Here is a 57,303-nt window from a genome sequence, read left to right as displayed (position 1 = left end):
ACCACCCTGAGCTGCGCCTGGGGATCGATGCTACGTGGCCGCCTTTCGAATTCCGCGATGAAAAAGGTCTCTACACCGGTCTTGCTGCGGACTACGTGCAACTGATCAAAGACCGACTCGGCGTAACGATAAAACCCGTGGAGCCGTACAGCTGGAGCAACGTGCTAACGCTGGCCAAAGAGGGCAATCTGGATTGGCTGCCCGGCATCATGTCGACCCCCGAGCGGCAAAAAAGCTTGGCCTTTACGCGTCCCTACCTCGACTTCCCGATAGTGATCCTGGCGCACAAAGGCGGGGCCTCACCAAAAACCATCAAAGACCTATACGGTTTGAAAGTCGCGGTGGTTGAAAACTATGCCCCCCACGAGCTGCTTCAGGCCCAACACCCCGACCTGAATCTGGTGGCACTGCCCAATGTCAGCTCCGCATTGCAAGCATTGGCCACCGACCAAGTGGATGCGATGGTCGGCGATCTGGCCTCCAGTGTGTGGAGTTTGCGCCAACTCAAACTGGATGGTTTGTACGTCAGTGGCGAAACGCCCTACCGCTATCAATTGGCAATGGCCGTGCCTAAAGATCAGGCCGTTTTGCTGCGCCTGCTCGATAAAGTCATGGCCGATATAAGCCCACGCGAACTCCAGGCCATCCAGGAACGCTGGATCGGCAACACTAACGACTACGGCCCCCTGTGGCGCGGCGTGCTGCTCTATGTATTGCCGGGCATCCTGTTGCTGGTCAGCGTCTTGGTGGTGGTAATTCGGATCAACCGACGCCTGAGCTCCGAAATTTCCCGCCGTATCGCCCTTGAACAAGAACTGCGCAGCAGCGAATACCGCTACAGAGGGCTGGTCGAAAGTCTGTCGGCTATTGCATGGGAGGCGCATCTGGATGACTACACCTACACCTACGTGTCCCCTCAAGCCGAAGCGTTAATTGGTTACCCGTTGGCGGATTGGTTAGTACCGGGTTTCTGGGCCAAAATCGTTCACCCCGATGACCTGGACCGAACCCAAACCTTCTGCAACCAAGAGATCAGCGCGGGCCGCGACCACAGCATCGACTATCGCGTACTCACCGCTGACGGCAGAACCCTGTGGCTACGCGACATCATCAGCCTCACCCACCACAACGAAAAACCCGTTCTGCGCGGCCTCATGATCAATATCAGCGAAGCCAAACACACCGAAGAAGCCCTGCGCCTGTCGGAAGAGAAGTTCGCCAAAGCCTTTCACGCCTCCCCCGATGGCTTGTTGTTGAGCCGCCAAAGCGATGGCCTGCTGATCGAAATCAATGAGGGGTTCAGCCGGCTGAGCGGCTACGACACGGCCAGCGCGCTGAACCGCTCATCCCTGGACCTGAAGATTTGGGCCGACCTGCACCAGCGCAATGAATTGTTGGCATTGCTGAAACAACATGGCTTTGTCCGTGATTTCAGGTGCAACCTGCGGCACAAAAGTGGCCGCATTCGCTTGTGCGAAGTTTCCAGCCGTCCGCTGATGATAGGCGGCGAAGCGTGCATGCTGACCATCGCTCGCGACATCACCGAACGCCAACACATGCAGGAAAAACTGCAACAAACGGCCACCGTCTTTGAAAGCACGGCCGAAGGTATTTTATTCACCAACCCACAGCAAAAAATCACCGCCGTAAACCGCGCCTTTAGTGAAATCACTGGCTACAGCGAACGTGAAGCATTGGGCCATACGCCCCGCATACTCGCCTCCGGCCAGCACGACAGCGCGTTCTATGCCGCGATGTGGCACCAACTCACAAGTGAAGGGCACTGGCAGGGCGAAATTTGCAACAAACGCAAAAATGGTGAGTTTTACCCCAGTTGGATGACCATTAGCGCAGTGCGCAATACCGAAAATATCGTGACCCACTTTGTGGCCGTGTTTGCCGACATTTCCAGCCTCAAACACGCTCAGGCGCGCCTTGACTATCAAGCCCATCACGACCCGCTGACCAGTTTGCCCAACCGCTTATTGTTCGAAAACCGACTGCAACACGCTCTTAACGAGCACAGCACACAAGGCAAATGCGGCGCCGTCCTGTTTCTGGACCTCGATCGTTTCAAAAACATCAACGACAGCCTGGGCCATCCCGTCGGCGATCTTTTGCTCAAGGGCATCGCAACGCGCCTGAAAGAGCAATTGCGCGATATCGATACCGTCGCCCGCCTGGGCGGCGACGAATTCATCATCCTGCTGCCGGGCCTGCACCAACCCCACGATGCCGAACTGATTGCCGACAAGCTGCTGACGTGTTTCAACGCGCCCTTTCCTGCTGGCGAACACGAACTGTTTATCAGTGCCAGCATCGGCACCAGTGTTTACCCGGATGACGGCAGCGACGTTGCCACACTGGTTAAAAATGCCGATGCCGCCATGTACCGCTCCAAGCTCAAAGGCCGCAACCGTGTGGAGCGCTACACCCACGACCTCACCTCACAAGCGCGTGAGCGCGTGGTGCTTGAGCAAGAGCTGCGGCGCGCCCTTGAACGCAATGAGCTGTCCCTGTTCTATCAACCCAAAATCAGCCTGCTTGATTTTACGCTGGTGGGCGCCGAAGCACTGATTCGCTGGACTCATCCCACGCTGGGCGTTATTCCGCCCGAGCGCTTTATTCATCTGGCCGAAGAAAACGGCATGATCATCCAGGTGGGCGATTGGGTACTGGAGCACGCGTGCGCACAACTAAACATCTGGAATCAGGGTTACGAACCTTTTGGCCCGGTGTCGGTTAACCTTGCCGGCGCCCAGTTGCACCAGCCTCGTCTTGTCGGACGTATCCGCCAGTTACTCAACAGTCACGGCTTGAAACCCGACTGCCTGCAACTGGAGATCACTGAAAACTTCATCATGAGCCAAACCGAAGAAGCGCTTAAAGTGCTGCACCAACTCAAACGCCTGGGCGTGCAACTGGCCATCGACGACTTCGGCACCGGTTACTCTTCGCTCAGTTACCTCAAGCGACTGCCGCTGGACACCCTGAAAATAGACCAATCCTTCATCCGTGGGCTGCCGGACGACCCACATGACGCGGCCATCGTGCGCGCCATCATCGCCTTGGGTCGCAGCATGCAATTCACCGTCATTGCAGAAGGCGTAGAAAACCTCGCCCAACAAGATTTCCTAGCCCAGGCAGGCTGCGAGCAAATTCAGGGCTACATCGTTAGCGTGCCTTTATCGGCAGAAGAATTCGCTGCGACATTTCTTCGTATCTCTATTTCAGACTTTTCGGATAGCACTGTAGAGAAACCATCGTTATAATCCGCGGCCTACTGAGGGCCTATAGCTCAGTTGGTTAGAGCAGGGGACTCATAATCCCTTGGTCGTAGGTTCGAGTCCTACTGGGCCCACCATACTCAAAGCCGCGCACTGCGCGGCTTTCGTGTTTCTGGGGGGTGGGTTTTGGCTTTTCAAAAAGCTCCAAAAACCGGTTTCCGTCCACAAACCGTCCACACTTCAAAAAAACCGGCTCAGAAAACCACCACGTACCGACGCGCAACCCAGCCCTCAACCGCCTCACCATCGATCTCTGCCAGGACATAAACCCATCCATCTTTAGACCCTTCCAACACATCTAGAAACACACCTCGCGCCAGGCGTCCGAGTTCAGGGGAATCAGTACTGAACGACGATCGTAAGATCACTTGCTCTCCTGTGGTAACGCACTGCCCCTCCAGCAATGCCTTTTGCGCCTCCGAGAGCCCCTTAAATTGCTTGCGTACCTCGCTAGACGTTCCTGCGGACGCAACTATGCCCTCTACCCAAGTACCAACAGTGATAAGCGCCGAGGCATGATTCATCAGCTCAAGAAACAACAACAAATAGATTACGCACAAGTGTCTCTTGGACTGATGTGAGAGTTGACTAAGATCGCCACGACTTTTTAACAGGCCAATAATTTCTTTTTCTACTTCGGGCTGGGCAGCAGACACTTCCTCCCAAGTACTAACATCCAATGTAACCGAAGCAGGATCTAAACCTTCTTGAAGATCCAAAAAAGCCAAACCATCTGCTGACTCTACCGTTGCAAGATAGCTATATAGCGCTGATTTTTTTTGAATCTCAAACCATTTAGCACTTTGCGACAAACCTAGCATATTACTCGATACGGTGCCTATCCCAGACTTATTGATCTGCCCTAACAGTTCAGCATAACGCCCCAACTTCATACCAGAAACAGCTTCTTGAGCTTTAAGAATCTGTTCTGCAAAACCGCTAGTTCTTATAGAAGAAACTGCTTCATGCGCCAAACTAAGCTGCTGCGCAATACCGCCAAGCCTGAGAGAGCTAACTGCTTCCTGCGCCTTGCTAATCTGATCTATAAAGCCGCCACTCTTCATGACAGAAACGGCTTCCTGCGCCTTGAGTATCTGTTCCGTAATTCCACCGCCGACCTTCACGAACGCAACGGCTTTCTGCGCGTTGAGAATCTGCTCTGCAATGCCATCAAGCTTCATAAGAGAAACTACGTCTAGAGTTTTTCCAAGTTGCTCAGCCGGACTATTGGCAAGAATACTGGCATACATTGGCTTATTAAATAAATCCTGCATCTTCTTCAGCGCATCCCCACGCTGTTTCTTTTTATCGTCTTCATCCATCGCCCCACCACTCCCTCAGTTTTATTATTTGTTAGCGAGAGGATTCAAATTAACAACCTCCGCCATATGCCCCGGACTAAAGTGCGCATACTTCTGCGTCATTGCTAATGTTGCATGCCCCAACACTCGCTGCAGGGTCAAAATATCCCCGCCATTCATCATATAGTGACTGGCAAATGTATGCCGCAAAACATGAGTCATTTGGCCATCAGGCAGGCTAATCCCAACTGACTTTACTGACCGGCGGAACGTGTTGTACGCACAGCCCGCAATGGATCCGTTTGTACACCAGGTTGCGGCTGCCTATCGTGGCGCCATACGCAACCCACCCAAGCGAACAGCCCATGCCACGATCCCTTGTTTCTGACTGGAAACGTGTCGCCACCAGCAGCAAAACCGCCGACGGCCGCACGATTGATCCACAGGACCTGCGCGACATTGCGGACACCTATAATCCCGCCACCTACACCGCCGTGATCTGGTTTGAACACATTCGCTACATGGGCAATTTCGGCAGCGTGGTCGAGGTCAAAGCAGAAGACATAGATGGTGGGAACGTCGCGCTGTTCGCCAAACTGGCCCCCAACGACCGCCTGCTCCAGCTCAAAAAAGAAGCGCAGAAGCTGTTCACCAGCGTGGATGAACGCTTTAGGCCCGGCAAAGGCACTGGCCGGCACCAAACTTGCGGGCACCACCAAACGACTGGCCAGCCTCGGCGGATTGACCAGCACCAACCCCGGGCCGGTAGGGCCTGCTGCAAAAGCTGCTATCGAAGCTGGCCGTGTCGCCATGACAGAGCAGATGGGGCACTCACTCACCTGCCTGGTCATTACTCCCTTTCAAAGTGGTGTCGGGCAGGGGCGCGGATATCAGCGCTTTCTGTCGGCACCCAATCTGCTAGCATTGCTCGGTGACAAGCTGTTGGACGGCTCGCTTGAACGGCAAGCGGGTGTTGATCGGTACGCCCTCGCGATCATCTTCCGGGCCACCCACTACAAACAGTTAGCTGAAACGTTGTCACGCTTCAATGCCCTGCTGCCAGTGCCCTAACTGGTGCGCAGTGAGAAGCGCGCCCGATATCTGTCGCGCCTTGAGGCTGAAAAGTGGTTTTTGCCCAGCGCCCCTTCGCTACCGCGTTGGGGGACCCTGCCCTTGGAGCACTGCACGATCACCAGGGCGGCCAAGCAATCGCTTTCCGGCCAACTGGCAGGACTGGAAAACTACTCGGCAGGCCGTTCGCCGCTGACCGATTTATCAGCACTTGCTGCACGTAAAGCTAGGCAGGTTGCTGCCCGCGATCAGCAGCTAAAGAATTTACAGAACCAATTGGCGAGCCCGAATCCGGACGCAGCCATGGTTGTGCGCTTGGTTGGCCCCGGGCACTACGCAAAAATACGCAGCGACTTGCTGACGGGCAACGCACCGGGCCATGAATGGGTGCTGTGCGCAGGTTTGATACTGCTGGGGTCAAAAGAAGGGTTGAGTTTCGTTCAGGAACTGGTGGGTCTATGACGCTGCTGCTCGATGGACAGAAGGCCAACGGCAAGTCGCTGAAGGTGACCGCCAATCTGAGGATAGAGAGGGGTGATTTGTCCGGGCAGACCAGCAACACCGACAGCTCACACAAAGGGTTCAAACCCAAAACGCTGACGGTCTCGTTGCTGATTCCCTATCGCGACCGCGCACATCTGATGGAGTTGATGCGCCTGTCAGAAACCACGGTAGATGGCGGGCAGCGCAAGACATACCGAGTGGTCAACGACACTGCCGAGGCTTTCGGCGTGCGACAGGCGAATTTCAGCGACACCATTATCGCCCGAGAAGACGACAGCCTGGCCGCCTGGCGCGTGCAGTTCACGCTCAGCGAGAAGCTATCGAACCCGGAACGGGTCGAGACACGCCGCCCAGCGAACAAGGTTAACCAGCAGACCGGCAGCGGTAGCAGTGTGGCCGCCGCCTCTGTGCCCCACGAAGCCAACACCCCCGAATTAAGCGGGTTTGAGAGCATCTTGAAGCGCGTGGATGACTACCTGGGACCCGCCCGATGAAGGCCCACGTGGTGATCAGCGTCAACGGCCAGCCCTTCGATCTGGTGTACCACGACGTGCGTTTGAACTTGCACAATCCCGGTCGTGCCAGCTTGACGATCAAGGCTCAAGCGCCTGTGCGCGGGCTGGTCACGCTGGATCTGGGCTACAACGACAAGCCCTCGCAGCGGCACTTTGTCGGCTATATAGAGCGCTGCACCAGCGCGAACCCGTATGAGCAAGTACTGTTTTGCCGGGAGCTAGCAGCGATTTTGAGTTATCCACTGCCTCTGGCACTGCGCCATGTGGACTTGAGCGCGGTAGTGGCTGAAGTCAGCCGGCTGACAGGGCTGCGCTTTCGGGTAGGCCAACGGTTGCAGGCGCCCAGGACCTGGCTGGGATCCGAAGGGGTCAACGTCCTGAAAGTGCTATGCGACCTGCTCGACCTGGTGGAGTAGATGAACATCGCCATCGCCAGCCACACCCACGGCCCGACACCGCCGCCGGGGAATGCCAGTGAATTTTCAACGCATGCAGGATCTGCCCAGGTACTGGCCGGGCAGTTGAAACCCATTACCGGATGAATCAATGCAAGACATACGTTGCGGTCACTGCGCCCGCAAACTCGCCGCTATCAGCGGTTTTGATGAATTACAGATCAAGTGCCCCGTTGCCGGACACTGAACCATTTGAAGGCCCAGAGCCTCCCGCCAGCGTGCCGCGAGCATCCAGAACAACGAGTTCAAGCATGCAGCAACCCACCATTGGCAGCCTGTTCGCAGGCATAGGAGGCTTTGATGTCGGATTTGAAAACGCCGGATACCGCACCGCTTGGCGAGTCGAGCTCAACCCCGTCAACCGGGCTGTGCTTGCCGAGCGATTTCCCCATGCACGCCAATTTGAAGACGTACGCCAGTGCGGGGCCCACAACTTGTGCGCCGTCGATGTCATCACCGCAGGTTTCCCCTGCCAGGACATCAGCATTGCAGGCTGCCGGGAGAACAACCGCGCCACCCGAGAACTGCAAGGTGAGCGCAGCGGATTGTTTTGGGAAGTCATACGAATCCTCAAAGAAACACAACCTCGCTGGGTGGTCCTTGAGAACGTCGTTAACCTGCTCGCTGTCAACGATAGCCGAGACTTTGAGACAGTCATCCGGGCCCTTGCGGAATGCGGGTATGTGGGATTTTGGCGAGTGCTTAATGCTCAATATTTCGGAGTCCCCCAGCAACGTCGCCGGGTATTCCTGGTCGCCGGTTATCGACGTATGCCCCCCATCCAGTTCCTGGCTGACGCCGCGCCAGTGGACGCAATATCTCCAGCGTATCAATCGCAGCGCTGGCCACGCCCCGCGGATGCCTGGGCTGCCAATACTCTATTGGCAAACAAAGCCGGATCCCAAACCACTATGGGCTGTACCACTCTCGTCGCTGAACCGCACGGATGGGATCAGATGGTTGAGCGGCAGCGAACGGCTGAAGATGATGGGCTTTGCCTCGGACTGGATGCGGCCAACCTTGCGGAGGCTTTTGGTGCCGGAAATGCCGTTGTTACGCAGGTGGCGGAGTGGGTTGGGCGGGGGTTGATGAGCTCAGAGGATTAGAGTGACGGGGCTGGGATGCTTCGAACTGTTGGTGATCCTACCCACGTCACGCCGGTTTTAGTATGCGCTCATACCGGCACTACCCCGGATAGCCCTCCGAGGCTAGCCGCTTCATTGACAAAGGCAGCCACTTCGCGGTGCTCCAACGCTTTGACCTTAGGCGCTGCCAACAGATTCAGCCAGACGGCCAGACGCGTAACACAGGACGGTATTTGCTGAGCAACTGCATCGGCGTGAATAAACAATACGTTCTCCAGATCCTCAGGACTCAGGCGTTGAAGCTCTGGTTTTATAGCCTCGGCAATTCGACCAATCAGCTCGGCAACCTGGGGAGCCTGCTGACGCAATGCATCATGTCGACTTGGATATGTTGGGGTGTACAGGATTGGCATGGGTAGCCTCCAAAGACTGGATAACGCCCCAAATCACTGGGACACGTTCTGGTGCTACTTATGCCGGCAGGGGATGGTGAAAGCAATATTTTGTTGACGAGTGGATAGGTTGACAGGTTGACAGGGGCGCTTGGCGGGGCGTAGGCTTTGCTTACGTGCTCAAATGTGAGCAACGGAGGAGAACCTATGAACAGCGTAACGATTGAGAGATCCCAGAGCAACGTCAAGTCAATTGACGAAGCTAAGGCCTCGCTCGTACAGAAATTCATAGCCCGGATGAACAACGTATCCGAATCCGTGGTTATCGATGCTGCGAAGCTCGACGACGATAAGGCTTTGGCTGTAATTATCAAAAAGGCCAGCAAAGTCAGCGATAAGCCGTTAAGTGTTAAAGCACGTAACGAAATCGCTTTCGCTAAGCTAAAAGCAAATGCGTTTGAAGCAGTTAAATCGTCTTACGACCTTCTTGATGCCGGCGATGCATGCCTAATACTTGGCATATCGAAGCAAGCCTTAAGCAAAAAGACAAAATCAGGTCAAGTAATTGCCTTTACTAAAAATCGGCGTAAGTACTACCCTGATTTTCAGTTCGAAAAAAACAAAGCTACTGCATCGATAAGCAAGCTTCTTAAAGTGTTGGATATCGATCCAGAAGATGAATCCAAGGTAAATCTTCTGGTTGGTTTTCTGGCAAAGCCGATGGATTTCTCCAATCCAGGTGAAACCGAAAACGTGCTGCCTCGCTATAAGTTCCTGGACAATGAGCTTGCTTTCCAGATCATCGTTCGAGACTTTAAAAACCGTTTGGAAATGGGCAAGTAAAAACTGGACTCCTGCAAGGGAGTCCAGCTTCTTATACTACGGACAGGTTCAAGTCTACCAAGAACTCCACCGCCGTTTTATCGTCTGTAAGCAGGGCCTCTGCTAAAGGCTCTGAACTTACAGGCACTAACTGTGTTTTTCTTCCTTCGAACAACACAAGATTACACCACTCAAGCGAAGCTGCTCCGGGTAACACAGTAGAGGTATAGAGGAGACCATCAATCTCTGGACCATATCTCATGCTCACAGCACTCAGCGTTTGGGTAAGGCTGTAACCTTCACTACCTTGCCCCTTAGCTTCAACGATAGCTCTTGCTTTCCGCCCCGTGTAAGCAGCAAGCACCCCTACATCAATCACTTTCAGCGGACGAGCCGCCTTCAGCTGATGTAGAGACCGATTCATAATGTCTTCCATCAAGACAGAAGAATCGGGGCCGCCCGGCCCATGCTGGAATGTCTCCGCAATAGCAACCTTGCTACTGCCTGCCAAGTAACAAACGCCGATTTCCTTCTCTGGATCCCCATAACGTGTGTCAGAGTCTCGGTTGTAGAAAACTGGGTTGTCAAACTCGGTGGGTTGTACACGAGCCCACAGCGTATCCGTATCAATCGTCACCACCACATCTGGGTGCTTAGATAGTGCAGATTTAAACTCCTGCTCAACTTCGCTGCTTTGTTTTTTTGCCCCGCTCACTATACTTGATACTCCCATGGAAATTATAATTTGTGCTCATGGCTTAAACCCCATATGCGATTTTTTTTGACTATTGGAAACCAATAGCCTCTGTTGCAGGCTGTTGCCTGCCCGAATATTACAACTGACTTCCTCAAGAAAAACCACCATTTTCAGAACTTTTTAGCACGCACATTTTCTATCGATACACGCTAGCGCCCTACATCCCCCGCCCCGCTTGGCTTCGGCTGCCATTCCAACATAGAAACACACCCTCGAAACGGCAATAAACTAAAACTTAAACCAATAAACTAAAACCCCAAGTAATCAACTAAAACTCTAACCCATTAACTAAAACGCTAAAACGCTAAAATGCCAACCAACCGCATACCCAACTTAAAAAGTTAGGTCTGAGTTTCAATTTTCGTTTAGTCGAAACAGATAAGGAAAATGACTAAACGCCACTCCCGAAGAAAATTGTCGAAGGAGCGAAAAAACTCAGGCAAAGAAAGCACTTTTCCCCTCCCGCCAACGGGACGCGCATGCTTTTTTTGTGAAATGTGAATCAGAATGTAAAAGCCAGCATGGGCCAAGCACTAGAGAGTGCTGGCACGAACAGAGCTGATTTCACATTCTGAAAGGCTGTGAAAGAAGGAGAAAGGAATTGGCGTTTGACCGTCCACACCTGCGGATAATACTTTCCGCAAATGACGGAAAAAACTCCGGAAAATGGTGAATTTCCGGGCTTTAGCCCATGTTCTGGGCCATTAATAACGGCTCATAATCCCTTGGTCGTAGGTTCGAGTCCTACTGGGCCCACCATACTCAAAGCCGCGCACTGCGCGGCTTTCGTGTTTCTGGGGGTTGAGTCCTCACGCCAGCGCAGACGTCCTCCGCTGGACGCTCCCACCCTCAAGCGCTGTACCATGGCCGACCCATATCGCTGACGTCATTGGAGCCTCTCTTGCCAGACATTCGCCCGCCCGCACTGGATGAAATTGACCGGCAGTTGATTGCCGCTTTGCAGCTCAATGCCCGTGAAAGTGTGGCAATGCTGGCCCGGCAGTTGGGCATCGCACGCACGACGGTGACCTCGCGGCTGGCACGGCTGGAAAAAAACAACGTGATTACCGGGTATGGCGTTCGGCTGGGGCAACGCCTGATTGATGGCGGACTGCAAGCGTATGTGGGGATCACCGTTCAACCGCGCTCAGGCAAGGAGGTGGTCAGACGATTAAGTGCTATGGCGCAAGTGCAGCAACTGTGTGCGGTCAGCGGTGAGTTTGATTATGTGGCGTGGCTGCGCAGCGAATCACCAGAGCAACTGGATCAATTGTTGGATCAGATCGGCAGCGTCGAAGGTGTCGAGAAAACCACGACCTCGATCATTCTCAGCAGCAAAGTCGATCGCGGATAAGCCTTTTCATCCATCGCGCACTGCATTTCGCCTACAGCTTTCGTCATAACGCCTAAAAACAAGGCAGAACGACGACACTTTGCGTCTTATTTATGTGTTGCGCGCTCCCTATCATGTTGCCTGTCTTTTCCTATACTCAGCGTTATGCGCGGGTCGCCAGCAAGGTCAGCCATGAACAAGAATAATCGCCACCCCCAGGACGGCAAAAAACCAGTTACGATTTTCGGCCCGGACTTCCCGTTTGCCTTCGATGACTGGATTGAACACCCGGCAGGTTTGGGCAGTATTCCCACGCACAAGTTGGGCGCAGAGGTGGCGATTGTCGGGGCAGGTATGGCCGGGATGGTTGCGGCGTATGAGCTGATGAAGCTGGGCCTCAAACCCGTGGTGTATGAAGCCTCGAAAATGGGCGGGCGTCTGCGCTCCCAAGCCTTCGAGGGCAGCGAAGGGGTGATCGCCGAATTGGGCGGCATGCGCTTCCCGGTGTCCTCCACCGCGTTTTACCACTACGTCGATAAGCTGGGGCTTGAGACCAAACCTTTCCCCAATCCGCTGACACCCGCTTGCGGCAGCACGGTGATCGACCTCGAAGGCCAGACCTTTTACGCACAAAAACTGGCGGACTTGCCTGCGTTGTTCCAAGAAGTTGCGGATGCCTGGGCGGACGCGCTGGAAGAAGGCTCGCGCTTTGGTGACATTCAACAAGCGATCCGTGATCGCGACGTCCCGCGTCTCAAAGAACTGTGGAATACCCTCGTTCCCTTGTGGGATGACCGCACGTTCTATGACTTTGTGGCCACCTCCAAAGCGTTCGCCAAACTCTCGTTTCAACACCGCGAAGTGTTTGGCCAGGTCGGTTTCGGCACTGGCGGCTGGGACTCTGACTTTCCCAACTCGATGCTCGAAATCTTCCGCGTGGTCATGACCAACTGCGATGACCATCAGCACCTGGTGGTAGGCGGCGTTGAGCAAGTACCGCTGGGTATCTGGCGTCATGCGCCGCAGCGTTGCGCCCACTGGCCTGAAGGCACCAGCCTCAGTTCGCTGCATCACGGCGCTCCACGCACGGGTGTCAAAGCGATTTCGCGCACAGAGGACGGGCAGTTTTCTGTCACCGACATCCTGGGTGTAACCCGCCCTTACGAAGCGGTCCTGGTGACCTGCCAAAGTTGGCTGCTGACCACCCAGATCGAATGCGAAGAATCGCTGTTCTCGCAAAAGATGTGGATGGCCCTCGACCGTACGCGCTACATGCAATCGTCCAAAACCTTCGTCATGGTCGACCGCCCGTTCTGGAAAGACAAAGACCCTGACACCGGTCGCGACCTGATGAGCATGACCCTCACGGATCGCCTGACCCGTGGCACTTACCTGTTCGACAATGGCGACGACAAACCGGGGGTCATTTGCCTGTCGTACGCATGGATGAGCGATGCATTGAAAATGCTCCCCCACCCCGTTGAAAAACGCGTGAAGCTGGCACTCGATTCACTGAAAAAAATCTACCCCAAGGTCGACATTGCCAGCCGCATCATCGGCGACCCGATCACCGTGTCTTGGGAGGCCGACCCGCACTTCCTGGGCGCCTTCAAAGGTGCGCTACCTGGCCACTATCGCTACAACCAGCGCATGTATGCGCACTTCATGCAGCAGGACATCCCCGGCGAACAACGCGGGATCTTCATTGCAGGGGACGATGTGTCGTGGACGCCGGCATGGGTTGAAGGCGCAGTACAGACGTCATTGAACGCCGTATGGGGCATCATGACCCACTTCGGCGGTAGCTCCCACGCCGACAACCCTGGTCCGGGCGACGTGTTTCACGACATCGGCCCGATCGCCTTGCCGGATTAATTTGACACACCTGTGTAGGCGCCCGCTTGCTCGCGCCTGCACAAATGCACACAGGAGAATCCCCATGCGTGTCGCCCTTTATCAATGCCTGCCCCGGCCACTGGATGTAGCGGGTAATTTGCAGCGACTGAGTCAAATTGCCCAGCAAAACAACAACATCGACCTGCTGGTGCTGCCGGAAATGTTCCTCACGGGCTACAACATTGGCGCAGAGGCTGTGGCCCGTTTGGCACAAACTCAAGACGGCGAGGCGGCCATCAAAGTTGCCGAGGTGGCCAAAGCCTGCAACACCGCCATCATCTATGGCTACCCCGAACGCGACGAGCACGGTGACATCTATAACAGCGTGCAATTGATCGATGCCAACGGCCAGCGCCTGCTCAATTACCGCAAAACGCACTTGTTTAGCGAACTCGATAAAAACATGTTCTGCCCAGGTCCCGACGCATTTCCCGTCATCGAACTCAATGGCTGGAAGCTCGGAATGCTGATCTGCTACGACTTGGAGTTCCCGGAGAACGCGCGCCGACTGGTGCTGGCGGGGGCGGAGTTGATCGTGGTGCCCACCGCCAACATGGAGCCCTTCGAATTCATCGCCGATGTCACGGTGCGCAGCCGCGCCTTTGAGAATCAGTGTTACGTCGCCTATGCCAACTATTGCGGGCACGAAAGCAAAATTCGTTACTGCGGGCTAAGCAGTATCGCCGCGCCCAATGGCCAGCAAGTTGCATTGGCTGAACGCGTTGAAGTGCTGATTTGCGCAACCCTAGACCACCAAGCGCTGATCGACGCAAAAGCCGCAAACGACTACCTGCTGGACCGCCGCCCAGAACTTTACCGTGCGCTATGCGAGCGCTGATTACCCGTAATCCGCTAGCATGAGCGCTTCTCTGTTACGGAAGTGCCCATGCCTGCGCCAAACCCTCCTCACGACTCTCGTCTGACCTGTAACAACGGTCTGACGCTGACCGTGCGTCATGAACCCCGGCTCAAGCACAGCGCCGCCTATTTGCGGGTTGCTGCGGGCAGTCATGACGTGCCCGCAGCCTGGCCTGGGCTGGCTCATTTTCTGGAGCATTTGCTGTTCCTGGGCACTGACCGATTCCCCCCGGCGCAGGGGTTGATGGCCTATGTGCAACAGCAGGGGGGACATATCAATGCCCGCACCAGCGAGCGCCATACCGACTTCTTTTTTGAGTTACCACCCGTTGCGTTTGAGGGCGGTCTTGAGCGTCTGTGCGACATGCTTGCTCACCCGCGCATGAATACCGCGGATCAACTGCGCGAACGCGAAGTGTTGCACGCCGAATTTATCGCATGGGTGCGTGAGCCATCGACGCAGCATGAACGACGCTTGTTTCAACCCCTGAATCCGGCGCACCCGCTGTGCGCCTTCCACGCGGGTAACCGCTATAGCTTGCCGGTCCCGCGTGCGGCTTTTCAGCAGGCGTTGAAAGACTTCCATGAGCAGTACTACCAAACCGGGCAAATGACGTTAACCCTGGTGGGTCCACAGTCCCTTGAAGAACTGACCACGCTGGCTGAACGCCACAGCGCGCCCCTCATACGTGGCGAACCCGTGCGCCAGTGTTCACCGCCACCGTTGATGGTGACCGGCAAACAGCGTTATCAACAGGTTGACGGCCGGCGCTTGAACCTGATGCTGGCGATGGAACGTTTGCCAGTTGCGAGCGACCAAGCGCTGGCGTTTTTGTGTCATTGGATCAATGCCGACAAAACTGGCGGGCTTGTCGCACAGCTGCGTCAGCTACACCTGATCGACACCCTCAATGCCAGCGTTGTGTATCAATTCGACGGCCAGGCGCTTCTTAACATCGCGCTTACAACACCGGCTGACAGCGCGCCGCAGACCCAGCAGATAAGCGACGCCTTCGACGGCTGGTTGGCCTTTTTCAGCGCCCAGCAGCCGTGGCCTGCACTGCGTGAAGAGTACCGCTTGCTGCACCAACGTCAGCAGCAGGTCAGCAGCGCACTGGCATTGGCCCGCATTGAGGGTCAGCAATGTGCATCACACTTGTCAGACCAGGGTGTGCAAGCACTGCACGCGATTCTGACGCAGGTACAGCCTGTGGCGCCGACAACGTGCCAGCATGACTGGCAATTGCCCAACCCCAACCCCTTTTTGACATCGGAGAAAGAGCCCGTGAACGCTGGCCTTATTCGCGGACAAACCAGCGCCCACCGAGGCCTGCGCACCTTCGCCCAAGATCGCTTACGCAGCCGCCGCGACAGGTCGGCCATGACGTTCAGCGCAGCGATGCCCACTGACAGCGACGAAGCCGCGTTCTGTCTGCGCTGGCATTTTGCTACAGCCCACGAACCGACGTTTCTGTCGCAGGTTCAGCATTCACTGCAAACCGTAAAGCAGGACGCACATCACGCGGGGGTTGAGCTATCACTCAACGCTCAGGGCAATGACTGGCTGCTCAATATGCACGGCGTGCAAGAACCCATGCCGACCATCCTTGAACACGTGCTGCGTTCACTTAACGCGCCCGTGCAAGACCAGGCACAGGGTTCGCCTGAGGCGCCGCTGATGCCTATTCGCCACTTGCTCAAGCGCCTGCCCGAACGGTGCCAGGCGCAAGCGCTGCCTGCCATCAACGACCTGCAACAAGGCTGGGCCTCGGCGCGCTGGGATGGGTTGGCTGTGGGCCTTGCTAGCAGCACTCAAACGTTGATTACGGCGGTATTGAATAAGGCCCCCGGCACGCCGGATACGGACCTCTCACCCGCCGCTGCGCCTATGCGCACGCGGCAGTGGCACACCGAACCTTGTGCATCGAGTGAGCACGCCGTATTGCTGTTTTGCCCTGCGCCCACCGCCGATATCGCGGATGAGGCCGCATGGCGCTTGCTCGCCCATCTTGCGCAACAGCCGTTCTATCAGCGCCTGCGCGTTGAGTTGCAACTGGGGTATGCCGTCTTCAGCGGCCTGCGCCAATTCAACAGGCGCACCGGCTTGCTGTTCGGTGTGCAATCCCCGCACGCATCAACGACAGAAATCTTTGAGCAGATCAGACCGTTCATTGAACAACTGCCTACGCTTGTATCAACGCTCGATGAACCTTCCTTCATTCAGGCACGCGCCAGCTTGGCCCAACAGTTTTCGATAGAGGCTCTGAGCATGGCAGACGCCCGCGACCTGCTCTGGCACGCCAAACAAGCGGGCCATTCGTCGGATTACCTCATAGCGCTCTACACCGCACTTATGGCGCTAGAACCAAGCACTACACTCACCGCAGCTCAGCGCATCAACCAGCCCAATTGCGACTGGCTGTGCTTGGCCACGTCGCCCGAAACTGAAACGTTTAATCGAGGACGAAGCTGATCGTTACCAACGGTGTAATGAGCTTTCTTCGACTTTGGTCGTTCAGCAACTGTCAAATTTAGTAACATAGCCACCTAAGCATCTGAACATCTCCTTCGGGAGCTGGACTAAGTTAAAGACACCCCACCCACCCACTGCTAAGGAGTCACCTCATGGCTTGGACTAAACCTGCTTTCACCGATCTGCGCATTGGCTTTGAAGTCACCATGTACTTCGCAAGCCGTTGATCTGCCGCTGTTACTGAGCAGAGCAACCCAACGCCTCGGTTCGCCGGGGCGTTTTTATTTTCAGATTTGCAAGAGAACAGCCGCCCATGTTCGTCCAGATTCTAGGTTCCGCCGCTGGCGGTGGATTCCCGCAGTGGAACTGCAACTGCGTCAACTGCGCAGGTTTTCGTGATGGCAGCCTGCGCGCCACGGCCCGCACCCAGTCCTCGATTGCGATCTCCGATGACGGCGTGAACTGGGTGCTGTGCAACACCTCGCCCGACATTCGCGCCCAGCTGCAAAGCTTCGCCCCCCTGCAACCGGGCCGCGCCCTGCGCGACACCGGAATCAGCGCCATCATCTTGATGGACAGCCAGATCGACCACACCACCGGCCTGCTGAGCCTGCGCGAAGGGTGCCCGCATGAAGTATGGTGCACCGACATGGTGCATGAAGACCTCAGCACCGGCTTCCCGCTGTTCACCATGCTCAAACACTGGAATGGTGGTTTGAACCGCCAACGCATCGAGCTGCAAGGCTCGTTCACCATCGCCGCCTGCCCGAACCTGCGCTTCAGTCCCCTGCCCTTGCGCAGCGCTGCACCGCCGTATTCGCCGCACCGTTTCGACCCGCATCCCGGTGACAACATCGGCCTGATCGTTGAAGACCTGCGTACCGGCGGCAAGCTGTTCTATGCACCGGGCCTGGGCAAAGTCGATGCTCCGCTGCTGGAGATCATGGCCAGCAGCGATTGCTTGCTGGTCGACGGCACGATGTGGGACGACGACGAAATGCAGCGCCGTGGCGTGGGCACGCGTACCGGCCGTGAAATGGGCCACCTGGCGCAGAACGGCCCCGGCGGCATGCTCGAAGTGCTTGAGCAACTGCCCAAGCAACGCAAAGTCTTGATCCACATAAACAACACCAACCCGATCCTCGACGAAGACTCCGCCGAACGCGCCGAACTGGCCCGTCGGGGGGTTGAAGTGGCCTTCGATGGCATGAGCATCGAGTTGTAACACGCAAACGTCTGTAGCCCCTGCCGCCGCCGGCTGCGCAGCGGCCCCGTTGTTTTGACGGTCCTGCGGCAGCGGTTACAAAACCCATTTATTTGGAGGCACCTGATGACTCAAGCCCCACTCACTACCGCCGAGTTCGAAGCCGCGCTGCGGGCCAAAGGCGCGTACTACCACATCTATCACCCGTATCAGGTGGCGATGTACGAAGGCCGCGCCACGCGCGAACAGATTCAGGGCTGGGTCGCCAACCGCTTCTACTATCAAGTCAATATTCCGCTCAAGGACGCTGCGATTCTGGCCAACTGCCCGGACCGCGAAGTGCGTCGCGAGTGGATTCAGCGCCTGCTCGACCACGACGGAGCCCCCGGCGAGGACGGCGGCATCGAAGCGTGGCTGCGTCTGGGGCAGGCCGTGGGCCTGGACCCCGACCAGTTGCGCTCCCAAGAGTTGGTGCTGCCCGGCGTGCGTTTCGCCGTGGATGCTTACGTCAACTTCGCCCGCCGCGCCAGTTGGGAAGAAGCCGCCAGCAGCTCGCTGACCGAAATGTTTGCCCCGCAAATCCACCAGTCCCGCCTCGACAGCTGGCCACAGCACTATCCGTGGATCGACCCGGCGGGCTATGAGTACTTCCGCACCCGCTTGGGTCAGGCCCGGCGCGATGTCGAACACGGGCTGGCCATCACCTTGCAGCACTACACGACGTGGGAAGGCCAGCAGCGCATGCTGGAAATCCTGCAATTCAAACTCGACATTCTTTGGAGCATGCTCGACGCCATGACCATGGCCTACGAGCTTGACCGCCCGCCTTACCACAGCGTGACCGACCAGCGCGTCTGGCATAAAGGAATCACCCTATGAGCTTCGACCGCAGCAAAATCCCGGCCTGGCGCCCCGGCTACCGCTTTCAATACGAGCCCGCGCAAAAAGGCCATGTGCTGCTATACCCCGAAGGTATGATCAAACTCAACGACAGCGCGGCGTTGATTGGTGGCTTGATCGATGGCGAACACAGCGTGGCGACCATCATTGTGGAACTGGACAAACAGTTCCCCGGTGTTCCCGAGCTGGGTGAAGACATCGAGCAATTTATGGAGGTCGCTCGTGCAGAGCACTGGATCGAACTTGCCTGACAGCCTGATGCCGCCCAAACCCGAAGTGGGCCTGCCGCTCTGGCTATTGGCGGAGCTGACCTATCGCTGCCCGCTGCAATGCCCGTATTGCTCTAACCCGCTGGATTTCGCCCAGCAAGGCAAAGAACTGAGCACCGAACAGTGGATCAAGGTGTTTCGCGAGGCGCGCGAAATGGGCGCCGCCCAACTGGGCTTCTCGGGGGGCGAGCCGTTGGTGCGCCAGGACCTGGCCGAACTGATTGGTGAAGCGCGCAAGTTGGGCTTCTATACCAACCTGATCACGTCGGGCATCGGACTGACCGAACAAAAGATCAGCGACTTCAAAAAGGCCGGGCTGGATCACATTCAAATCAGCTTTCAGGCCAGCGACGAGCAAGTGAACAACCTGCTTGCCGGGTCGAAAAAAGCCTTCGCGCAAAAGCTGGAAATGGCCCGCGCAGTCAAGGCTCACGGCTACCCGATGGTGCTGAACTTTGTCACCCATCGGCACAACATCGACAAGATCGATCGCATCATCGAACTGTGCATCGCACTGGAAGCCGACTTCGTCGAACTCGCCACTTGCCAGTTCTACGGCTGGGCGCAGCTCAACCGCGTGGGCTTGTTGCCGACCAAAGAGCAACTGGTGCGCGCAGAACGCATCACCAACGAATACCGCGCCAAGCTGGAGGCCCAAGGCCATCCCTGCAAGCTGATTTTCGTCACCCCGGACTACTACGAAGAGCGCCCTAAAGCCTGCATGAACGGTTGGGGCAGTATCTTTTTGACCGTCACCCCTGACGGCACCGCATTACCGTGTCATGGTGCGAGGCAGATGCCGGTCCAGTTCCCCAACGTGCGCGATCACAGCATGCAGCACATTTGGTACGACTCGTTTGGCTTCAACCGTTTTCGCGGCTATGACTGGATGCCCGAGCCGTGCCGCTCGTGTGACGAGAAAGAAAAGGACTTCGGCGGCTGTCGCTGCCAAGCCTTTATGCTCACCGGCGATGCAAGCAATGCAGACCCGGTGTGCAGCAAGTCGCCTCACCATGACCTGATCCTCAAGGCGCGCGAAGAAGCCGAGCACGCCACCCAAACCATTGAGCAACTGGCCTTTCGAAATGACCGAAACTCACGACTCATCGCCAAAGGTTGAACCGTTCAGCGCCGCCCTCGCCGTGGCCGCCGGGGTGGATTTCGCCGAACTCAAACACGGCCCGCGCGGCCTGTTCTGGAACGAATACCGCCCTCAGGATGCCGCTTGCCGCATCTGGCACTGGCGTGACGGCCAGGCACATTGCCTGACCCCCGACGGTTTCAGCGTGCGCAGCCGGGTGTACGAGTACGGCGGTGGATCGTTTTGCCTGAGCGATGACGGCGTGGTGTTCGTCAACGAGTCTGATCAACAACTGTACTGGCAAACACTGGCCGGCACGGCGCCACGCGCCTTGACCCAAGGCACCTGCCGCTATGGTGATGTGCAATTTGCCCAGGGCCGGGTGTTGGCAGTCGAAGAAGAGGCCGACCAACATCGCCTGGTCAGCGTTGACCCGGCCACATTAGAGCGTTGCGTGCTGGCCCAGGGTGCAGATTTTTATGCCGCACCCACCCTCAGCCCCGACGGCCAGCGACTGGCGTGGATTGAGTGGAGCCGCCCGCATCAGCCGTGGACATCAACCCGTTTGATGCTGGTTGAACACCACGGGGCAAGCGGCTGGCAGTCACCCGTCTGCCTGGCAGGCAATGACCGCGAAGAGTCGTTGCAACAACCGCGTTTTGATCAAAACAACCGCCTGTATTGCCTGACAGACCGTGGTGGTTTTTGGCAACCGTGGGCTGAATCTGCCACGGGCTTAGTGGCGTTGCCGAGTGCAGCAGCCGATCACGCGCCCGCACCTTGGCAACTGGGCGCCAGCACGTGGCTGCCGTTGGGCGACGGCGCATACCTGGCCAGTTGGACCGAACACGGCTTTGGACGCTTGGGCATACACGCGTCTGATGCCAACATTGACGACTTCACCGGCCAATACAGCCGTTTCCGTAGCCTGGCGCTGGACGATGACGCGCTTTATTGCATCGCCGCCTCACCTGTCAGTCCCTCTGCGGTCATCCGTATCGCGCGCGATACCCGGCAGGTGACCGTGCTTGCCGGCGGCATCGCGCCCTTGCCCCAGGCACAGATCAGCCGTCCGCAAATCCTGAACTACCCGTCGGCAGGCAGCCAGGCACACGGTTTTTTCTACCCGGCCATGCACGGTGAAAGCCGACCGCCGCTGGTGGTGTTTATCCACGGCGGCCCGACTTCGGCCTGTTATCCAATGCTCGACCCGCGGATCCAGTACTGGACGCAACGCGGCTTTGCCGTGGCCGACCTCAACTATCGCGGCAGCACCGGCTATGGCCGCGAATACCGTCAGGCGCTGCACCTGAAATGGGGTGAAGTGGATGTCGAAGATGCGTGTGCGGTGGTCAGTTATCTGGCTGACAAGGGTCTGATCAATCCCGATAACGCCTTCATTCGCGGCGGCAGCGCAGGGGGTTACACCACGTTGTGCGCCTTGGCGTTCAAACAGGTGTTCCGCGCAGGGGCCAGCTTGTATGGCGTCAGCGATCCGGTTGCACTGGCGCGCGACACGCACAAGTTCGAGGGCGATTACATGGACTGGCTGATCGGCGACCCTGAGCGTGATGCCGAACGCTACGCTGCCCGTACGCCGTTATTGCACGCGGCAAACATCCAGGTGCCGGTGATTTTCTTTCAGGGCGAACTGGATGCCGTGGTGGTGCCGCAGCAGACCCGCGACATGCTGCACGCCCTGCAACAAAACGGCATCCCGGCCAAAGCGCACTACTACCCTGACGAACGCCACGGCTTTCGCAAGGCCAGTAACCAGGCACACGCGCTGGAGCAGGAGTGGCAGTTTTATCAAAACGTCATGAACCCCAGCTCGTAGGCGCTGGCTGCGATCCATCACACGATCGCAGCCTTCAGGGTCGAGGGTCGTAGAGGGCTTAGCGCTTGGCGATGATGTACACGGCGTGAATCACGCCGGGGAAGTAACCCAACAGCGTCAGCAAAATGTTCAGCCAAAAAGCGCCCGCGAAACCGACCTGCAAAAACACGCCAAGCGGCGGCAGCAAGATGGCGATGATGATGCGAATAATGTCCATGTGTTCCGTCCCCAATCAAAGGTGGGCTCAATCAAGCCCTACGATTAATCGACTCTGAGCCACGGCGAAAGGTTCAGTTGTAGTTTTGCACAGGCAAAAAAACGCCCCGTGCCGAACGAAACAGGCACAGGGCGATGCGTTATACCGCGAGACGGTTCTTTAAATTCTGTATGACGCTTAGATCACTGCTGCACGACGGCACTGCAATTGCGCAGTGCGGACACGGGCAAACGCTCGGGCCAGACGCAACAGCATTTCATCGATGTTGCCTTTGCTGACGCACAGTGCCGGGGTGAAACGCAGGCAATTGGGCTGTGGCGCTGTAATCAACAAACCTTCATACAACGCAGCTTTTACAACCTCATTTGCCGAGTTATCCGACAGCGTCAGCCCCCACATCAGGCCCTGCCCCCGCAATTCACCCTGTGCATAACTATTGGCCAATCGGCCCAGACCCTCGCGCAGGTGCTGCCCCGCATCGCGAACCTGCTGCAAAAAACCTTTCTCCAGCACGGCATCGAGCACAACGCTACCTGCGCCAGTCATCAAGGCATTACCGTGATGGGTGCCGCCCAACTCGTCGGCTTCCAGGCAACACGCTTGACCACGCGCCAGCAGCGCCGCGAGCGGAACACCACCGCCCAAACCTTTACCCAGAGTGATGATGTCGGCACGAACGCCGTAGTGCTGCTCTGCCAACAAGGTGCCGCAACGGCCCATACCGGTTTGTACTTCATCAAGGATCAGCAAAATGCCTAACTCACGGCACAAGCGCTCAACACCCTTGAGGTAATGCTCGGTGGCCGGGATCACCCCTGCCTCGCTCTGCACCGGCTCCAGCATGATGGCCACGGTTTGCGCGTCGACCGCTGCGTGCAAGGCAGGCAAGTCGTTGAACGGCACATTGATAAACCCCGGCAATTGCGGCTCGAAGCGGTTATCAAACGTCGCGCTGCCCGAGGCCGACATCGCACCGAAGCTGCGGCCATGGCAACTGTGCGTGGCGGTAATGATGCGATGCGCGCCGCCACGATGCAGTTGGCCCCATTTGCGCGCCAGCTTGATCGCGCCTTCGTTGGCCTCAGCGCCGGTGTTGAGAAAATGCACCTGATCGCTGCCCGTGCTGTGACACAACCGCTCAGCCAGGCTCAACATCCCGTGATTGAAATAGCCCGATCCCGGGTTGATCAACGATTGCGCCTGCTCAGCCAGTGCCTTGATCAAGACCGCCGGGCTATGACCCAAGCTGTTTGCGGCACCGCCCTGGGTAAAATCCAGATACGCCCGGCTTTCGCTGTCCCACATCCACGACCCTTGGCCGCGCACAAAAACCTGCGCCGGGCGCTCGACGCTGGGCATCAGGCAATCGCGGGCCGCCTCAGGGCAGATCGGGAGTGACACAGCTTCAACCGCCTCAGCATCAAGGCTGGAAGAAGGGCGACGCAGGTTAAACAGGTTCATGCACGCGGACCTTGTGAACATAAGCCGAATCGATTTGCAACTGAGCGTCATGCCAGTGCGAGGCTAATCCCTCTGTGGGGTTTTCAGCCTTGCCTATGTAAAACAGGCCTGCACAATCGCTTTTCATGACGTTCTCTGGCTCTACGAGCCCTTTGGAATGGGCGTAGACTAGGCGCCTGTCGGCCTTTGAGCCATTTCGTTTTTTAAGCATTTTCGATAAGTAATACTTATGGATTTCAAACAACTGCGTTATTTCGTCGCGGTGTACGAAGAAGGCCATGTGGGCCGTGCTGCCGAGCGCCTTTCCATCTCCCAGCCGGCACTCTCGCAGCAGATTCGCCAGCTCGAACATAACCTTGATGTCAGCCTGTTCGAGCGCAGCAGCAAGCGCTTGCTGCCAACCCTTGCCGCGCACACGCTGTACAACCACGCGTTACCGCTCCTTGACGGTTTGCAGCGCGCCAAAGAGGCGTTGCGCAACTTTCAAGGCCACGCGCTGCGGACCCTGGCCATCGGCGTGCTGCAAACCGTACACACCAGCCTGGTGCCGCAAATGCTCGAACGCGTGCGCCAGGCGCAACCGCATTTGGTGGTACAGATTTACGAACTGACCGGGCTTGAGATTGAGCGGCGTTTGCTCAATGGCTCACTCGACATCGGCATCAGCTACCTGCCGCCCCGCCAGCCTGGCTTGCACGGAATGTTGCTGTACGAAGATGAACTGCAACTGGTCATCCCGGCAGACCATCCGCTGCGTGAATTCAAAAAGGTGTCGTTAAGCCAGGCGGCCGAATTGCCCATGCTGCTGCTCGGGGAAGAGTTTCAGGTGCGCCAGATCTGGCAGAGCCAACTGGCCAATCTGGGCCGACGGCCGCAAGTGCAGGCTGAGCTCAATACGATGGCCGGGATTCTCGACAGCTTGCCGCACAGCAAGTTGGCCACGGTACTGCCGGGGCGTTCACGTCACGAACACGATGACAAGGCGCTGCTGTGGAAGCCGCTGAGTGAGCCGAGGGTGCCGCTCAAAGTGGGGCTGGTGTGTCGCGATGTGCAGCGCCAACAAGCCACGCTGGGGTTGTTGCGTACCCTGCTTGAGGATGTGATGCAGCGTGAAGAATCAACGCTGTAGGTCACGTTTATTGACCCGCTGCATGAGGGCGCGCGAACAAGCTCGCTCCTACAACGCATACACGTATTTCTGACGCACAAAAAGAAAACCCCGCCGAAGCGGGGTTTTGCAGACTGTTTCCCTGACATCCTTTTCACTCCGCCATCCTGGCAGAATCCTACGTGTCCCTGTTATTTCTTTGAGCTTCCTGCTCGACGTCCATGTGAAGTAGATTACCGATGGATCCAATTCTGCGATATGGACGATTGCCAGCACGTTATGTAAGCAAATGCTTACATAACGTTAAACAGCTTAAAAGTGTGCTTCATCCAGCAAATACAGCGACTCGCTACCGGCCTTGACCGAAGCACTCAGCGAGTGGATACGCGGCAGCAAACGTTGGAAGTAGAAGCGCGCCGTGCCCATTTTGCTGACATAAAACGCGTCCTCAGACTCCTTGCCCTGCGCAGCCTTGGCCATCAGCGCCCACATGTAGGCATACGTTGTGTAACCAAAAACTTGCAGGTACTCGACGCAACCCGCGCCAATTTCGTTCGGATTAATTTTCGAATGTTCCAAAACCCAGGCCGTCAACTCATCAAGTGTGTCCAAAGCGCTTGCCAGCGGTGCGGTGAATTCATTCAAGTCGCCACACGACGAGGCGATGAACTGACGAATCTCATCGGCATACAAACGGTAATACGCCCCGTTGTTGCCCACGATCTTGCGCCCCACCAGGTCCAGCGCCTGAATACCGTTGGTGCCTTCGTAGATCTGCGTAATACGCACATCACGTACTAACTGCTCCTGCCCCCATTCACGAATGTAACCGTGACCGCCAAACACCTGCTGACCGTGCACGGTGGTTTCAAGGCCCAAATCGGTCAAGAACGCTTTGGCGACTGGCGTCAGCAAAGCCACCAGGCCATCGGCCCGTTCACGGGCGGCCGGGTCCTGGCTGAACTTGGCGATGTCCAACTGGTTGGCGACATAGGTGGAGAACGCTCGCCCGCCTTCGTTGCACGCTTTCATGGTCAGCAACATACGGCGCACATCGGCGTGGACGATGATCGGATCAGCGGCTTTGTCTTTGGCTTGAGCACCGGTCGCAGCGCGGCCTTGCAAGCGATCACGGGCATATTCCACCGCGTTCTGGTAGGAACGCTCACCCGACGCCAGCCCCTGGATACCGACGCCCAAACGTTCGTAGTTCATCATGGTGAACATCGCTGCCAGACCACGGTTAGGTTCGCCGACCAGATAACCCACCGCCTCGTCGAAGTTCATCACGCACGTTGCCGACGCTTGAATACCCATTTTGTGTTCAATGGAACCGCAGGTGACCGGGTTACGTTCGCCCAGGCTGCCATCGGCATTGACCCTGAATTTGGGTACCAGAAACAGCGAGATACCTTTGGGGCCAGCCGGCGCGTCCGGCAACTTGGCCAGTACCAAATGGATGATATTTTCCGTCAGGTCGTGCTCGCCACCGGTGATGAAAATCTTCGTACCGCTGAGGGTGTAGGAGCCATCGGCTTGAGGTTCGGCCTTGGTGCGGATGATCCCCAAGTCAGTGCCCGCATGGGGTTCGGTCAGGCACATGGAGCCAGCCCACACGCCCGAATACATATTGGGCAGGTACATCGCCTTCAGTTCTTCGCTGGCATGCGCATTGATCGACACGCACGCACCCGCGGTCAGCATCGGGTACAAGCCGAACGCGAGGCTGGAGGAGTTGATCATTTCTTCGACTTGCGCCGAGACCGCTTTGGGCATGCCCATGCCGCCGAACTCAGGATCGCCACCGACGCCCACCCATCCGCCTTCGGCGTAGGTTTTATAAGCATCAACGAAACCTGCGGGGGTGGTGACGACGGTATCGTGCCAGTGGCATCCTTCTTCATCGCCGCTACGGCTGAGCGGGGCGATACTTTTAGCGGTGACTTTGCCCGCTTCTTCAAGAATTGCTTCTACCGTCTCTGCATCAACCGTGTCTGCCAAAGCAGGCAATGTCCCCCAAAGCGCTGCAACATCGAACACTTCATTAAGGACGAAGCGCATATCGCGCAGGGGCGCTTTGTAATCAGCCATGACAAACCTCGCAATTACTACTAGTTAAGCCCGAGCCGGGCCACGTTTTGCTATGGCCAGTCTAACTTAACAACGATTGCGATACATAGGGTCTGGTAGTGACTTAAATTTAATGTACGGTCACGCTACGCAGGAATTTCTGTCGTGCGCACCGCTCCCCGTCGGGTTTGCCCGTAGGCAACGACGCAGTTACGCCCGGCACTTTTCGCGCTGTAGAGCGCCTTGTCCGCCGCTTTTAGCACCTCCTCGGCCGTGCGCTGTTCTGGCATGCGTTCGGCCACACCAATACTGACCGTCACCGACACGCTGGTAGCACGCGTACCCGCTCGGCGCTGACGACCTTGCTGGTCGTCCTGCGGGCGGTTTTCCTGGTTGCGTAAATGGATGTTGTAAACCGCAATGGATTCACGCAACTCATCGAGATGCGGCATGCACTCATCCAGCGTTTTACCTGCAAACACCAGGGCGAATTCTTCACCGCCATAGCGATAGGCCCGACCGCCACCGCCGACTTTGGACAGTTTGCTGGCGACCAGTCGCAGCACCTGATCGCCCACATCGTGACCGTGGGTGTCGTTGAATTTTTTGAAATGGTCGACGTCACTCATGGCCAGCACGTAATTGCGCCCCAAACGCTGCAAGCGTTCATTCAGTGCGCGACGCCCCGGCAGGCCGGTCAGCTCATCGCGAAAGGCCATTTGATACGCCTCATGCGCCACCGCTGCGGCAATCATCAACATCACCTGGCTGCACATGATGTTAAGGGTGAACGGCAAGATAAACGTCTGCGGCAGCATCCAGAACAACCCTACCAGCCCTACCAGCTGGGCGGCATGCAGGGGCCGCGGGTTGCGCCAGTATTGCCAGCCAAGCAGCACAAAGCCGATGAAAAACACCGGATACGACAACTGAATCAAGCTCATCCAGCGGCCATGCAGTGCGGGCCAACGGATCTCGGCCAGCCAATTGAGCAGCGCCTGTGGGTAACTTTGCTCCAGCCCCAGCGCGACACTGCCGATGGCCAACAGCACCGCAAAACGCGCCACCAGGTCCTGAAACAGATGTGTGCGCTCCTCCCAGGCCGCGTACACGCTGTACAGCAACGGCAATAACAGTGAGCACACATGAAAGATCACCGCCGCGTCCGGGCGCACAACGCCGTTATCGCGGTAGTAATCGGTCTGGGTATCGAGCAAGAAATAGGCGATATACACCGTAAGCATCAAAAACAATTCACGCTGGCGGCGGTAGACCGCGCAGTAAGCGCCTCCCAACAACAGCACCAAGGTGGGCAGCACGTTGAAGAGCGAGGTGAAGAACACATTGAGGTCTTTGACGTAAGCAGCCGCAAGCCCTGCGATTAGCAGCAGGAGAGACGGCAAAAAGTGACTGACACATGCAGCAGAAGAACGCGACAAAAGTAAAGCTCCGACCCGAACAACCAAGTAATGGCATTGTGCCTGCTTTTACCGCAGTTAAGCACACTTGGAAACGTCCCGGTCGCCTCAGCCATAGGTTTTAACGGCTGGAAAGGCAAAAGGCTTAACGCATTTGTCGGATTAAAAAAAGACTCACGGAGGCGTTCTGCATGTCGTCGCTATTGCCCAATGTGACCGGCGATTACGCCACAATCGCGCACCCTTTAACCGGGCGTCATCTCAGGTTGTACGACGGCTCTGCGGCCGAACGTGGTGCTGGCTAACTGCTACGCAGAATCCGCGCATAAAAAAACCGTTTCACCCAGAGGTGAAACGGTTTTTGGGAAGGTGACGCGCTTAGGCTTAGTAGCCCAGGTCGAAGTCTTCTTCTTTCATGTCCATCAGGTTGGCAGCGCCTGACAACATGGTTGCAACGTGTGTACGGGTACGCGGCAGGATGCGCTGGAAGTAGAAACGCGCCGTCTGCAATTTAGCTTTGTAGAAAGCTTCTTCCGACGTGCCAGCAGCCAGTTTCTCTGCGGCCAAACGCGCCATGTCAGCCCAGAAGTACGCCAGGCAGGCATAACCGGAATACATCAGGTAGTCGACCGAGGCCGCACCCACTTCTTCACGGTCTTTCATGGCCGCCATACCGACCTTCATGGTCAGCTCGCCCCATTCTTTGTTCAGTGCAGCCAGCGGTGCGACGAACTCTTGAACGCCTTCGTTGCCTTCGTTGGTCTGGCAGAACTTGTGCACGATCTTGGTGAAGCCTTTGAGCGCTTCGCCTTGAGTCATCAACACTTTACGGCCCAGCAGGTCGAGTGCCTGGATGCCGGTAGTGCCTTCGTACAGCATCGAAATACGGCTGTCGCGAACGTTCTGCTCCATGCCCCACTCAGAGATGAAACCGTGGCCGCCGTAGATTTGAACGCCGTGGTTGGCGGACTCAAAACCCACTTCGGTCATGAAGGCTTTGGCAATCGGCGTCATGAACGCCAGCAGTGCGTCGGCTTTCTTCTTCTCTTCTTCATCAACGCCGTATTTCACGATGTCGACTTGCTTGGCCGTGAAGTAAACCATCGCACGGTTGCCTTCGGCGAATGCCTTCATGGTCAACAGCATGCGACGTACGTCCGGGTGAACGATGATCGGGTCGGCGGCTTTTTCCGGGAATTTAGGGCCGGTCAGCGAGCGCATTTGCAGGCGGTCACGGGCGTATTTCAAGCCGCCCTGGAAACCGATTTCGGCGTGGGACAGGCCTTGCAGCGCGGTGCCCAGACGTGCGGTGTTCATAAAGGTGAACATGCAGTTCAGGCCTTTGTTCGGCGGGCCGATCAGGAAACCTGTCGCACCGTCGAAGTTCATCACACACGTTGCGTTACCGTGGATGCCCATTTTGTGCTCAAGGGAGCCACACGATACGGCGTTACGCTCACCGAGCGTGCCGTCAGCATTGGCCATGAACTTGGGCACGATAAACAGCGAAATGCCTTTGGTGCCAGCCGGTGCATCCGGCAGGCGAGCCAGAACGATGTGGACGATGTTGTCGGCCATGTCGTGTTCACCGGCCGAGATGAAGATCTTGGTGCCGGATACTTTGTAGGAACCATCAGTTTGAGGTTCGGCCTTGGTGCGCAGCATGCCCAAGTCAGTCCCGCAGTGCGATTCGGTCAAGCACATGGTGCCGGTCCATTCGCCGGTGACCAGCTTGCTCAGGTAGGTCTCTTGCTGCTCGGGAGTGCCGTGCTCGGAGATGGTGTTCATCGCGCCATGCGACAGGCCCGGGTACATGCCCCACGACCAGTTGGCTTCACCCACCATTTCGCTGACCGCCAGGCCCAGCGACTCAGGCAGGCCCTGACCGCCGTGGGCAACGTCATGCGCCAGGCTCGGCCAGCCGCCTTCAACGAATTGCTTGTAGGCTTCTTTAAAACCGGTAGGGGTTTTGACCCCGGACTCACTCCAGGTGCAGCCTTCGGTGTCACCCACACGGTTCAGAGGTGCCAGCACCTGCTCACAAAACTTGGCGCCTTCTTCAAGAATGGCGTCAACCATGTCTGGAGTAGCGTCCTGGCAAGCCGGCAGGCTCTGATAATGCGCTTCGTAACCGAGCAGTTCGTCACGAACGAAGCGAATATCACGCAAGGGGGCCTTGTAATCAGGCATAGCGATAAACCTCTGCTGATGAATCCGGGAATGAACAACCGCGTAGAATTTGTTATTGCGGTCAAACAGGTGTTTGAAACATACGTTTACGCCCATTTATTGTCAAGCAGGCACAAGGAGCCGTTCGTCCCTAAGGGTGAACAGCTGCGAATTATCGAAAGACTGTTGAATGTCACCCCACGAGCATCGCCGCAGGCGAAAGCGAGGTGCGGCGTCGCAGCAGCCCTCAGGCAGTAGGGCCGAGGCTACAAGAGCACGCCAGGATCAGGCGTAGGTATCGATCAGCGTACCGACCATTTCGTCGGCGGTGCGTACCACTTTGGCGCCGAGTTCGACCTGCGCTTTGCCTACGCTTAAATCAGCCACATCACTGGCAATATCTGAAAGCTGGCTGCGGTCGACAGCGCGCATGCGGTTGACCTGTGTGTCGGAGGATTGGCTCGCGACCGAGCGTTCAACCGTGGCATTGGCAATGTGGCCGCCCGCTTGATCGACACGGTTCTGCCCCGCCTGAATGGAACTTAAACCTGCGTAGAACGCGGTGCTTCCCGAGATTTCCATGAGCGATATCTTCCCTTTCAAGGTCATCAGGTTTCATTGAAGCAGACATACTGGCAAAAGGCCCGTCAAAAAACCTGATGGTTGCGCACCCTTCAATAGCCCTGAGCAATAGCGCCGCACTCAGTCCAGCAGGTCCAGTTGCACATGCTCGGCCACCGCCTGCGCCGTGGGTGACGTGAGCGCGGGCACCCGGCCAAGGCAGGGCGCTGGCAAGCGTTCGGCCAGGGTTGCCAGGTTTTCTTCAAGCCGTGCGGTGTGCGGGTCGATGATATTGGCCACCCAGCCCGCCAGTTGCAGACCATCTTGAGCAATCGCCTCAGCGGTCAGCAAAGCGTGGCTGATACAGCCCAACCTCACGCCTACCACCAAAATCACCGGCAGTCCCAGCCCTTGGGCCACGTCAGACAGGCTGTCCTGCCCCGACAAAGGCACGCGCCAGCCACCCGCCCCCTCTATCAGGGTGAAATCGGCGTGTTGCTCCAAAATATGGCGCATCGGTGCCAGCAATGATTGAACCGTCAGCGCCACACCCGCCTCGCGCGCGGCAATATGCGGGGCGATGGCAGGTTCGAACGCCAGCGGGTTCACCTCTTCATACGTCAAGCCAATCGTGCATTGCGCCATCAACGCCAGCGCGTCAGCGTTGCGCAGCCCTTGGGCGGTTTTTTCGCACCCCGAGGCCACAGGCTTGCCCGCTGCCGTGCTTAAACCCGCCGTGCGGGCGGCGTACAACAAACCTGCTGCAACCGTGGTTTTGCCCACGTCCGTGTCCGTGCCGGTTATGAAATAGGCAAGGCTCATTGCGCTTTCTCCAAGATGCCGTAGACCACTTGATACGTCGCCGGCAGCCCCTGTGGCTGACGAAATTGTTCATAGGCCGTTATTAACCCTTGAACCCGCGCCCTGCCGGTCAAGCCTTCAGGTCGCCCCGGATTAAGGTTATGTGCGCCCAGCGCTTTTAGCTCATGGGTCAACTGGCGCACCTGCGGGTAATGCAGCACATGGGGCTGCGTGTGCAAGCTTTTGACCTGCAAGCCGCTTTCTGCACACAGCTGTTGATAAGCCGAAAACTCACGAAATCGGTTGACGTGAACCTGCCCGTCAACCGCCTTCCAACTGTCACGCAGCTCGCTCAACGTGCCCACACACAAACTGGCGAAAGCCAGTACACCGCCCGGTTTGAGCACCCGCTGCGCCTCGCTGAGCACTGCGTCAAAGTGCGCGCACCATTGCAACGCCAGGCTGGAAAACACCACGTCGCAACTGTTGTCTTGCAACGGCAGGCACTCGGCATCACCCGCGATGAAGTGCTGGGCGCCACCCAATGGCCGGGCGTAAGCCAGCATGCCTTGTGCGATATCCAGCGCCAGCCCTTCGCTGCGAGGAAAATGCTGACCCAACACGCGACTGAAGTACCCCGTGCCACAGCCCACATCCAACCAACGTTGTGGGCTTAGGCCCACAGGTAAACGGCTCATCAGTTCATGACCGACGTTGCGTTGCAGTTCAGCCACGCTGTCATAACTGGCCGCCGCGCGGGAAAACGAAACCGCCACCAGACGTTTGTCCGGCAGGCTTGCCACACTCAAATCAGTCATCACCCAACCCGGTTAAAAAGCTCTGAATCGCCGCCGCCAATTCGTGGGGTGCTTGCAGAAGAAACGCATGACAGGCCTGTTCCATCAGGCCCACTTCGACATCAGGCAACAACGCCAGCACATCACTGGCGACTGACGCCGGCACCAGCTCATCCTGCCCGGCAAACACATGAAACTGCGGGCCATTAAAGTGTTGCAGGGCGGCACGGGTGTCCATCTTGGCGAGCAGCTCCAGCCCTGCAAGCAAGGTATCTGGCTCGGCCTTCGGCGCACCATTGAGGAGTAAGCTCGCCATACCTCGACCTTCACTGCACAACAAAGAAAAGCGCTTAAGCGTCGTATTGGGGGCCTTACGAAAACCGTCGATAAAATCCTCGAAGGTGTCACAAGGCATTGCGTTGGGCCAATCGTCGCGGCTGACAAAACACGGGTTACTGGCCAGCGTCACCAACCCGCAACACCGCTCGCCGCGCCGCACGGCCAATTCGCTGGCCAACATGCCACCCAGTGACCAGCCCCCCAGCCAGACGTCATCCGGCAACGCCGCGTCCAACTCATCCAGCCAGTCATCCAACTGCGCCGAAGCGAGCACCGGCAAGGGTTCTATTTCCACCCGCAGGTGCGCGTCCAGGCCACGCAGTGCAACCGCCAAAGGCTCCAGCGGTGAGATACCCAACCCCCAGCCGGGGAGCAAAATCAAACGATCACGCATGCTCGGACTCCGGTTTTCGCCAACAGTCGTTTAATGCATTTAACAGTAGCTGCACCTGCGCCTCTGTGTGGGCGGCAGACAACGTCACACGTAACCGCGCGCTACCGACAGGCACCGTGGGCGGGCGGATGGCGGTGACCAGCACGCCGCGTTCGCGCAATTGCTGCGACAAGCGCACCGCCTCTGCGCTGTCGCCAATCATGATCGGCTGGATCGGCGTGAAGCTGTCCATCAGTTGCAAGCCGATCTGCTGGGCACCGGCACGGAACTGGCGGATCAAGGCATTCAAATGCTCACGGCGCCAGTGCTCGCTGCGCAACAGCTCAAGGCTTTTGAGCGTGGCGCACGCTAACGCAGGCGGCTGGCTGGTGGTGTAGATATAAGGACGGGCGAACTGGATCAGGCTTTCAATCAACGCTTCGCTGCCGGCCACAAAGGCGCCGCTGGTGCCAAAGGCTTTGCCCAGGGTGCCGACCAGCACGGGGACGTCGTGCTGGCTCAAGCCGAAATGCTCGACAATTCCGCCCCCGGTGGCACCCAGCGGACCAAAACCGTGGGCATCGTCGACCATTAACCACGCGCCTTTAGCGCGAGCTTCATGGACCAATGCGGGCAAATTGGCCACATCACCGTCCATGCTGAACACGCCATCGGTCACCACCAGCGTATGGCCAACAGCTTTCTCCAGACGGCTGGCCATACTGGCGGCGTCGTTGTGCAAATAGCGGCTGAACCGTGCCCCGCTCAACAAGCCCGCATCCAGCAAAGAGGCGTGGTTGAGACGATCTTCCAGCACCGTGTCGCCCTGACCTGCCAGCGCTGTGACAGCGCCCATGTTCGCCATGTAACCGTTGCTGAACAGTAGCGCGCGCGGGCGAGCGGTGAACTCGGCGAGCGCTTCTTCGAGGGCGTGATGCGGGCGACTGTGGCCAATGACCAAGTGCGACGCCCCGCCGCCCACGCCCCAGCGCGACGCACCGGCTTGCCACGCTTCGATCACCTGCGGGTGATTGGCCAGGCCCAAGTAGTCGTTGCTACAAAAGGCCAATAAAGGCTGACCGTCCACCACCACCTGCGGGCCTTGCGGGCTTTCAAGCAAAGGGCGCTGGCGATACAAATTGTCGGCACGACGCGCGGCCAGACGAGCCGTTAAATCAAAAGACATGAGAAAAAGGTCCCCTGTAGTCACTGCCGCGAGCTGCGGTGGGCAGCCCCCTATAAACAAGGTGCTGCGGCCTTTATCACAGCCTGCGTCAGCGACTACAAAAATGCGGCGCTGTTAAACCGCAGCGTTATAAAACTGCTCGCTGGATTTTTGGTCCATCAAGGCGTGCTCAATGGCCGCCTGATGCACTTCGTCGGCATGGTCTTCGTGGGCTTCAGGGAGGATGCCCAGGCGGCTGAACAGCAACATGTCCTTGTCCGCTTGCGGGTTGGCGGTGGTGAGCAATTTATCGCCGTAAAAGATCGAGTTGGCACCGGCAAAGAACGCCAGCGCCTGCATTTGCTCGTTCATCGCCTCACGCCCGGCCGACAACCGCACATGGCTTTGCGGCATCATGATGCGTGCCACCGCCAGCATGCGAATGAAGTCAAACGGGTCGATGTCTTCGGCGTTTTCCATCGGCGTACCGGCCACCTTCACCAGCATGTTGATCGGCACCGACTCCGGATGTTCTGGCAGGTTGGCCAGTTGGATCAGCAGATTGGCGCGGTCGTCGAGTGACTCGCCCATGCCCAGAATCCCGCCGGAGCAAATCTTCATCCCGGCATCGCGCACATAGCTCAAGGTTTGCAGACGCTCGCTGTAGGTGCGCGTGGTAATGATGCTGGTGTAGAACTCTGGCGACGTGTCGAGGTTGTGGTTGTAGTAATCCAGCCCCGCGTCAGCCAGGGCAGCGGTTTGCGCCTGATCGAGCTTGCCCAGGGTCATGCAGGTTTCCAGCCCCAGTGCCTTGACCCCTTCCACCATTTTCAACACGTAGGGCATGTCTTTGGCAGACGGGTGTTTCCACGCCGCCCCCATGCAGAAACGTGTCGCACCAATAGCCTTGGCGCGCGCGGCTTCGTCCAGCACCGCTTGCACCTGCATCAGCTTCTCTTTGGCCAGGCCAGTGTTGTAGTGGCCCGACTGCGGACAATATTTGCAATCTTCCGGGCAGGCGCCGGTTTTGATCGACAACAGCGTCGAGACTTGCACCCGATTAGCGTTGAAATGCGCACGGTGAACAGTCTGCGCTTGAAATAGCAGGTCATTGAACGGTTGCGTAAACAACGCCCGCACTTGGGCTAAAGACCAATCATGACGCATGGTGTTAAAGGTGCTGGCGCTCATCGGCGTTTCTCTTGTTTATGCTGGACTTGAACCTGAAGCGATCACTTCAGGCACGGCACGGATGCCCGGCATGTTTAAGGATGCGACATGAGCTGTCAACCCAGTCTATTTAACAAGGTTTACATCTGGCTATTTAATAGCCAGCATTGTTTAGTGTGTGACGGGCACGCCGACGCCCTCCACAGCGTGTGCGTCGATTGCGAGCATGAGCTGCCCTGGCTGGGTGAAGGCTGCCAACACTGTGCGTTGCCGCTGCCAGGATCGGGCCTGATCTGCGCCGACTGCATCAAACATCCTCCCGCGTTTGAGCGTGTACATGCGGCCTGGGTGTATGACTTTCCGGTGGACAGCCTGATCGTGCGCTTCAAGCACCACGCAAAATGGCCTTATGGCCACTTGTTAGCCGAACTTCTGAGTCAATCGCTGCTCAATCACTACGCACACGGCCATGTCCGGCCCGACCTCCTGCTGCCGGTCCCCCTGTCACTGCACCGCCAGCGCCAGCGTGGGTTCAACCAGGCCGCCATGCTCGGCGAATGGCTCGCTCAGCGCCTGGGCATTGCATGCCCCACGCACTGGCTGATGCGCACCCAAGATACCCCCGCACAACAAGCGCTGGATGCCAAAACCCGTCGGCGCAACTTGCTGCACGCCTTTGCCATTGCCCCCGATGCACAGGTTCGCGGCCGGCATCTGGCGCTGGTCGATGACGTGCTGACCACCGGCGCAACCGCTGAAAGCGTCGCCCGGCTGTTGCTCAAGGCGGGCGCCAAACGGGTTGACGTGTATTGCCTGGCGCGCACGCCCAAGCCCGACGGGCCGCCTTGACGGCCAGGCGGTGAGCGGGCACTTTGCCAGACCCTGACGTCTTACGAATCCACCGCCATGCACGTGCCCGCTTTGCTTGCGCAACACATTGTTCGTCGTCCGCAGCGTATTGCCTTGTTGCAGCACATCAGCGAGCAAGGTTCGATCACCCGCGCCGCCAAAAGCGCGGGCATCAGCTACAAGGCCGCGTGGGATGCCATCGACGAGCTCAACAACCTGGCGCAAACACCGCTGGTGGAGCGCAGCGTGGGCGGCAAAGGAGGTGGCGGCGCACGGTTATCCGTCGCTGGCGAGCGTGTGCTGCGCCTGTATAAGCGTTTGCACGCGTTGCAACATCAAGTGCTGGAAGCCGCTGAAGACGCCCAAGACCTCGATTTACTGGGGCGGTTGATGCTCAGAACCAGCGCCCGCAACCAGTTGCACGGCACCGTCGGCGCCATCCGCAACCAGGGCCATAACGATTTGATTGCGCTTGAACTGGCAGGCGGGCTGCTGTTGCATGCGCAAATCACTCACGACAGCACGCAACGGCTGGCGCTTGAGGTCGGCACCCCAGTCGTCGCGTTGATCAAGGCAGGTTGGTTACAACTGATTGCGCCCCAGGACGTCATCGCAGATCACAACCACTTAGAGGGCCAAATTGAACAGGTCTTGGCTGCCGACAATGGCCCCAGCGAAGTGCGCATCAGCCTGCCCAATGGCCAAACCCTGTGTGCGCTGACCGAAGCGCAACACTTGGCAACACTTGGACTAAAGGCTGGGAGCCAGGCCCATGTGCAATTTGCGCCCTCGCTGGTGTTGCTCGGTACACCGCTCTGACTCAAGCCTCACCGCGCTCCCATCCAAAAGCACCGGAGTGAGGTGGGCCATCCGATGAGCGTCAATTGCGCATGGCTTTTGCCTCTGACACAATCGCGAATAATTATCGTTAGTTAAAACTTGCATTCGGTGATGCCTTTGTCGTCAGTCCAAAATCCCCACGGTGAGCTGGTTGGATCGCTTTACCGCGACCATCGCGGCTGGCTGCTGGCGTGGTTGCGGCGCAACGTGGCCTGCCCGCAACGGGCTGAAGACTTGAGCCAGGACACTTTTGTACGCCTGCTGGGCCGCACCGAACTACAAACACCGCGCGAGCCGCGCGCCTTTTTGGCCGCCATCGCCAAGGGCCTGCTGTTTGATTACTTTCGCCGCGCCGCGCTGGAGCAGGCTTATCTCAACGAATTGATGCTGATCCCGGAGGCCGAGCAACCGTCGCCCGAAGAACAGCAACTGATCCTCGAAGACCTCAAAGCCATCGATCGTCTGCTGGGCAAGCTGTCGAGCAAGTCCCGCGCCGCCTTCCTTTACAGCCGCCTCGACGGCTTGACCCACGCCCAAATCGCCGAACGCCTTGGCGTGTCGGTGCCACGCGTGCGTCAGTACCTGACCCAAGGCATTCGTCAGTGCTATATCGCACTGTATGGCGAGCCGACATGAGCCAGGCCAACACCAAGCCGGTTTCGGCCCGCGTACTGGACGCCGCCATTGCCTGGCAATTGTGCCTGGACTGCGGCAACGGCAGTGAGGTCGAGCAAGCCGAGTTCGCCAAGTGGTACGCCGCCAGCGAAGAACACGCCCGGGCCTGGCTGCAACTGGGCATGCTCGACCATCGTTTCAGCACCGCCAGCGTCCCGGCCCGCAATGCATTGCTCAAGGCCCGCAACAGTGCGCACCAGCGCCTGCGCAAAATCGGCGGTGGCGTGGCGAGCCTTGCGCTCGTGATCGGGCTAACGCTGTTCGCGGGTAAAAACTACTTGCCGGTTGATTACTGGATGGCCGACCAACGCACCGCCACCGGAGAACAGCGCGTACTGCGACTGGCCGACGGCACCTTGATCAACCTCAACACCCACAGCGCCGTGGATGTGCGATTCGACGACAAAACCCGCCTGATCGTGCTGCACGAAGGCGAAATCATGGTGCAGACCGGCCATAACGACGCTCGCCCGTTTATCGTACAAACCCGCGATGGCAGCCTGCGTGCGCTGGGCACACGGTTTTTGGTCAAACGCGAAGACGACGGCACACGGCTCAGCGTCCTGCAATCGCGCGTTGCTGCCCGCCCGCAAAGCAGCGTCGACGAAACCCTCTACAACGAAGGCCAACAAGTGTTGATGCACCGTGATGGCTTGGGCCAGATGTTCGCCGTCAACCCCGCAGCAGACGCCTGGACCCACGGGATGCTGGTGCTCGACAACGCGCGACTGGCTGACATGGTGCGCGAACTCAACCGCTATAAACGTGGCCACTTGGGCGTTGACGACGACGTGGCCGACCTGCGCATCACGGGCAGCTTCCCGCTGAACAACATCGAACTGGCGCTCAACGCCTTGCTGCCCACCCTGCCCGTGCAAATCAAGCAACACACACCGTGGTGGGTCACCGTCAGCGGCAAGCCGCAGGTCCATTAATCGGCGCGGTACTACCAGTGATCGCTTTATCGCCCCCTTGACCCGCCATGACGCAGCCTTGTGGCTATGCTCGCTTTCGCGCGGCTCAAAGCGCGGACACTCAATAGCCGAGGAAGGATCCATGCTGCTATTACCTGAAATCAACCGTCGCCCCATCGTCTTTTTATACCCCGGCCAAGGCGCCAGCCCTCAAGGCATACTGCAAGAGTTGTATCAACTGAACGCCGATATTCAAAACACCCTCGACGCAGTGCTCGACGCGGTCGACAGCGTGGTTCAAGAACGCCAGCAACAAGGTCATGCCATTGCCCCCGACATGCTGCGCGAGGTACTGCTAACGCCGGACACGGGGGCATCCTTGCCCTATGGTTTGAGTCAGTTGGCGCTGTATACGGGTGCGGTGGCGTTATCGCACGTCTTGCGCCGCTCGGGCATCCAACCCAAGGCGGCACTCGCAGAAAGCTTCGGCGAAATCGCCGCGTGTGAATGTGCAGGCAACGTCAGCATTACCAACGGAGCGCGCATGGTCTGTGCGCTCAATGATGCCTATCGCTCAGTGCTGAACCAAGGCAGCATGCTGTTGGTCAACGCCAGCGAAGAAAAAACCCGCGCCACGTTACGTAAAATCAATCACCCTGATCTGGCGCTAGCCACGGTCAATTCGCCGACCCACACGGTAGTCAGTGGCTCTCATGACGCACTTCAAGCCATGATCGATGCCACGCAACCGGGTACGCCACCTCCGCGCAAACTCAACATCGCGTATGCCTCTCACCATCCACAACACACGGGCGTCCAGCAAGAAGCGCTTCGCACCCTGTCAGGCATTCCACGGTCACCACTGACCCTGGCGCTCTATTCCACCGTGCAACAGCGGGCATATACCGTTCAGGATGATTTGATCGCAGGGTTTACCGACAACACCATCAAACCCTGCCATCTGCCCAACACCCTCAACGCATTGGCCCGTGACCTATCAAACCCGTTGTTCATTGACCTGGGCAGCAACGGCTACATGGCCCGCTGTGTGAGCAAAATATTACCCGGCGCACAGACGTATGCGCCCTTGACCCAGAACGCCATCGACCTGCGCAACCACCTGACGCACCGACGATAGTGCCTACCGCTACAAATGCCCTGTAGCCGCTGTCGAGTAATGCGAGGCTGTGTCCGGGCGCGCAGCGGTCGTAAAACCATTCAACCGCAGCTTTAAACTCGGCAACGACGACAAGGCTCAACCTGAATACACATAATTTTCGATCAGCCCTATCACTTTTCCAAACTCGTTCGGCATACAGGCATTGAGAAACATTTCCATTCAGGAATTCGCCGAATGTCCCGTACCCTCGACACGTTATTGCGCCCCAGCTTGCTCGCCATTGCCATTGCCCTGAGCGCTCCGCTGACCAGCCCCGCGCTGATGGCCGCCGAACTCAGCGCAACCGCGCGCAGCTACAACCTGCCTGCCGGGCCTTTGGCGTCGACACTGAACCAGATCGCCAGCCAGGCCGGGATCACGCTGGCGATTGACGCCTCGTTACTGGCGGGCAAAACCTCAGCGCCGGTCAACGGCCAGTTCGAGCCGACCACCGCGCTGCGCGAGGCGTTGCAAGGGAGTGGGTTGCAGTTGCAGCAAAGCGCCAGCGAGTCGTACACGTTGCTGCCCATCGAGGAAGGCACCCTGACCCTGGGCGATGTGAATATTAACGCCACAGCGGTGGCCGAAGGTTCCGAAGCCGCGGGTTATGTCAGTGAAAACGTCAACAACGTCGGCGCACTGGGCGGGATGAAGCTGCAAGACACGCCGTACTCCATGAGCGTGACTTCGCAAGATTTTCTGAAAAATACCCAGGCCACTTCGCTGGATGATGTGTTTAAGCGCAACCCGTTCACCCAGGTGTTTTCCCCCACGGGGGCTGGTTATGCCAGCGCCGTGAACATCCGGGGCTTCAGCGCACCGGGCAACTTGAGCATTGCCAACGATGGCCTGCGTTTCTCAACCTTGGCCGACGCCGGTAACTTTCTCGAAGAAACCGAGCAACTGGAAGTGGTCACCGGCCTGACCGGGTTTCTGTATGGACCTGCGTCACCAGGCGGTTTGGTCAACTACGTGCTCAAACGCCCCACCTACGAAAACTATCGCAGCGTGACGCTGGGCAATGCCGGTGGGGACAACTATTACCTGCACGGTGACTTCGGCGGCAAAATCGACGACGCCGGCCAGTTTGCTTATCGCTTGAACTTGCTCACCCAAGATGGCGAAACCGCCATCGATATGCAGAAACGCCGTCGCGAGCTGATCAGCCTCGCGGTGGACTGGAACGTCAGCGACGACCTGCAAATCCAGTTCGACGCCTCGCACAAAAAAACGCAAGTGCGCGGTTTGACCAGCTACTGGTACTTCAGCGATCAAGCGCTGCGACCGCGGGCCTCAGTGCTGGACAACGACAAGCTGTACAGCCAGCGCTGGTCATTTTCGGACAACGAAACCGACAAGGGTGGCGTCCGCGCCACATGGCGCCTGAACGACACCTTTACCTTGCGCGCTGCTTTCTCTGCTCAAAAATTCACCGAAGAAAACACCTACACCGGCCCGACGGTCTCCAGCGCGGGTGTCTATACCCAGCCGCTGTATGCATTCGCCCCCATCGAGCACCAGGAAAACTCCGGTTACCTGTTCCTGGATGCTGCGTTCAACACAGGCGCCATCGGCCACAAGATGACGCTGGGCTATCAGGGCAACAACGCGCGTGTTCGCATGTACGAGGACCACATCCCTACAAACGGCACGCAGTATGGCGACGTCGGCAGTGGCGCTTTGCCTTTCGGCACGTCAGAGCAAGTGAGTAAACCCGCATACTCCGTAGGACATGGCAATCAGCGGTTGTCGAACACCTCCCAGACCAATAACGTCCTGATTGGCGACGTCATTACCTTCAACGATCAATGGTCGAGCATCCTGGGTGTGACCCGTACCCAGATCAAGTCTTATGCCAACGACTTCATCTACTCGGCAACCGACAAGAAAACCCGTTATGACGCCAGCAAAACTTCGCCCAGCGTGTCTTTGATCTACAAACCCGTTCCGTGGCTGACCACGTACGCGACCTATATTGAAGGCTTGCAAGCAGGCGGCACTGCACCGTACAACGCCATCAATGTGGGTGAAATCTTCGCGCCACAAGTCAGCAAGCAATACGAAGTGGGCGCTAAAGCGACCGTGGGCGAAACCTTGTTCACCCTGGCGCTGTTCAACATCGAAAAGCCTAACGGCTACCTCGGTGAGTCGATGATTTACAGTGAAAGCGGCAAGCAGGTGAACAACGGTCTGGAGTTCAGTGTCACCGGCAAGGTCACGCCTGAGCTGACCGTGGTCGGTGGTTTCACCTTGCTCGACCCGAAAATAAAAGACGCCAACGTCAAAGCCAACGACGGCAATGCGCCGGTGGACGTGGCCAAGCAACTGGCCAAGGTGTACGCCGAATACGACATCAACGCGGTGCCCGGTCTGGCATTGACGGGCGGTGCGTTCTACACCGGCAAGCAATACACCGACGAAGCCAACGACTATCAGTTGCCCTCCTTCACCACCTTTGACGCTGGCGCGCGGTATCGCATGAAGGTGTCAGAAAATGACCTGACCTTGCGCATGAACGTCAGCAACCTGGCCAATAAAGATTACTGGCTCAACAGCCACTACCTGGGCGATCCACGCACCGTCCAGTTCTCGGCGCAGCTAGAGTTCTAAGCAGCCTCGCCTGAATTCCTAGCCGCTGCCTAAGGCTGCGAGCGGCTGAGTCGCCGTAAACTCAGGGGCCGCTGAGTGCCAGTTAAACCTGGCACTCAGGTTTTACGAGCGCTTCGCAATCGAACGCAGCCTCCGGCAGTGGCTACGACATGTAGCGTCATTTTTGGAATGTCATGAAAAGCAAAACCATCCGCCGCTGGTCTTTTATTCATACCTGGACCAGCCTGATTTGCACCGCGTTTTTGCTGTTGCTGGCATTGACCGGTTTGCCGTTGATTTTTCACCATGAAATCGATCACTTGCTCGGTGACAGCCCCCAGCTTCGGGAGATGCCCGCCGACACGCCTCGCCTGAACCTGCAACAACTGGTCAAGGCCGCCGAGGCCCACAGGCCGGGTGAGGTGATGCAGTACTTTGGCAGTGAAGACGACGAGCCAAACGCGGTGATCGCCATCATGGCCGCCACCGCAGGCACCGAACCCAACTCGTCGCACACGTTCATGCTCGACGCCCGTACCGGTGAGGCGCTGGAGATGCCGTCGGCCAATGGCGGCATCATGATGGTGATGCTGCGCCTGCATGTGGACATGTTCGCCGGGCTGCCCGGCAAACTGCTGCTGGCGTTCATGGGGATTTTGTTCGTGCTGGCAATCATCTCGGGCGCGGTGCTGTACCTGCCCTTTATGCGCCGCCAGACCTTCGCCACGGTGCGCACCGACAAGTCCACCCGCCTGCGCTGGCTCGACCTGCATAACCTGATCGGTGTCGTTACGCTTACCTGGGCGTTGGTGGTGGGTGTCACCGGCGTCATCAGCGCCTGTGCCGATTTGATCATCGCCGCGTGGCGCACCGACAGCCTCACCGCTATGGTCGAGCCGTATCGCAACGCACCGCCGCTGACGCACCTGGCGCCTGCCAATCGCCTGCTGGACATCGCCGCCGACGCCGCCCCCGGCATGCGCCCGGACTTCATTGCATTCCCCGGTACACGTTTTTCCAGCGAGCATCATTACGCGGTGTTCATGAAGGGCAGTACGCACCTGACCTCCCATTTGCTAACGCCGGTGTTGATCGACGCCAGCACCCTTGAGGTCACGGCCGTAGGCAGCCGACCGTGGTACATGGATGCGATGGGTATGTCGCAACCGCTGCACTTCGGCGACTACGGTGGCATGCCGATGAAAATCCTGTGGGCGGCCCTCGACCTGTTGACTATCGTCATGCTCGGCAGCGGCCTGTACCTGTGGTGGGTACGCCGCAAAGCCGCAAAGGAGGCCGCGCGATGAAACCGCGTCAATCCAATTTCTGGAAAGTGTTTTCCATCCCGCTGGCCATCGGTTTGCTCAGCGCGATGGGATTATTCAGCGCGCTGCTCGATGACGGCGCCTGGGATGTATTGAGCTGGATCGGCCTGGGAATACCGGTGTGGATTTGCGCGCGTGGCCTGCTCAAGCGCTGAATCGCGCGCCGGTTTTTTTGGCGCGCCTCTCTGTCTGTGTCTAGGCTCATTCGATCCACCCTTGTAGAGTCAGCACCATGTCCCTACCGAGCATGACCCTGTTCAACAACCCGGCCTTGCCCTTTGGCCGCAAAGTCCTGGTGATGCTGCACGAGACCGGCCAGCAGAATCGCGTCACCCTGCATCCGGTCACGCTCACACCCACCGCCCCCGATGCGGCGCTCAACTGCGCCAACCCGCTGGGCAAACTGCCCGCACTGCAATTGGCAGACGGCTCGGTGATTCACGACAGCCGGGTGATCCTCGACTACCTCGATCAACAACACGTCGGGAACCCGCTGATCCCGGCCATCGGTGCGGCGCGCTGGCGCCGTTTGACGCTGGCGTCCACCGCGGACGGGATCATGGATGCGGCCGTGCTGATGCGTTATGAACGCGGCTTGCGCCCCGTTGAAAAACAGTGGGACGACTGGTTCAACGCGCAGGCTGACAAAATCCATCGGGCGCTGGCAGCCCTTGAGCAGGACGCCATCGCTGAACTGGCCAGCCACTTCGATATTGCGGCCATCAGTCTGGCCTGCGCATTGGGTTATCTCGACCTGCGCCTGCCCGAATTCGACTGGCGCACGCCTAATGCGCAGTTAAGCGCGTGGTACGCCGAGGTGAGCAAGCGCCCTTCGATGCAGGCCACGCGGCCTGCTTAGCAGTCCGGCTTGTCGGCGGTATAGCGACGAGCCGGGTTGACCGCGGCTCCAAACTCTCGCAGCGCCTTGGCGCCAATCAACAGCGGGTAGTTGAAGCTGCTGCGGTCCGTCAGGTTGACCTCGACCGTGCGTTTGACATCACCCAAGCACATTTCCAGGTCGACCACCGGGCGCTTGGCGCTTACCGGCTCGTCCTTGTCTTCATCTTCGTCGGCGCGACTTTTGATTTTGCTGATGCGCGCCACTTTGTGCTCGTACACCTTGCTGCTCGCGCCTTTGGTTGCGAGCATAAAGCGCACCCACTCTTCACCATCACGGGTGAACAACTCGATGTTTTTGGCCGACAACGAAGCCGTCAGGGCGCCGGTGTCCATTTTGGCCTGAAGGGTTTCACCGATCTCCGGCAGCTTGATGTATTCATAACGCCCGTACAGCGTCGGCTCTGCGGCCATCACCGGCAAGGCCAATACGGACAGCAAGGCAAGAACGGATTTCATGAGACAGCTTCCTTTTGAGGGGGCAGTGTTCACGCCATCGGTGGGCGCGAGCGGGGGCATGCGATTCAGACAGCCCGGTAGGTCACAGAGTTGCGTGGCGTCAGGTTAACCCAACCGGTGTGAAACATTTGTCAGCACACCGATTTGGCGTTATGCGGTGCGCTGCTTATCATTGGCAATCCTTAAACGTTCAAGAGTTGCTTATGCGCCGCCTGCTCACCGGCTGTTTGGTCACCTTATTGTTGCTGTGCAACACCTTAATCCTGTTCGGCCCGTTGATGCTGTTTGCCGTGTTCAAACTGCTGTCATCAGGCCGCCTGCGCGACCTCAACTCGCGGGCAGTGATGTGGATCGCCGAGACGTGGTCCGAGATCGACAAACGTATTTTCGCGCTGTGCCTGCCTACGCAATGGGACATTCGCGGCGCCGAAGGCTTGAGCCGCGATACCTCGTATCTGGTGATCAGCAACCACCAGTCGTGGGTGGACATCCCGGCGCTGATGCAGGGGCTGAACCGGCGCACGCCGTTCTTCAAATTCTTCCTCAAGAAAGAGCTGATCTGGGTGCCGTTTCTGGGCCTGGCGTGGTGGGCGCTCGACTACCCCTTCATGAAGCGCTATTCCAAAGCGTTTTTGGCCAAGCACCCGGAACTCAAAGGCCAGGATCTGAAAATCACCCAGGCGGCCTGCGAGCTGTTCAAGCGCCAGCCGGTCACAGTGGTGAACTATTTGGAAGGCACCCGTTTCACCCCGGCCAAAAGCGCCCTGCAACACTCGCCCTACACCTACTTGCTTAAACCCAAGGCGGGCGGCGTGGCGTTTGTGCTGGCGGCGATGGGTGAACAACTGGATGCCGTGCTGGATGTGACCGTGGTGTATCCACAGGCCAGGATTCCGGGATTCTGGGAGTTGATCAGCGGGCAGGTGCCCAAGGTGATTGTCGACATTCAGACCCGCGAGCTGGATCCGGCGTTGTGGCAGGGTGATTACGAGAACGACCCGGTGTTTCGTGAGCAGATCCAGAGCTGGGTCAACCAGCTCTGGATCAAGAAAGACCAGCGCATCAGCACTTTGCGTGCCGAGCGCGGCTAACGTTAAACGCCCCAGGCGCTGCCCAGTTTGCTCAGCAGCGAAGCGCTGACGTTCTGACCTTTGAAGTAGTCCAGCAGGACCGGTGCAAACTTGGCCACCATGCCGTCTTGCATGCCCAGCGCAGTGAAGGCGGCATTCAATTGATCGGTATTGGCAACGTTGCTGACAGCGCTGGTTGCTGTTTCGGATACGCCCTTAGATTTACCCAGCAAACCGCCAAACTGGCTCAACTGACCCAGCGCGCCGGCACCGGCCAATTTGTTAATCCCCGGCACTTGCTTGGCCAGTTCGCTGTAGTCGGAGCCGCTCAGCTGGTTTTTCGCAAGGCTCAGCATTGCACCCACGCCACCGGCCGCTTGCTCTGGCTTGACGCCCAGTTCATTGACTTTGGTCAGCATCTGTACCGCTTGAACTGATTTGTCAGTGGAGGCGCCATTGCTATTTGCGCCTTGCACCTGGGCCGCGACGTTCGCCACATCACCCAGGCTGAAACCCGCAAACACAGGGCTTGCCGCCACAGTCATCAATGTTGCCAGTGCTACGCCGCTCAACTTTTTCATCAATTCAACCTCTAGAACCTAAAAAACCGCTCGCCAGCAGGGAGCAGCAAAACTGTGGTTTTGACTCAAAACAATGGCCGTTGTTCCCAAGTGCCACTATCGAATCGACCGGGCGCCAATCTTAGTGGAAAAAAACCCCGAATGCCCTGCATCCAATTGCTGCGCGATGTACGTATATCAAGGCAGTGAGGACTCAGCCATGAATGGAACAACCGTACATCGTGGACTACGCTCAGGCATCAATGGGCTCAATGCCTCAGCCTCAATGGACGGGAGAACGGTTATCAGCCTCGCCGACGCCGATCATCTGCAACAGTTATTGGCCCAATGTTCGCTGGGCAACCGCCGCGCCTTTGAAAGCCTTTATCGCGCTGTCGCCCCGCGCTTGCATGCGGTGGCGCTGCGTTGCATGAGCGGGCGGCATGATCTGGCCGAAGACGTGCTGCAAGAGAGCTTTGTGCGCATCTGGCATAACGCTTCACGCTACGAAGCGCACCTTTCGGCGCCGCTGACGTGGATGACCCACATCACCCGCAACCTGGCCATCGACCAACTGCGCAAACACCGTGAACTGCCGTTAAGCGACCCGCAACAGGCGGCGCTGGCCGATGGCAGCCCCGACGCCCACGCGCAGCTGGACAGCACCCGTGAGGCCCATGCACTCAATCACTGCATCGAGCAACTGGACGCCATGCAGCGCCAATCCATCACCATTGCTTATTTCCATGGGCTCAGTTGCAGCGAGCTGGCCGATCAGCTGCACGCGCCGCTGGGCTCGGTCAAATCCTGGATTCGCCGGGGCATGGAACGCCTGCGCAGGTGCCTCGAAGCATGAATTATCAAACGCCTAGCCTGCGCCGTGCGCTCGCAGCCGATTACGCCATCGGCCTGATGCCGCCACTGGCGCGCAAACGCTTCGAACACTTGCTGCTGGAAGATGCGGCCCTGCGCGCGGAACTCGGACACTGGCACACTCACCTGATGAGCCTCAGCCAACCACTGACCGAACAACCGGTGCCCGAACAGGTGTGGCAAACCATCGTGGCGCGCATCGAGCCGCAAAAGCTCCACGCACCGCAAAAACGCCCGTTCTGGAACAGGCTGCGACTCAGCGCTGCCCTCTGCACCCTGGTCATCGTCGTAGGCGTGAGCGTGCTCTATTTGCGCGATAACGTGCTGTACAACGCCACCCTGCTCAGCGGTACGGCGCAGCCGGGCCTGCGGATCGAAGCCCATGCCGATTATCTGCGGGTGCTACCACTGCAATTGGCCGCCATCGAGCCTGGGCGCAGCCTGGAACTGTGGGCGCTCCCGGTGGAGGGCAAACCGGTGTCGCTGGGGCTGATCCCGACCGGGGGCGAGGGAATGATCGGCCTGAGTGACCGTCAGCAACAATTGCTCAAGGCATCTGTGGTGCTGGCCGTCAGCCTGGAGCCACGCGGAGGGTCGCCGACCGGACAGCCGACCGGGCCGGTGCTTTACCAAGGCCCACTGGCGGCGCTTTAGTCGCTGTCGTGACCTGTCAGTTCTGACAGCTAGGCACCTGTCACAAACCGCTGGATGCTAAGCGCTCAGCCGGCTTGTTTCACAGGACTTTTACATGTCAACCGCGCCTCGCCTCACGCTGTACCACAACCCCTACTACAGCTCATTGCGACAGGGGACCCCGCCTGCAAACGCCGCAAAAAAGACCGCATGGCGGCGGATGTCTGTCTGGGTTTATGCCAGCCTGCTGATCGGGGTGTTGGCGCTGATCGTGATCTGGCAAAACGAGCGCCTTCAACGCCAGGTCATGCTGTTGGACGCCAATGCCCGACCCGTGATCCGCGTCGACATCTACAACGACTACCTGAAGATGTATCCCCAGCAAGCCATCATGACCGCCAAAAGCAGCGATCTGGAGCTGTGGGCTTTGCAAGACAATGCCAGCCCGGTGTCTCTGGGGCTGATCTCACCCCTGACTGAGGACTGGGCAGGCATCAACTTCGTGCAGCAAAGCAGCCTCAAAGGGGCGCGCCAACTCGCTATTACCCTGGAACAACGCGGCGGTGCCAAACATGGCCAGCCGCAGGGCCCAACGTTGTACATCAGCACGCCACTGCGCGAATGAGCCGTAACAGCGAGCACGCTCACTGTTGCGACTCAGTGTTGCGCTCTAGGCGCTGAACAGGCGGTGCGGGTCAATCACAAACTTCTTCGGCACCCCTGCATCAAACTCGCCGTAGCCACGCGGCGCGTCATCCAGGCTGATGACCTCCACCCCCACAATGTCGGCAATTTTAATGCGGTCCCACATGATGGCCTGCATCAGTTGGCGGTTGTATTTCATGACCGGGGTCTGGCCGGTATGGAAGCTGTGGGATTTGGCCCAGCCCAAGCCAAAGCGAATGCTCAGGCTGCCCTTCTTCGCGGCGGCGTCTACGGCGCCCGGATCTTCAGTGACATACAGCCCCGGAATACCGATTTTGCCCGCCACCCGCACCACGCCCATCAATGAGTTGAGCACCGTGGCCGGGGCTTCGTGTTTGGCGCCGTCATGCCCGTGGCCACGGGCCTCAAAACCTACGGCGTCTACCGCGCAATCCACTTCGGGTTCGCCCAGCAGCTCAGCGATTTGCTCATGCAGCGGTGTGTCTTTGGACAGGTCGGCAATCTCAAAACCTTGCGCCTTGGCATGCGCCAGTCGAATCGGGTTCACGTCCCCGACAATCACCACGGCGGCCCCCAGCAAACGCGCCGACGCGGCCGCCGCCAGCCCAACTGGACCTGCGCCTGCAATGTAGACCGTGCTGCCGGGGCCAACACCCGCGGTGACGGCGCCGTGGTAACCGGTGGGCAGAATGTCCGACAGGCAAGTCAGGTCGCGGATTTTTTCCATCGCCGCATCGCGATTTGGCAACTTGAGCAGGTTGAAATCGGCATACGGCACCAATACATATTCAGCCTGACCGCCCACCCAATCGCCCATGTCCACGTAACCATATGCGCCGCCGGGACGGGCCGGGTTGACGGTCAGGCACACACCGGTGTTCTGCTCCTTGCAACTGCGGCAACGTCCGCACGCCACGTTGAACGGCACCGAGACCAAATCACCGACCTTGAGATGCTCCACATCGCGCCCGGCTTCGATCACCTCGCCGGTGATCTCATGGCCCAGTACCAGACCGGTTTGCGCCGTGGTGCGCCCGCGCACCATGTGCTGGTCAGAACCGCAGATATTGGTCGACACCACCCGCAGAATCACGCCGTGGTGAATCGCTTTGCCTTGAGGGTTTTGCATCTTGGGAAAAGGAATGGATTGCACCTGAACCTGTCCATTGCCCAAGTACACCACACCGCGATTGTCAGCCATCGAGTTCACCCTTGTTGTTATTGAGAGGGGTGATCGGCCAGCCGCAAGCCGATCTTCTTGCAGCTTAGTTGGCGAAGCGGCGCCTACAGCACCACCGTACGACCTCCATTTAGGAAAACGCGTCGCTCAATGTGATAGCCCACGCCCCGGGCCAGTGTTTGCGCCTCGATATCGCGGCCTTTGGCGATCAGGTCTTCGGGGTAATGACTGTGGTCTACCGCTTCCACACCTTGAGCGATGATCGGGCCTTCATCGAGGTCATTGTTGATGTAATGCGCGGTGGCGCCGACCAGCTTCACCCCCTTTTCATAGGCTTGGTGATAGGGCTTGGCGCCCTTGAAACCCGGCAGCAACGAGTGGTGAATATTGATCGCCTTGCCATCGAGCTTGCGGCACAGCTGGGGTGACAGCACTTGCATATAGCGGGCAAGGATCACCAGTTCGGCGCCGGTGTCCTCGATCACCTGCCAGACCCTGGCCTCTTGGGCGAGTTTGTCGTTCGGATCGAGGGCGAAATGGTGGTATGCAATGCCGTGCCAGCGCGCCAGCGGCTCCAGGTCGGGGTGATTAGAGACCACGGCCACGACGTCCATCGACAACTGGCCGATGCGCTGGCGATACAGCAAGTCGTTCAGGCAGTGGTCAGACTTGGACACCATGATCAGCACTTTGGGCCGGTAATGCGGGGGGATGAGTTCGGACACCATGTTAAACGCATGACCACGTTCGGCGAGGCCCGCACGAAAAGCGTGTTCATCGAAGCCGTCAGGTTGGCGAAATTCGACGCGGATGAAAAAACGCCCGGAGCGTTGATCGTCGAAGGAATGGTGCTCGGTGACGTAGCACTGATGCTCAAACAGGTGGCGTGTGACTGCATCGACGGTGCCGAGCCTGCTGGGGCAATCGGCAGTGAGAATCCAGGTATCCGGGGCGCGGCTCATGCAGGTGTCCTTATTGTGGTTAAGTGAAAAAGCAAAAGCCCCTCACCCTAACCCTCTCCCAAAGGGAGAGGGTACTAGAAGCAAAAGCAGATCGCTGAAAACCCACGAATCAGCCCCCTCTCCCTCTGGGAGAGGGTTGGGGTGAGGGCCGGCCATCACTCGGTCTCAACCCTCAACCCATACTCAGCCGCAGCATCTTGCAACCATAGCCACCAATACTGCGAAAAGCTGCGCCGAATCAGCAGCTCCCATGTGTCTTGCGCGGTATGACGAATCACCAGCTGCGACTTGGCAAACACCGTGCCCACCGCCTTGCCCACCGGGAAGTTGTCGGGGTGCACGTCGTAGCTGGTCGACTTCATCAGTACCTCACGCACCTTCGGCCCGCTCAGCTCCAGCAATTGCTGGCCGCCACTGACATTCACCACGCTGATGTGCAGCCCGGCCAACGCGTGGCGCAGGGCTGTTTCAAGCGCAAATTCCTGGCCGCCCGGCACGATCAGTAGCCATTCATCCGGCCCCATCCATTGCACTGACACCTCGCCCGCCACCGCCAGCGTTAGCGCCACCGGCAGCTCAAGGCCCAGCACGTGATGCACCCCTTGGCTAAATGCGGGGTCTCGGGCGTCGCCGCGCAAGGTCAGATGGCCCAGCAGTTTTTTCTCGCGCACGATCACGCCGGGTTGTTGCGCGCCCTGGCCGATCAGGCTGGCCAGGGTGCTGTGATGCAGTGATGACTCGGCTTTGGCCGCCGCGTCCGGGCGCTGCTGATATACGTTGGCTGTGGTCATGAACTCACCCGTTGCAAATGTTGTGGTTGGTCGCGTCTGCACACATCACACACTCAAATATTCTGCCGCTCGCCCTTGGGATCGAAAAACACCGAAGACACAATCTCGGCTTCGATCACGCGGCCATCCGCCAACGGCGCAAATACCCGCTCGCCCATGCGTTTGAGGCCACCTTTAACCACGCCCATCGCAAATGAATACCCCAGCGAGCCGCAGGTGTAGCTGGAAGTCACATGGCCCACCATGTTCATCGGGATCGCCTGTTTGGGGTCCAACACCAGTTGCGCGCCTTCAGGCAGCCATTGCCTCGGGTCGACCGGTTTAAGCCCCACCAGTTGTTTGCGCTGTTCACGCACGCAGTCTTGGCGGTTCATGCCTCGCCAGCCAATCCACGAAAACGGTTTGGTGCGGCCCACGCACCACCCCATGTTCAAGTCATCTGGGGTCATGGAGCCGTCCGTGTCCTGGCCGACGATGATGAAGCCCTTCTCGGCCCGCAATACGTGCATGGTTTCAGTGCCGTAAGGGGTCAGGTTGTAGGCTTTACCCGCCTCGACGATCTTCTCCAGCACGCCCATCGCGTAATCGGCCTGGATGTTGATTTCGTACGACAACTCTCCGGTGAACGAGATGCGGAACACCCGCGCAGGCACACCACCGACCCGACCTTCTTTCCAGCTCAAAAACGGGAAGGCTTCACGGTCAAGATCAATGTCACTCACCTCACTGAGCAACAGGCGGCTGTTGGGGCCAGACAAGGTCAGGGTCGCGTAGTGGTCGGTGACGGAGGTGAAGTACACCTTGAGGTCCGGCCATTCGGTCTGTTGATAAATCTCCAGCCATTGCAGCACGCGCGCCGCGCCACCGGTGGTGGTGGTCATCAGGAAATGGTTATCGGCCAGGCACGCGGTCACGCCGTCGTCGAAGACCATGCCGTCTTCTTTGCACATCAGCCCGTAACGCGCTTTGCCCACGTCCAGTTTGGTCCAGGCGTTGGTGTAGATACGGTTCAAAAATTCGCGCGCATCCGGGCCCTGAATGTCGATTTTGCCCAGCGTGGAGGCATCCAGAAGGCCCACGCTGTCACGCACCGCCTGGCACTCGCGCTTGACGGCGGCATGCAGGTCTTCGCCACCCCGCGGGAAGTACCAAGGGCGTTGCCACTGGCCGACGTCTTCAAATGCTGCGCCCTGTTTGACGTGCCAAGGGTGCAGCGCGGTGTAACGCACCGGCTCGAAAAGAGGGCCGCAATGACGCCCTGCCACGGCACCAAAGGTGACCGGTGTGTAGTTGGGCCGAAACATGGTGGTGCCCATCTGCGTGATGCTCACGTTCAGCGAGCGCGCAGCGATGGCCAGCCCGTTGACGTTGCCAAGCTTGCCCTGATCGGTGCCAAACCCCAGCGCGGTGTAACGCTTGACGTGTTCCACCGACTCAAAGCCTTCACGGGTCGCCAGTTCGATGGCTGCCGCCGTGACGTCGTTTTGCAGGTCGACAAATTGTTTGGGCGCTCGCGCGGTGCCCTTTTCATGCGGCACCTGAAACAGCGCCAGCGTCGGTTCTTCATAGTGTTTCAGCGCGTTGGGCAGCACGCCTTCCACGGCTTTAAACCCGGCTTCGCTGGCCGCGCGCGCGCCGCCTTCAAAACCGTCAGCCAGTGTGTCGCCGAGGCTGTAGACGCCATTGATACCGCCCACGCACACGCGCTTTTGCGGCGCTTCACCGGGCACAAACCCGAGGATGTCTTCACGCCAGATCGGCCTGGCGCCCAAGTGCGAGGCCAAGTGCACCACCGGGCTGTAGCCGCCCGAGGTGGCAATCAGATCGCAGTCGAGCATCTCGCCGGGGCTGGTCACGCGGTGGGCTTTGAGGTCAATTGCCGCCACCCGCCCGCCGGTTACGCGCTTGCTGCCCCGGGCTTCGATCACCGCGCTACCGGTCAAAATGCGGATGCCTTTGGCCCGCGCCTCTTCGACCAGCGCACCGCGGGGGTTGCTGCGGGCATCGGCAATCGCGACCACTGGCAAGCTGGCATCGAGCCAGTCCAGCGCCACACGGTAGGCATGATCGTTATTGGTACTCAGCAGCAACGTACGGCCCGGCGCCACGCCGTAGCGACGCACGTAAGTGGACACCGCCCCGGCAAGCATGTTGCCCGGTACATCGTTGTTGCCATACACCAACGGACGCTCACAGGCGCCGGTGGCCAGCACCACGCGCTGGGCGCGCACCCGATGGATACGTTGACGCACCTGGCCGGCCGGCGCGCGGTCGCCCATGTGGTCGGTCAATCGTTCGTGAATCGTCACAAAGTTGTGGTCGTGATAGCCGTTGACCGTGGCACGCGGCAGCAACACCACGTTGGGCAATGCGTTGAGTTCGGCCAGCACGCTGGCAACCCAGGCCATCGCCGGCTTGCCGTCCAGGCTTTCGCGACTGTCGAGCAAACTGCCGCCGAACGCTTCCTGCTCATCGGCTACGATCAGCCGGGCGCCGCTGCGCGCTGCCGCCAAGGCCGCCGCCAGCCCCGCAGGCCCGGCGCCGACGATCAGCACGTCGCAGTGGTGGTTCATGTAGTCATAAGTATCCGGGTCATTTTGCGTCGGCGAACGGCCCAAACCTGCCGCCTTGCGGATGTACTTTTCATACGTCATCCAGAACGACTTCGGGTACATGAACGTTTTGTAGTAAAACCCCGGTGGCATCAACGTGCCGCCGACTTTGCCCAAAATGCCCATCATGTCAGTGTTCACGTTGGGCCAGCCGTTGGTGCTGGTGGCCACCAGGCCCTGATACAGCGCCTGCTGCGTGGCGCGCACGTTGGGGATTTGCGTCGCCTCGGTGGCGCCGATTTGCAGCACCGCGTTCGGCTCTTCGGCGCCCGCGGCATAAATACCCCGGGGCCGGGAATATTTGAAGCTGCGCCCAATGATGTCGACACCGTTGGCCAACAGGGCGGCGGCCAGGCTGTCGCCTTCGTAACCTGAGTAGGGTTGGCCGTTGAAGGTAAAGGTCAGCACTTTGCTGCGATCCACACGGCCGCCATTGGCCAGGCGATGGGTCTGGCTCATACCTTTTCTCCCTGCGCGCTGGTAGCAGTCGCGGTCGCCGGAGGCCGCTGTTCAGTGAATTGCGGCGCCGTACCAATGGGGTAGGTTTCCAGTATTTCGTAGGTCACGGTATTGCGCGTGGCGTTGAAAAACTGACGGCAACCGGCCACGTGGTTCCACAGCTCGTGGTGCAGCCCGCGGGGGTTGTCACGAAAGAACAGGTAATCGCCCCACTGCGCGTCGGTGCAGGCATCAGGGTCAAGCGGGCGTGGAATGTGCGCCTGACCGGCCGCGTGAAACTCCTCTTCCGAGCGCAGTTCGCCGCAATGAGGACAGAAGATATGCAGCATCGGTATTTCTCCTGTTAGTGAGCGACCGCGGCGGCGCCGTGTTCGTCGATCAACGCGCCGTTGTGGAAACGTTCGAGGGAGAATGGCACCGCCAGCGGGTGCATTTCACCGGTGGCCAAACTGGCCGCAAACACATGGCCCGAGCCAGGCGTGGCCTTGAACCCGCCCGTCCCCCAGCCGCAATTGAAGAACACGTTAGGCAGCGGCGTTTTGGAGATGATCGGGCAGGCGTCGGGGGTGGTGTCGACGATGCCGCCCCATTGACGGTTCATGCGCACACGGGACAACACCGGGAACATCTCTACAATCGCCTGAATCGTGTGCTCGATTACCGGGTACGAGCCGCGCTGGCCATAACCGACCCAGCCATCGATGCCCGCACCGATCACCAAGTCGCCCTTGTCGGACTGGCTGATGTAGCCATGCACCGCGTTGGACATGATCACGCTGTCGATAATCGGTTTGATCGGCTCGGACACCAGCGCTTGCAGCGGGTGCGACTCAATCGGCAAGCGAAAGCCTGCCTGGCGCGCCATGTGCCCGGAGTTACCGGCGGTGACCACGCCCACGCGTTTGGCGCCAATAAAGCCCTTGCTGGTCTCGACACCGATGCACACGCCGTTTTCCTTGCGAAAGCCCAGCACTTCGGTTTGCTGGATCAAGTCCACACCCAGCGCATCGGCCGCCCTGGCAAAGCCCCAGGCCACCGCATCATGGCGGGCCACACCGCCACGCCGCTGCACGGTGGCGCCCATCACCGGGTAACGGGTGTTTTTAGAGCAGTCGAGGTAGGGGATTTCGTCTGCCACTTGTTGCGCGTTGAGCAATTCGCCGTCCACGCCGTTCAGGCGATTGGCGCTGACACGTCGCTCTGAGTCGCGCATGTCTTGCAGGGTGTGGCACAGGTTGTAAACGCCGCGCTGGGAGAACATGACGTTGTAGTTGAGGTCTTGAGACAAGCCTTCCCACAGCTTCATCGCGTGTTCGTACAAGTGCGCCGACTCGTCCCACAAATAGTTGGAGCGCACGATGGTGGTGTTGCGTGCGGTGTTGCCACCGCCCAACCAGCCTTTTTCAACCACCGCCACGTTGCTGATGCCGTGGACTTTGGCCAGGTAATACGCCGTGGCCAAACCATGCCCGCCGCCACCGACAATCACCACGTCGTAGACCTTTTTCGGCGTGGGCGTGCGCCACATCTTTTGCCAGTTTTCGTGGTGGCTGAGGGAGTGTTTGAACAGGCCGAAGCCTGAATAGCGTTGCATAGGCTGTACTCCCGGCGCCCGCGCGCCATAGTCGGTGAGGGCTTGCCCTTTAAGACCGATGGTAGAGCGGGCGCGGGGTGACCAAATGCCCAAGGACGCCACGCAAGGGTGCATTTACGACATACACCCTCAAACAGTTCCTTGTAAGGTATTTCCGGGTTTTAACCCACAACTGTGCACTCGCGGATTTCTTGGCTAAAGTGCACGACAATCTTCGACCATGGAACCGGGAAATGACTGACAAGAGCCAACAATTCGCCAGCGACAACTACTCCGGTATCTGCCCCGAAGTCTGGTCTGCCATGGAAAAAGCCAACCACGGCCACCAACGCTCTTACGGCGATGACGAATGGACGCTGCGCGCAGCAGATGACTTTCGCAAACTGTTCGAAACCGACTGCGAGGTGTACTTCGCGTTCAATGGCACTGCCGCCAACTCGCTGGCCCTGTCATCACTGTGCCAGAGCTTTCACAGCGTGATCTGCTCCGAAACCGCCCACGTTGAAA

Annotated in this window: 54 protein-coding genes, 1 tRNA gene and 4 pseudogenes (2 of these 59 only partly in view); 36 read left to right on the top strand and 23 right to left on the bottom strand. The window is 58.4% G+C overall.

The features are described from left to right. A protein-coding gene (locus tag TU86_RS10520) for a bifunctional diguanylate cyclase/phosphodiesterase (RefSeq protein WP_048364220.1) crosses the window boundary here: on the top strand, positions 1-3,272 show its 3' portion. The gene continues 100 nt to the left of window position 1, outside the view; only the last 3,272 of its 3,372 coding nucleotides appear in the window; the start codon falls outside the window, past its left edge; the stop codon is at positions 3,270-3,272. 15 nt (positions 3,273-3,287) lie between these two features. Further along, positions 3,288-3,364 (top strand) — tRNA-Ile (locus TU86_RS10515). A gap of 117 nt (positions 3,365-3,481) precedes the next feature. Here TU86_RS10515 and TU86_RS10510 read toward each other — a convergent pair. After that, a complete protein-coding gene (locus tag TU86_RS10510; protein ID WP_048364219.1) occupies positions 3,482-4,609 on the bottom strand; it encodes an SH3 domain-containing protein in 1,128 nt (375 codons plus the stop codon). Positions 4,610-4,633: 24 nt separating this feature from the next. Continuing rightward, positions 4,634-4,867: pseudogene (locus tag TU86_RS22435) on the bottom strand (tyrosine-type recombinase/integrase); the annotation flags it as partial. An 86-nt stretch (positions 4,868-4,953) separates the two neighbouring features. Between TU86_RS22435 and TU86_RS23270 the strand changes: the two are divergent. The 8 genes and pseudogenes from TU86_RS23270 to TU86_RS10490 all read left to right on the top strand — a co-directional run. Next, positions 4,954-5,190, top strand: a pseudogene (locus tag TU86_RS23270) (GPO family capsid scaffolding protein); the annotation flags it as partial. A gap of 58 nt (positions 5,191-5,248) precedes the next feature. Further along, positions 5,249-5,659 carry a hypothetical protein gene (locus TU86_RS23580; protein ID WP_338053663.1) on the top strand — a complete coding sequence of 137 codons (411 nt, stop codon included), beginning with the start codon at positions 5,249-5,251 and terminating at the stop codon, positions 5,657-5,659. A gap of 102 nt (positions 5,660-5,761) precedes the next feature. Next, positions 5,762-6,121, top strand: a complete 360-nt coding sequence (locus tag TU86_RS23575; protein WP_157395892.1) for a hypothetical protein — start codon at positions 5,762-5,764, stop codon at positions 6,119-6,121. Then, positions 6,118-6,657 (top strand): baseplate complex protein, encoded by a 540-nt coding sequence (locus tag TU86_RS10500; protein WP_048364218.1) that lies wholly within the window; start codon positions 6,118-6,120, stop codon positions 6,655-6,657. Before TU86_RS23575 ends, TU86_RS10500 begins: the two co-directional genes overlap by 4 nt. Next, positions 6,654-7,001, top strand: a pseudogene (locus tag TU86_RS23145) (hypothetical protein); the annotation flags it as partial. The gene TU86_RS10500 and the pseudogene TU86_RS23145, both read left to right, overlap by 4 nt. Before the next feature lie 93 nt (positions 7,002-7,094). Then, positions 7,095-7,220, top strand: a complete 126-nt coding sequence (locus TU86_RS23495; protein ID WP_275575747.1) for a hypothetical protein — start codon at positions 7,095-7,097, stop codon at positions 7,218-7,220. A gap of 4 nt (positions 7,221-7,224) precedes the next feature. Continuing rightward, positions 7,225-7,424, top strand: a pseudogene (locus tag TU86_RS23665) (Com family DNA-binding transcriptional regulator). Then, a complete protein-coding gene (locus TU86_RS10490) occupies positions 7,385-8,239 on the top strand; it encodes a DNA cytosine methyltransferase (RefSeq protein ID WP_048364217.1) in 855 nt (284 codons plus the stop codon). Before TU86_RS23665 ends, TU86_RS10490 begins: the two are co-directional and overlap by 40 nt. 68 nt (positions 8,240-8,307) lie before the next feature. Here the strand turns inward: TU86_RS10490 and TU86_RS10485 are convergent, their stop codons facing one another. After that, complete coding sequence (locus TU86_RS10485; RefSeq protein ID WP_048364216.1) at positions 8,308-8,631, bottom strand: hypothetical protein; 324 nt, start codon at positions 8,629-8,631, stop codon at positions 8,308-8,310. A 186-nt stretch (positions 8,632-8,817) separates the two neighbouring features. Here TU86_RS10485 and TU86_RS10480 point away from each other — a divergent pair, with 186 nt between their 5' ends. Further along, the gene (locus TU86_RS10480) at positions 8,818-9,453 is read left to right on the top strand and encodes a hypothetical protein (RefSeq protein WP_048364215.1); all 636 of its coding nucleotides are present in this window, start codon (positions 8,818-8,820) and stop codon (positions 9,451-9,453) included. A gap of 31 nt (positions 9,454-9,484) precedes the next feature. Here the strand turns inward: TU86_RS10480 and TU86_RS10475 are convergent, their stop codons facing one another. Continuing rightward, positions 9,485-10,147, bottom strand: coding sequence for an RES family NAD+ phosphorylase (locus TU86_RS10475; protein ID WP_157395891.1), 663 nt, complete (start codon positions 10,145-10,147; stop codon positions 9,485-9,487). A gap of 943 nt (positions 10,148-11,090) precedes the next feature. On the opposite strand from TU86_RS10475, the gene TU86_RS10465 reads away from it, so the two are divergent. From TU86_RS10465 to TU86_RS10425, 10 genes are all read left to right on the top strand, one after another. Continuing rightward, complete coding sequence (locus TU86_RS10465; protein ID WP_048364213.1) at positions 11,091-11,543, top strand: Lrp/AsnC family transcriptional regulator; 453 nt, start codon at positions 11,091-11,093, stop codon at positions 11,541-11,543. Between the two features lie 171 nt (positions 11,544-11,714). Beyond that, entirely contained in the window at positions 11,715-13,397 is a 1,683-nt protein-coding gene (locus TU86_RS10460; protein WP_048364212.1) for a flavin monoamine oxidase family protein, read from the top strand. Positions 13,398-13,461: 64 nt separating this feature from the next. Continuing rightward, a complete protein-coding gene (locus tag TU86_RS10455) occupies positions 13,462-14,256 on the top strand; it encodes a carbon-nitrogen hydrolase family protein (protein WP_048364211.1) in 795 nt (264 codons plus the stop codon). 48 nt (positions 14,257-14,304) lie between these two features. Next, the gene (gene pqqF, locus TU86_RS10450; RefSeq protein WP_048364210.1) at positions 14,305-16,749 is read left to right on the top strand and encodes a pyrroloquinoline quinone biosynthesis protein PqqF; all 2,445 of its coding nucleotides are present in this window, start codon (positions 14,305-14,307) and stop codon (positions 16,747-16,749) included. 152 nt (positions 16,750-16,901) lie between these two features. Continuing rightward, the gene (gene pqqA, locus TU86_RS22410; RefSeq protein ID WP_082149419.1) at positions 16,902-16,976 is read left to right on the top strand and encodes a pyrroloquinoline quinone precursor peptide PqqA; all 75 of its coding nucleotides are present in this window, start codon (positions 16,902-16,904) and stop codon (positions 16,974-16,976) included. 86 nt (positions 16,977-17,062) lie between these two features. Then, entirely contained in the window at positions 17,063-17,974 is a 912-nt protein-coding gene (pqqB, locus tag TU86_RS10445) for a pyrroloquinoline quinone biosynthesis protein PqqB (protein WP_048364209.1), read from the top strand. Between the two features lie 105 nt (positions 17,975-18,079). Beyond that, positions 18,080-18,832, top strand: a complete 753-nt coding sequence (gene pqqC, locus TU86_RS10440; RefSeq protein ID WP_048364208.1) for a pyrroloquinoline-quinone synthase PqqC — start codon at positions 18,080-18,082, stop codon at positions 18,830-18,832. Next, positions 18,829-19,104, top strand: coding sequence for a pyrroloquinoline quinone biosynthesis peptide chaperone PqqD (gene pqqD, locus TU86_RS10435; protein WP_048364207.1), 276 nt, complete (start codon positions 18,829-18,831; stop codon positions 19,102-19,104). The genes pqqC and pqqD overlap by 4 nt, the downstream gene beginning before the upstream one ends. A 7-nt stretch (positions 19,105-19,111) precedes the next feature. Beyond that, positions 19,112-20,242, top strand: a complete 1,131-nt coding sequence (gene pqqE / locus TU86_RS10430; protein ID WP_238938233.1) for a pyrroloquinoline quinone biosynthesis protein PqqE — start codon at positions 19,112-19,114, stop codon at positions 20,240-20,242. Further along, complete coding sequence (locus tag TU86_RS10425) at positions 20,208-22,040, top strand: alpha/beta hydrolase family protein (RefSeq protein ID WP_048364205.1); 1,833 nt, start codon at positions 20,208-20,210, stop codon at positions 22,038-22,040. The genes pqqE and TU86_RS10425 overlap by 35 nt, the downstream gene beginning before the upstream one ends. 58 nt (positions 22,041-22,098) lie before the next feature. On the opposite strand, the gene TU86_RS22405 is transcribed toward TU86_RS10425, so the two are convergent. Next, positions 22,099-22,257 (bottom strand): YqaE/Pmp3 family membrane protein, encoded by a 159-nt coding sequence (locus tag TU86_RS22405; RefSeq protein ID WP_048364204.1) that lies wholly within the window; start codon positions 22,255-22,257, stop codon positions 22,099-22,101. Between the two features lie 177 nt (positions 22,258-22,434). Beyond that, positions 22,435-23,718: an aspartate aminotransferase family protein gene (locus TU86_RS10415; RefSeq protein WP_048364203.1), complete on the bottom strand. Its 1,284-nt coding sequence runs from the start codon at positions 23,716-23,718 to the stop codon at positions 22,435-22,437. Positions 23,719-23,947: 229 nt separating this feature from the next. Between TU86_RS10415 and TU86_RS10410 the strand changes: the two genes are divergently transcribed. Next, the gene (locus TU86_RS10410) at positions 23,948-24,847 is read left to right on the top strand and encodes a LysR family transcriptional regulator (protein WP_048364202.1); all 900 of its coding nucleotides are present in this window, start codon (positions 23,948-23,950) and stop codon (positions 24,845-24,847) included. Between the two features lie 291 nt (positions 24,848-25,138). On the opposite strand, the gene TU86_RS10405 is transcribed toward TU86_RS10410, so the two are convergent. The 9 genes from TU86_RS10405 to bioB all read right to left on the bottom strand — a co-directional run bounded on the left by TU86_RS10405 (position 25,139) and on the right by bioB (position 35,710). After that, positions 25,139-26,917 (bottom strand): acyl-CoA dehydrogenase C-terminal domain-containing protein, encoded by a 1,779-nt coding sequence (locus TU86_RS10405; protein ID WP_048364201.1) that lies wholly within the window; start codon positions 26,915-26,917, stop codon positions 25,139-25,141. Positions 26,918-27,042: 125 nt separating this feature from the next. Then, positions 27,043-28,335 carry a GGDEF domain-containing protein gene (locus tag TU86_RS10400; protein WP_048364200.1) on the bottom strand — a complete coding sequence of 431 codons (1,293 nt, stop codon included), beginning with the start codon at positions 28,333-28,335 and terminating at the stop codon, positions 27,043-27,045. A gap of 363 nt (positions 28,336-28,698) precedes the next feature. Continuing rightward, a complete protein-coding gene (locus TU86_RS10395) occupies positions 28,699-30,504 on the bottom strand; it encodes a phenylacyl-CoA dehydrogenase (protein ID WP_048364199.1) in 1,806 nt (601 codons plus the stop codon). 264 nt (positions 30,505-30,768) lie between these two features. After that, positions 30,769-31,065 carry a hypothetical protein gene (locus TU86_RS10385; protein ID WP_048364307.1) on the bottom strand — a complete coding sequence of 99 codons (297 nt, stop codon included), beginning with the start codon at positions 31,063-31,065 and terminating at the stop codon, positions 30,769-30,771. A gap of 120 nt (positions 31,066-31,185) precedes the next feature. Beyond that, complete coding sequence (gene bioD / locus TU86_RS10380) at positions 31,186-31,866, bottom strand: dethiobiotin synthase (protein ID WP_048364197.1); 681 nt, start codon at positions 31,864-31,866, stop codon at positions 31,186-31,188. Continuing rightward, on the bottom strand, positions 31,863-32,663 hold the full coding sequence (gene bioC, locus TU86_RS10375) for a malonyl-ACP O-methyltransferase BioC (RefSeq protein ID WP_048364196.1): 801 nt from the start codon (positions 32,661-32,663) through the stop codon (positions 31,863-31,865). Before bioC ends, bioD begins: the two co-directional genes overlap by 4 nt. Next, positions 32,656-33,375 carry an alpha/beta fold hydrolase gene (locus tag TU86_RS10370; protein WP_048364195.1) on the bottom strand — a complete coding sequence of 240 codons (720 nt, stop codon included), beginning with the start codon at positions 33,373-33,375 and terminating at the stop codon, positions 32,656-32,658. The genes bioC and TU86_RS10370 overlap by 8 nt, the downstream gene beginning before the upstream one ends. Further along, positions 33,368-34,540, bottom strand: a complete 1,173-nt coding sequence (bioF, locus tag TU86_RS10365) for an 8-amino-7-oxononanoate synthase (protein WP_048364194.1) — start codon at positions 34,538-34,540, stop codon at positions 33,368-33,370. The genes TU86_RS10370 and bioF overlap by 8 nt, the downstream gene beginning before the upstream one ends. 114 nt (positions 34,541-34,654) lie before the next feature. Further along, positions 34,655-35,710 (bottom strand): biotin synthase BioB, encoded by a 1,056-nt coding sequence (gene bioB, locus TU86_RS10360; protein WP_048364193.1) that lies wholly within the window; start codon positions 35,708-35,710, stop codon positions 34,655-34,657. Between the two features lie 87 nt (positions 35,711-35,797). On the opposite strand from bioB, the gene TU86_RS10355 reads away from it, so the two are divergent. The 9 genes from TU86_RS10355 to TU86_RS10320 all read left to right on the top strand — a co-directional run bounded on the left by TU86_RS10355 (position 35,798) and on the right by TU86_RS10320 (position 44,899). Further along, a complete protein-coding gene (locus tag TU86_RS10355; RefSeq protein ID WP_048364192.1) occupies positions 35,798-36,538 on the top strand; it encodes a ComF family protein in 741 nt (246 codons plus the stop codon). 57 nt (positions 36,539-36,595) lie between these two features. Then, positions 36,596-37,357, top strand: coding sequence for a TOBE domain-containing protein (locus TU86_RS10350; protein WP_048364191.1), 762 nt, complete (start codon positions 36,596-36,598; stop codon positions 37,355-37,357). A 132-nt stretch (positions 37,358-37,489) separates the two neighbouring features. Then, positions 37,490-38,014 (top strand): RNA polymerase sigma factor, encoded by a 525-nt coding sequence (locus TU86_RS10345; RefSeq protein WP_162207802.1) that lies wholly within the window; start codon positions 37,490-37,492, stop codon positions 38,012-38,014. Continuing rightward, the gene (locus TU86_RS10340; RefSeq protein WP_048364190.1) at positions 38,011-38,988 is read left to right on the top strand and encodes a FecR domain-containing protein; all 978 of its coding nucleotides are present in this window, start codon (positions 38,011-38,013) and stop codon (positions 38,986-38,988) included. The genes TU86_RS10345 and TU86_RS10340 overlap by 4 nt, the downstream gene beginning before the upstream one ends. A 121-nt stretch (positions 38,989-39,109) precedes the next feature. Beyond that, the gene (locus TU86_RS22130; protein ID WP_053076008.1) at positions 39,110-40,105 is read left to right on the top strand and encodes an acyltransferase domain-containing protein; all 996 of its coding nucleotides are present in this window, start codon (positions 39,110-39,112) and stop codon (positions 40,103-40,105) included. Positions 40,106-40,321: 216 nt separating this feature from the next. After that, positions 40,322-42,736: a TonB-dependent receptor gene (locus TU86_RS10330; RefSeq protein ID WP_048364189.1), complete on the top strand. Its 2,415-nt coding sequence runs from the start codon at positions 40,322-40,324 to the stop codon at positions 42,734-42,736. Positions 42,737-42,909: 173 nt separating this feature from the next. Next, positions 42,910-44,022, top strand: coding sequence for a PepSY-associated TM helix domain-containing protein (locus TU86_RS10325; protein WP_048364188.1), 1,113 nt, complete (start codon positions 42,910-42,912; stop codon positions 44,020-44,022). Continuing rightward, positions 44,019-44,195 carry a hypothetical protein gene (locus TU86_RS23060; protein ID WP_087148776.1) on the top strand — a complete coding sequence of 59 codons (177 nt, stop codon included), beginning with the start codon at positions 44,019-44,021 and terminating at the stop codon, positions 44,193-44,195. The genes TU86_RS10325 and TU86_RS23060 overlap by 4 nt, the downstream gene beginning before the upstream one ends. A gap of 77 nt (positions 44,196-44,272) precedes the next feature. Then, positions 44,273-44,899 carry a glutathione S-transferase gene (locus tag TU86_RS10320; RefSeq protein ID WP_048364187.1) on the top strand — a complete coding sequence of 209 codons (627 nt, stop codon included), beginning with the start codon at positions 44,273-44,275 and terminating at the stop codon, positions 44,897-44,899. Here TU86_RS10320 and rloA2 read toward each other — a convergent pair. Continuing rightward, positions 44,896-45,396 (bottom strand): retropepsin-like aspartic peptidase RloA2, encoded by a 501-nt coding sequence (rloA2, locus tag TU86_RS10315; protein ID WP_048364186.1) that lies wholly within the window; start codon positions 45,394-45,396, stop codon positions 44,896-44,898. The genes TU86_RS10320 and rloA2 overlap by 4 nt on opposite strands. A gap of 203 nt (positions 45,397-45,599) precedes the next feature. Here rloA2 and TU86_RS10310 point away from each other — a divergent pair, with 203 nt between their 5' ends. Next, positions 45,600-46,487: an acyltransferase gene (locus TU86_RS10310; protein WP_048364185.1), complete on the top strand. Its 888-nt coding sequence runs from the start codon at positions 45,600-45,602 to the stop codon at positions 46,485-46,487. A 2-nt stretch (positions 46,488-46,489) separates the two neighbouring features. Here the strand turns inward: TU86_RS10310 and TU86_RS10305 are convergent, their stop codons facing one another. Next, entirely contained in the window at positions 46,490-47,047 is a 558-nt protein-coding gene (locus TU86_RS10305) for a DUF2780 domain-containing protein (protein ID WP_048364184.1), read from the bottom strand. A 199-nt stretch (positions 47,048-47,246) separates the two neighbouring features. Between TU86_RS10305 and TU86_RS10300 the strand changes: the two genes are divergently transcribed. From TU86_RS10300 to TU86_RS10290, 3 genes are all read left to right on the top strand, one after another. After that, on the top strand, positions 47,247-47,882 hold the full coding sequence (locus tag TU86_RS10300) for a sigma-70 family RNA polymerase sigma factor (RefSeq protein ID WP_048364183.1): 636 nt from the start codon (positions 47,247-47,249) through the stop codon (positions 47,880-47,882). Next, on the top strand, positions 47,879-48,553 hold the full coding sequence (locus TU86_RS10295; protein WP_048364182.1) for an anti-sigma factor: 675 nt from the start codon (positions 47,879-47,881) through the stop codon (positions 48,551-48,553). Before TU86_RS10300 ends, TU86_RS10295 begins: the two co-directional genes overlap by 4 nt. 199 nt (positions 48,554-48,752) lie before the next feature. Beyond that, positions 48,753-49,157 (top strand): anti-sigma factor domain-containing protein, encoded by a 405-nt coding sequence (locus TU86_RS10290; RefSeq protein ID WP_157395890.1) that lies wholly within the window; start codon positions 48,753-48,755, stop codon positions 49,155-49,157. Between the two features lie 45 nt (positions 49,158-49,202). On the opposite strand, the gene fdhA is transcribed toward TU86_RS10290, so the two are convergent. From fdhA to TU86_RS10260, 6 genes are all read right to left on the bottom strand, one after another. After that, positions 49,203-50,399 carry a formaldehyde dehydrogenase, glutathione-independent gene (gene fdhA / locus TU86_RS10285; protein WP_048364180.1) on the bottom strand — a complete coding sequence of 399 codons (1,197 nt, stop codon included), beginning with the start codon at positions 50,397-50,399 and terminating at the stop codon, positions 49,203-49,205. Between the two features lie 83 nt (positions 50,400-50,482). Continuing rightward, complete coding sequence (purU, locus tag TU86_RS10280; protein WP_048364179.1) at positions 50,483-51,340, bottom strand: formyltetrahydrofolate deformylase; 858 nt, start codon at positions 51,338-51,340, stop codon at positions 50,483-50,485. Between the two features lie 155 nt (positions 51,341-51,495). Continuing rightward, positions 51,496-52,131 (bottom strand): sarcosine oxidase subunit gamma, encoded by a 636-nt coding sequence (locus TU86_RS10275; protein WP_048364178.1) that lies wholly within the window; start codon positions 52,129-52,131, stop codon positions 51,496-51,498. Between the two features lie 53 nt (positions 52,132-52,184). After that, positions 52,185-55,202, bottom strand: a complete 3,018-nt coding sequence (locus tag TU86_RS10270) for a sarcosine oxidase subunit alpha (protein WP_048364177.1) — start codon at positions 55,200-55,202, stop codon at positions 52,185-52,187. After that, complete coding sequence (locus TU86_RS10265) at positions 55,199-55,531, bottom strand: sarcosine oxidase subunit delta (protein WP_048364176.1); 333 nt, start codon at positions 55,529-55,531, stop codon at positions 55,199-55,201. Before TU86_RS10265 ends, TU86_RS10270 begins: the two co-directional genes overlap by 4 nt. Positions 55,532-55,545: 14 nt before the next feature. Beyond that, positions 55,546-56,796, bottom strand: a complete 1,251-nt coding sequence (locus TU86_RS10260) for a sarcosine oxidase subunit beta family protein (RefSeq protein WP_048364175.1) — start codon at positions 56,794-56,796, stop codon at positions 55,546-55,548. Between the two features lie 233 nt (positions 56,797-57,029). On the opposite strand from TU86_RS10260, the gene TU86_RS10255 reads away from it, so the two are divergent. Then, positions 57,030-57,303, top strand: the 5' portion of a protein-coding gene (locus tag TU86_RS10255; RefSeq protein ID WP_048364174.1) for a threonine aldolase family protein. It continues 767 nt past the right edge of the window; 274 of the gene's 1,041 nt are visible here — the first part of the coding sequence; the start codon lies at positions 57,030-57,032; its stop codon lies beyond the right edge, outside the window.

Source organism: Pseudomonas weihenstephanensis (assembly GCF_001043055.1).
GTDB classification, from domain to species: domain Bacteria; phylum Pseudomonadota; class Gammaproteobacteria; order Pseudomonadales; family Pseudomonadaceae; genus Aquipseudomonas; species Aquipseudomonas weihenstephanensis.
Note: the sequence above shows the minus strand (reverse complement) of the source record. Positions and strands in the feature narration are given on the sequence as shown.

Bases quoted from the DNA above. Each gene is read 5' to 3' on its own strand.
- TU86_RS23060 (WP_087148776.1), top strand. From the start codon at position 44,019: ATGAAACCGCGTCAATCCAATTTCTGGAAAGTGTTTTCCATCCCGCTG.
- TU86_RS10290 (WP_157395890.1), top strand. From the start codon at position 48,753: ATGTCTGTCTGGGTTTATGCCAGCCTGCTGATCGGGGTGTTGGCGCTG.
- pqqD (WP_048364207.1), top strand. From the start codon at position 18,829: ATGAGCTTCGACCGCAGCAAAATCCCGGCCTGGCGCCCCGGCTACCGC.
- pqqB (WP_048364209.1), top strand. From the start codon at position 17,063: ATGTTCGTCCAGATTCTAGGTTCCGCCGCTGGCGGTGGATTCCCGCAG.
- bioC (WP_048364196.1), bottom strand. From the start codon at position 32,663: ATGACTGATTTGAGTGTGGCAAGCCTGCCGGACAAACGTCTGGTGGCG.
- purU (WP_048364179.1), bottom strand. From the start codon at position 51,340: ATGAGCCGCGCCCCGGATACCTGGATTCTCACTGCCGATTGCCCCAGC.
- TU86_RS10490 (WP_048364217.1), top strand. From the start codon at position 7,385: ATGCAGCAACCCACCATTGGCAGCCTGTTCGCAGGCATAGGAGGCTTT.
- TU86_RS10325 (WP_048364188.1), top strand. From the start codon at position 42,910: ATGAAAAGCAAAACCATCCGCCGCTGGTCTTTTATTCATACCTGGACC.
- bioF (WP_048364194.1), bottom strand. From the start codon at position 34,540: ATGTCTTTTGATTTAACGGCTCGTCTGGCCGCGCGTCGTGCCGACAAT.
- TU86_RS10260 (WP_048364175.1), bottom strand. From the start codon at position 56,796: ATGCAACGCTATTCAGGCTTCGGCCTGTTCAAACACTCCCTCAGCCAC.
- TU86_RS22130 (WP_053076008.1), top strand. From the start codon at position 39,110: ATGCTGCTATTACCTGAAATCAACCGTCGCCCCATCGTCTTTTTATAC.
- TU86_RS10415 (WP_048364203.1), bottom strand. From the start codon at position 23,718: ATGAACCTGTTTAACCTGCGTCGCCCTTCTTCCAGCCTTGATGCTGAG.
- TU86_RS10350 (WP_048364191.1), top strand. From the start codon at position 36,596: ATGCACGTGCCCGCTTTGCTTGCGCAACACATTGTTCGTCGTCCGCAG.
- pqqC (WP_048364208.1), top strand. From the start codon at position 18,080: ATGACTCAAGCCCCACTCACTACCGCCGAGTTCGAAGCCGCGCTGCGG.
- TU86_RS10460 (WP_048364212.1), top strand. From the start codon at position 11,715: ATGAACAAGAATAATCGCCACCCCCAGGACGGCAAAAAACCAGTTACG.
- TU86_RS10425 (WP_048364205.1), top strand. From the start codon at position 20,208: ATGACCGAAACTCACGACTCATCGCCAAAGGTTGAACCGTTCAGCGCC.
- TU86_RS10300 (WP_048364183.1), top strand. From the start codon at position 47,247: ATGAATGGAACAACCGTACATCGTGGACTACGCTCAGGCATCAATGGG.
- TU86_RS10355 (WP_048364192.1), top strand. From the start codon at position 35,798: ATGAGCTGTCAACCCAGTCTATTTAACAAGGTTTACATCTGGCTATTT.
- pqqE (WP_238938233.1), top strand. From the start codon at position 19,112: ATGCCGCCCAAACCCGAAGTGGGCCTGCCGCTCTGGCTATTGGCGGAG.
- TU86_RS10275 (WP_048364178.1), bottom strand. From the start codon at position 52,131: ATGACCACAGCCAACGTATATCAGCAGCGCCCGGACGCGGCGGCCAAA.
- fdhA (WP_048364180.1), bottom strand. From the start codon at position 50,399: ATGGCTGACAATCGCGGTGTGGTGTACTTGGGCAATGGACAGGTTCAG.
- TU86_RS22405 (WP_048364204.1), bottom strand. From the start codon at position 22,257: ATGGACATTATTCGCATCATCATCGCCATCTTGCTGCCGCCGCTTGGC.
- TU86_RS10370 (WP_048364195.1), bottom strand. From the start codon at position 33,375: ATGCGTGATCGTTTGATTTTGCTCCCCGGCTGGGGGTTGGGTATCTCA.
- TU86_RS23580 (WP_338053663.1), top strand. From the start codon at position 5,249: ATGAACGCTTTAGGCCCGGCAAAGGCACTGGCCGGCACCAAACTTGCG.
- bioB (WP_048364193.1), bottom strand. From the start codon at position 35,710: ATGAGCGCCAGCACCTTTAACACCATGCGTCATGATTGGTCTTTAGCC.
- TU86_RS10295 (WP_048364182.1), top strand. From the start codon at position 47,879: ATGAATTATCAAACGCCTAGCCTGCGCCGTGCGCTCGCAGCCGATTAC.
- rloA2 (WP_048364186.1), bottom strand. From the start codon at position 45,396: ATGAAATCCGTTCTTGCCTTGCTGTCCGTATTGGCCTTGCCGGTGATG.
- pqqF (WP_048364210.1), top strand. From the start codon at position 14,305: ATGCCTGCGCCAAACCCTCCTCACGACTCTCGTCTGACCTGTAACAAC.
- TU86_RS10405 (WP_048364201.1), bottom strand. From the start codon at position 26,917: ATGGCTGATTACAAAGCGCCCCTGCGCGATATGCGCTTCGTCCTTAAT.
- TU86_RS10345 (WP_162207802.1), top strand. From the start codon at position 37,490: ATGCCTTTGTCGTCAGTCCAAAATCCCCACGGTGAGCTGGTTGGATCG.
- TU86_RS10485 (WP_048364216.1), bottom strand. From the start codon at position 8,631: ATGCCAATCCTGTACACCCCAACATATCCAAGTCGACATGATGCATTG.
- TU86_RS10330 (WP_048364189.1), top strand. From the start codon at position 40,322: ATGTCCCGTACCCTCGACACGTTATTGCGCCCCAGCTTGCTCGCCATT.
- bioD (WP_048364197.1), bottom strand. From the start codon at position 31,866: ATGAGCCTTGCCTATTTCATAACCGGCACGGACACGGACGTGGGCAAA.
- TU86_RS10305 (WP_048364184.1), bottom strand. From the start codon at position 47,047: ATGAAAAAGTTGAGCGGCGTAGCACTGGCAACATTGATGACTGTGGCG.
- TU86_RS10340 (WP_048364190.1), top strand. From the start codon at position 38,011: ATGAGCCAGGCCAACACCAAGCCGGTTTCGGCCCGCGTACTGGACGCC.
- TU86_RS23495 (WP_275575747.1), top strand. From the start codon at position 7,095: ATGAACATCGCCATCGCCAGCCACACCCACGGCCCGACACCGCCGCCG.
- TU86_RS10455 (WP_048364211.1), top strand. From the start codon at position 13,462: ATGCGTGTCGCCCTTTATCAATGCCTGCCCCGGCCACTGGATGTAGCG.
- TU86_RS10510 (WP_048364219.1), bottom strand. From the start codon at position 4,609: ATGGATGAAGACGATAAAAAGAAACAGCGTGGGGATGCGCTGAAGAAG.
- TU86_RS10395 (WP_048364199.1), bottom strand. From the start codon at position 30,504: ATGCCTGATTACAAGGCCCCCTTGCGTGATATTCGCTTCGTTCGTGAC.
- TU86_RS10320 (WP_048364187.1), top strand. From the start codon at position 44,273: ATGTCCCTACCGAGCATGACCCTGTTCAACAACCCGGCCTTGCCCTTT.
- TU86_RS10265 (WP_048364176.1), bottom strand. From the start codon at position 55,531: ATGCTGCATATCTTCTGTCCTCATTGCGGCGAACTGCGCTCGGAAGAG.
- TU86_RS10270 (WP_048364177.1), bottom strand. From the start codon at position 55,202: ATGAGCCAGACCCATCGCCTGGCCAATGGCGGCCGTGTGGATCGCAGC.
- TU86_RS10480 (WP_048364215.1), top strand. From the start codon at position 8,818: ATGAACAGCGTAACGATTGAGAGATCCCAGAGCAACGTCAAGTCAATT.
- TU86_RS10500 (WP_048364218.1), top strand. From the start codon at position 6,118: ATGACGCTGCTGCTCGATGGACAGAAGGCCAACGGCAAGTCGCTGAAG.
- TU86_RS10310 (WP_048364185.1), top strand. From the start codon at position 45,600: ATGCGCCGCCTGCTCACCGGCTGTTTGGTCACCTTATTGTTGCTGTGC.
- TU86_RS10410 (WP_048364202.1), top strand. From the start codon at position 23,948: ATGGATTTCAAACAACTGCGTTATTTCGTCGCGGTGTACGAAGAAGGC.
- TU86_RS10385 (WP_048364307.1), bottom strand. From the start codon at position 31,065: ATGGAAATCTCGGGAAGCACCGCGTTCTACGCAGGTTTAAGTTCCATT.